Below are 53,479 nucleotides of genomic sequence, written 5' to 3' on the forward strand. Positions count from 1 at the left end.
GGACAACAAACAGAACTGAAGTTTATACACAAAAATAAGAAACCTATATGGTCTATGAATATATAAATAGCAAATAAATTTTAAAATCGGTTACTTCCTTAGAGTTACAAAGCATCTGAGCGATAAAGTAGGTGCATTTTAGGTTAATTAACAATTACAAGAAATGTGTATTGTATGTTAATCACAAGTTTATATTACTCAACGTTTTGGAAGGATATAATCAATCATTATCCATAAAAAAAAGTGCATTCTAAGTTAATTAAATTTTAGTTCCAATAAGGAATAAAAAAGGACTTGATAAAAAAAAAAGCGATTTTTATTCGCTCTTTTTTGGCTTTCTACCACTATTTCTTTTGTTTCGCTTGTGCTGTGAAAACTGATACCGGATTACACTTCCATAATATTTATCATGCATGCTTTCGTAATCTTTCCGATATACGATATCAGGATGGATGGTAATAAGAACGCTTTTCCCCTGAATATCGCGTTTAATTACAGACAAGTCTTCTAAAATATTCAAGTGTTCGGTGAGTGTTTTAGGAGTTACATTAATGTAATAAGCAAAATCTTTTAATTTTATGTGCTCTAATTTCCCTTGTGTTTCTATTAAATTTAAATTTTCAAATAAATTTTTAGATATGTCTGTACGAATATCTACATCGGGGTTCCATACAAAATAATAGGTTTGATAATGAAAGTACGGAATCATTTTATAAAAAGTCCCCAAAGCATTACCCAATGCTTTATTTTCCATTAACTGTTTTAATTTTTCTTGATACACTTGAGTAAACACCTCTTTTATCTTTTCCCCCATGATATGAAATTCTTTATTAATTATATAAATTGTACTCCTCTTATCTTTAGGTTCTGTATCGTGTTTATCATTCTAAGGTATTTAAATCGTTTTAATAACGTCATCGCTCTTCGCTTTCCAACACACATTACTTTTGCAATTTCCTCGGAGGATAATGGTTTCCCATCCAAACCTACTAACTGACCTTTGCTTCTCATCGTAATTTTAGTGAGAAGTTTGAAATAGGCGGATGCTTCTTCTATTGTGATTTCTGAAATGATATTTCTAACCTTCTTGTTAATAAAAGCAACGAAAAATTCTTTCTTCTTTAAGCCTTTGTTTTTGTTGTGTCGTTTCCTTTCCTTTAATTCTTTAAATGCAGCATCAGACTTTTTACTACGTGGAAATTCATCATCTCTTAGAATTCTATCTATGCGAACGTTTTTTCCTGTTGATTTATCAATATGTAATAGGTACCTTCCACATTCAGTTTTGACTAATATGATATTCTCACCTTTCACAGCGTTACCCCCTAAAATGAATAATAAAACAGAGAATCTGTCAGCCTATTTATATTACATATGAAAGGGCATTCACCTTGTTTTACGTGAATATTTCGATATAATTGGTGAAGAATCTGTATATTTCATTTTGGGGGTTATAAACTTGAATTGTAAATGTGGAGGTATATTAATAGTTATCGCTATTGAAGAACCACCTTCCCATCTAACGAAAGCTGATAAATTATTATATAATCGCGTCTGTGATGTACAGTGCATGAAATGCGAGAACATTTTTTATTCGCAGCCATATGACGATGGAAGGATAATAAACTGCATTAGACCCACAAAAGAAATATAATGTGGGTCTTATTCTTATTGTAAACAAATCCCCTATTTAGCCTTTTTAATTTCTTGAATAAAGTCCACCAATTCATTAATCATCTTGGCAAATTTATCCTTTTTCAATTCATGCTCCCATATTCTCTTAATATTCCATTCTTTTGCTTTGTAATATTTGGTTGCTTCCTTATCTCTTCCTCCGTTCCGTTCGAGCTTTTTAATCCAATATTCCAAATTACTCTTTGGGAAATGCCCATGTACTTCACAACCATGCCAGAAACAAGAATCAATAAATATAACTATCTTGTATTTTTTTATGCTTATATCAGGCTTTCCAAACAACGTCTTGTCATTTTTCTTATAACGGACTCCTTTATTCCACAAAGCTTTGGTCACGTTATCTTCTAGTTTAGAACGGGACTTAATGGATTTCATCATACGGCTTCTTGTTTCTTCAGAAACGGTATCTACCACGACGATAACAGCTCCTTTAAATCAACTGCTATATAATTTCCCTCTATGAGTCTCAAGAAACACAGTAATTTCCCTTCCATTAACAAAGGGCTAAGGAATACAGATTCCCTAGCCCAATACCAACTTTTTTATTTTCTCCCCATTTAAGTTTTGTTATTCTGCTCCTCATTTTCTATTTGCCTCATACGATTGTTAAACAAAACCTCAAATGACAAATCTTCGTATTTATCCAGATTTTCCATTTCATTAATTATTTGCAGTGCAATTTCACGATAAGGAAAGTTATCCATTTGTCCATAACATTCATCAAGCCACATGTGAAAGTAGTCTAGGATATCCTTCAAACTCCCTTTAAATAAGTCATATCTCCCTACCGATTTAATTACACACAATCGATAAGTCTCATTTAAATCTAGATTCTTCCCCTCATCCTGAGTCGCCCCAATTAAGCACCATATTGTCACATCGTGTTTATTTGCAAACTGCAGATATGATTTTAGCTGCGTCAACTTAATTCCATTTAATGTTGTTTTCTCATCTATGAAAAGAAAATGACCGCAGAATGGAATAAATGTATCAATATCACCAACATATAATGTCTCGCTCTCGCTATCTTCAGTTGGCGAACTATCCAGGTACCTTTTCATGCACTTATAAAACAGGTCAAGGTCCCATCTGTGTGAAAAAGCATCAACATTTTGGATAGTCTTAGGAACCGGGATTTCTTTTGGGGAATACTCTCCAAATTTTGCTTCCAGCATTTCTGTAAACAAGCTTTTATCATTTCCCAAGTGTCCAGGAAGGAAAACAGTCTTCTCCGTTTGCTATCGCTAGGTAGTTTGTCTAATGCGTCAATCCCGAATTTTGTCATTGCTTTTATTGTCCACCTCAAACTATTTTTATTTTTCCCCTTTTATCAAAATATGCGCTGCTATTTAGTTTATGAACCCATTATTCTACGAACTTTTTCATTTTTAGAAAAAAATTTCAAAACCTTTATCACATTTATTTTTGGTTTTCAATATAGAATCAGTCAAATCCACATTGTAGAATACTTATACTTCAAAGAACTGAAGGACAAAAAACGAGGGGGATACTTTAATGTTGATACAAGATTTACCTGAATACATAACACCTTTACAACTCAAGGACTTCTTACGAATCGGTCAACGGCAAACTTATCAACTGATAAAAACAAACGACTTTCAAGCAATGAAGTTAGGAGAATACAACCTTTTCTCAAAAGAAAAATTCACGAATTGGTTAGAGGGAGGAATTTCCGGATGAAAATTTCAAACCAAAGGTTGGATTCATTTCCAGATATCTTAACCGTGATGGAATTAAAAGAGATGCTAGGTATAGGTCGTGAACAGGCGTATGAACTTGTAAAAGCAAAAAATTTCCCTGTAAGGAGAATTGGCAGAAGAATCATCATATATAAGCCAAATCTAATCAAATGGCTGGAAAGCGATTCCGCGTCATAATGTTTTTGGAAGATTTTAAGTCTTGTTGACATATAGGTGTTTGCGGCGTAATAAGAAAGAAGAATTTATATTTGGAGGGGATACATATGAATATTAAGAAACGGGGAGACAAATACACTTGTGTCATCGATGTTGGAACAGATGGGGAGAGAAAGCAAAAAAGAATAACAAAATCGACCAAAAAGGAAGTATTAGCAGCAATTCACGAGATTAAATCGCAAGTAAACAAAGGTTCCTTTATCGAACCTAGTAAAATGACTTTTACAGATATAACAAACAAATGGTTAGAGGAGAAAGAAAACGATTTAAGATACTCTACTCTTAAAACTTATAAGCAAGTTTTGAAATCAAACATATTACCTAAACTAGGTCATTTAAAGATATCCAAAATCACCCATGGAACATTAACTTCATTTGTAACCCAAATGAATAAAGAATATAAAAAGAATTATGTCGCCAAACACATCGCCTTATTAAAAATGATATTTGAATATGCCTTATATCACAAACATATTGTTACCAACCCTACTATAAAAATAGTGAAAAAAGAAGAAAGAAAGACAGTTAATTCCGTTTGGTCCGAGGAAGAAGTGAAAAGTTTTTTAGAAGTAGCCAGAACTTATTCCTATTACCCAGCCTTCTTGATAGCAATATCTTGTGGATGTAGGAGAGGCGAAATCTTAGGAATGTCCTGGGATGCCATTGACTTTGAAAATGGAAATATTTATATCACGCAAACTCTATCTAGTGATGGAAAACTACTTGAAGAGAAAGCAAAAACCGAGCAATCAATAAGGACCATTAAAGTTCCGTCAAACGTATTAGCAGAATTAAAGGTTTTGAAAGACGAATTTGAAGTCAAGAAAAACGTTTTAAAAGGGAATTACTTAAAATACAATCTAGTTGTCTCCTCTAAGGAAGGTACACCTATAAATCCAAGAAATATCGGGAGAAGTATGGACTCAATCATAAAAAAAGCAGGGGTACCCAGAATAACTTTCCATAGTTTGCGCCATGCACATGCTACGTTACTTATGCAAAAGGGAGTTAATATAAAAGTGGTTTCTGAGAGATTAGGGCATTCAAAAATACAAACAACTATGGATATATATACGCATGTTCCTACTACTCTACAAGACGAAGCGGCAGAGATATTCGGAAATATAATTAAATGAAATATCAAAAAGGCAAACAGATGCTTTTTTATCTCACCCAGCCATAAAAAGGCATCCTTAGCGTAATAGGGTGCCTTTTTAGTTTTAGATATTTCTTTAAATACCGTGGGTTGTTCTGCTACCACTTCTGCACCAGTTAACAAAATGTTCACAGTTGTTAAAAATCAAGTTGTAATTTGCCTCACCAATTCTTGAGTAAGCTCTGGTAATTACGGATTCCTTAGAATGAGTGCGTACACTATTAATTACTCTTAATTCCCCACCTCTTCTGAATGATTCTAAACTATCAACCCTTACTTCACCATCTTGATAATGGATTACCTGATTATCGCCAAGGTAAATAGCATGGTGAGAATATCCAGGAATTCTTATTCCTCCTGTAACGCTCAAATGGTCAGCATACTCTAAGTCAGATTCACTTCTCAGTTCCTTCATATCTCTAAGAACCTTCGCCATGTCAGGAAATGTAGTAGGAGGCTTGGGACCTGATTTAACTACGTTACCAACCGTTTGCGCTAGTCTGTCGGCACCTTCAACCACTTTACCCATTGTAGGGTTATGTTCCTTTATTAAATCCTTCATGTCTGTTCTAAACTCTTTCCCGACCTCTTTCACTCCTGATACCAGTTCTTTGTTAGCTTCATGCATTTCTTCTAGGAACCATTTAACATTTTTGAAGAACTCCATTTCAATTATCCTTTCCTGATTAATAATACCTATTTTCCATTATATGGTATTAACCTTTACAAAAAAAAGATTTTTTGACTTAAGTGGATAATTAATTTTAAAACTATAGCCTTTTAGCCAACATTCTTGTGAAAAGAAAGTAGGAGAGAATGTGACCAAAATGTGACCATACGAACCATTCAAAAGCTAAATTAAAACAAAATGAATCAAAAAAAGAAGAATCCTTATTATATAAGGATTCTTCTTGTATGATTCCTACTGGGTTCGAACCAGCGACCTCTACCCTGTCAAGGTAGCGCTCTCCCAGCTGAGCTAAGGAATCGTTATCGTGTTTGTCCTGTTTTTAACGAGGACATTTATTAATATATACTGGAATAATGGTAATGTCAATATAATTTTTTCACAAATACCCTAATCTATAAATTCTTAATTGCCTCAAGTACACTTGAAAAGAAATTCTTCATTATCTCTCCGCTCGGTAAACCAGCAATGAAAGGTTTCATGCCAATAGCCCGCTTTATGAACTTCCTTCCTCGTTTCCGTTCCTATCCAGTTCCCTTGAGTATCAAATACCTTACTCATTCTCCATAATCTCACCTCCTTCTAAATTATACCATATACCTTAGTAATTTTACGAACTAATGTTCTGAAAATATTGAATAAAGAACTAATGTTCGGTTATAATAAGGATAGAACATATAAGGAGTGGAAACACATGAATACCCTTCTTGAAAAATCACTTAATGAAAACCTTCCTGTTGAGATGATCTATCTGGCTGCAAATAACCAGATTACCCAGCGGAGGATTATTGTAAAAGAATTGCATGAACGTTATTTTAAAGCATTTTGTTTCCTCAGGAAGGCAGACCGCCTTTTCAAAAAAGATAACATTCTTTCTGTTATGCCCGAAAGATCCAAACTGCTTAAATCAAGCTAAAAAAAGAAGCCCTTTAGTAAGGACTCCTTTTATATTTATTAATTTGCTGTCTTGGGTTTTACTGAACCTTTATCTTTAATAATCAACTGAAGTGCAACAAGGAGTACGAAAAGACCAAGACCGATTATATCTGTCATACCTTCTGGATAGATCAGCATTATTCCGCCTACAATCCCCAGCACTCTTTCCCACCAGTATAATTTTCTCAGCCAGAAACCGATTATGCCTGCACCAATCGCCAGCATACCTGAAATGGCAGTGAATACCACCCAAATTAATTCTATCCATGTAGTGTCAATCATCAGGAGTTGAGGTGATAACACGAACATATAAGGTATGATGAAAGCGGCAATCGCCAGCTTGGCCGAATTCACACCTGTCCGCAGAGGTTCTCCGCCGGAAACACCTGCAGCCGCGAATGCTGCCAGCGCAACCGGAGGTGTGATATCGGCAATAATACCGAAATAGAAAACAAATAAGTGAGCAGATAAATCCGGTATACCCAAAAGAATGATTGCAGGTGCTGCAATTGTTGATGTGATAACATAGTTAGCTGTCGTAGGCGAACCCATACCTAAGACGAGTGCTGCAACCATTGTTAACATCAAAGTTGGAATCAAGTAACCACCTGCAAGATCAAGCAAGCCATTTGCAAGCTTTAATCCAAGACCAGTCTTCGTAACTACCCCAACAATGATACCTGCTGCAGCTGTAGCTGCTGCTACACCCAGTGCTGTCCGCGCACCATCGACAAGTGCATCGATCGCATCCCTAAAACCGATTCTCGTCTCTTTGCTAACAGCACTCACGACAATCGTAGATAGGATCGACCACAAAGCAGCACGCATGATGCTCATACCACTTATCATCAAAATAATCACAATCAGGATTGGCAAAAGAAGGTAAATCTTTTTAAGCACTTCTTTTCTGTCAGGCATTTCTTCATCAGATAAACCGCGCAGCCCAATCCTTTTCGCTTCAAAGTGAGTCATGATCCAGATACCTGCAAAATATAACAAAGCCGGAATGGTCGCTGCCTTAGCGATATCCCAATACGTGATTCCACCACCAATGAATTCAACCATCAGGAATGCTGCCGCTCCCATGATTGGAGGCATGAGCTGCCCTCCGGTTGAGGCCGCAGCTTCTACAGCACCGGCGAATTCTTTGCGGTAGCCAAGCTTTTTCATCATCGGAATCGTAAATGAACCAGATGTAACAACGTTAGCCACAGAGCTTCCACTGATTGTTCCCTGCAGGGCGCTGGAGAAAATCGCAACCTTAGCTGGTCCACCAGTACTTTTACCTGCAACAGCTACAGCTAGATCATTGAAATATTGTCCTACGCCAGTCTTTACCAGGAAAGCACCGAACAATAGGAATAAGAAGATGAATGTTGATGAAACTCCTAAAGGTGTTCCAAGAATACCCTCAGTTGTAAAGAACATTGTCTGGACGAGAGATTCCAGATCAAGTCCTCTGTGTGCCAGGAACCCTGGCATATAAGGTCCATAAAGGGCGTAAACCATGAATAAAGCTGCAATAATCGTGATTGGCAAGCCAACCGTCCTTCGAGTCGCTTCAAGGACCAGCAGGATAGCGGCAATACCGATGTAAAAATCAGTTGGTGTTAAACGCCCGACCCGATTGACGAGTTCATCGATCATTACAGGCCAATAGGCTCCGACTGCAACAGCAATCACAGCCAAAAGCAGGTCGTACCAGGCTACCTTTTTCACTTTTAGGTTCTTCTTCCTTGCCGGGAACAACAAGAAAATAAGTGCCAGAGCGAATCCAAGGTGAATTGAACGCTGCAGTTGGGCAGTCAGAACACCAAATATCGAGGTGTATAGCTGGAACACTGAGAAAGACAGAAGTCCGAAGAAGACAATCCATCCCATCTTGCCTGCCAATTTTCTAGTTGCGGCCTCCGGATCATACTTTTCCAGAAGCTCTTGTTGTTTTTCTAGAGATACCGTTTCTTCATTTGTCGTCAAGGATATTCACTCCTTCCAATTGGTTCAATAAACTAATTTTCTCAATCTTTATCCGTACCCTTGACCCTGGCTCAATCGCCTTAGACAATGGGTACGTTATATCTTCATAAATCAGGGTGTGGTTTGCCCGAACCTGGCCAAGCCTCATGTCGAAATGCGAAAATTCCCTGTTCATTTTTGTAATATAGTACTTGCCATCCTTCATTTCAAAGTTCTCTCCATCCGCAATTTCTGAAGGCATACCAATCGCAAAATCTTCATACTCCAGTTCGTACTGTCTGATTTTATCGCTTTCAGTAACTTTATAGCTTTCAATCACATCTGACAAATGGATAGAGTGCTTATACTTTATTTTAAAGGTTTCCCCTGCATTAATCGGTACATAGCAGAGTATATCATTACTTTCAGGTGCTTGAAAAACTAAAGCTTGTTTGTAAGGGATATTGATTGAGATAATTGCTAAAAAAATAATGAGGGTTAACAGAACGAAGATTTTTGGTTTAATCCAGTTTAAATTCATATCACTAGCCTCGTCTGTCCAATGTCTCCGATGGAGTACTTTCTTTATATCAGTAAAAAATAGACCGGTTTGAAGTTCGGTCTACCTGCCTGGGTTTTAATCAATTGGGCCTTCCTTGTTAAAGGCCTTATATTAAAGATGAATTGACCGGGCAATGTCCTACAGGACTGTCCGGCCAATTTCATACTATTACTCAGCTGCCTTAATACCTTTTTCATCATAGTATTTCTGTGCTCCTGCGTGGACTTCAATTCCAACACCGTTTAGCGCATTTTCCAGCTTGATTTGCTGAGCTTTTGCGTGTGTTACCTGGTCAAGATTTTCAAAGATTGACTTTGTAATGTCATAGACAAGTTCCTCAGACAAGTCTGCTTTTACAACAAGCATCGCAAGAACTGCCACTGTCGGCACTTCTGAATCAAGTTTATATGTTCCAGAAGGTACTGCTTCTTTTGCATAGTATGGATATTTTTCAATTAGCTCATCAGCTTTGTCAGCTTCAATTGGTACAATCACAACATCTTCAGTTGCGGAAAGCTCTTCAACAGCTGCTGTTGGTGTTCCAGCCGTTACGAAAGCCGCATCGATGTTGCCATCTTTAATGCCGCTTACTGATTCATCAAAGCTCAAGTCCTGCTTTTCGATATCATCTAGTGAAAGGCCGTGGACTTCAAGGATTTGTTCAGCATTCGCAGCCGTACCAGAACCTGGTGCACCGATTGAGATCTTTTTGCCTTTAAGATCTTCTACTGATTTGATTCCTGATTTTGCTGTTGTAACGATTTGGATTGTTTCAGGATACAAAGTTCCGATTGCCTTGATATTGTCAATCTTGTTTCCATCAAACATCAGTTTACCTTCAGTTGCATAGGAAGCGATGTCAGTTTGTGTGAAGGCGATTTCACCTTTATCATCCTTAATGCTCTGCATGTTTTCTGCAGAAGCCCCTGTAGTTTCAGCATTTGTGCTAATCCCAGTAGCATCAGAGACAATTTTGGCAAATGATCCGCCCAACGGGAAGTATGTACCGCCTGTCCCACCAGTAAGGATACTCATGTATTTTGGCTTTTCTTCTGATTTTCCTTCTCCGCTGCCCTCTTCTTCAGAGCCGCCGCCACATGCAGCCAGTAACATTGAAAGAACCAGCATTAATGCAGTGAACAAAAGAAACTTTCTTTTTTTCATCAGAATTCCCCCTTATAGAAATAGAATTGTTCAACATAATCTTAACATAAGACTTCACACAATTGTCAAACATGTTACTTACTATCTAACTTTCTTGCCCGATACACATAGGTTGCCATAAAAGATTTTTCAAAATACATATGCTAAAATCATGATGATAAGAAAAGCGTAAGTGCCTTGGTCAGCCCCGACAAGCGCTGGAGGGCCGACCAGTGAAGGCGTTCTTTGACTTCATTGGGCGGACCGAAGCGACTCGAGGGGCTAGGCGCTGAAGCTGGACATTTTTAGAAGAAATCTATACATTCTTATTTGTTAGCTAGATAAATGCAAAAGAATTGATTTGGAGGTTAATGAATGGATTTTCCAATGGGCAAAATAAAAGAAATCACGCTTCAAAGCAAGGAACTTGGAGAAGAAGTGACCATGCTGGTATACTTGCCTGCCAACTATTCTCCCTTATATAAATATTCATTACTAATCGCACAGGATGGCCGGGATTATTTCCAGCTCGGACGGATTGGAAGGATTGCAGACGAGCTCCTTGGCAAAAAGGAAATTGAAAACGTCATCATAATAGGAATACCATATGAATCTGTGGAGGATAGACGGCGAAAGTACCATCCAAAAGGAGAGCAGCACAAAGCCTATATCCGTTTTCTCGCTCATGAGCTTGTTCCATATTTAGATGAACAATATCCTACCTACCAAATGGGCATGGGCCGCGCATTGATTGGCGATTCTCTCGCAGCCACTGTTTCCTTGCTTGCCGCGCTCCAGTATCCGCACACATTTGGAAAGGTACTTCTTCAGTCACCTTATGTAAACGAAGATGTATTCACAGCCGTAAAGGACTTCCGCCAACCTGAATTGCTCCATATTTACCATACTGTTGGAGAGAAAGAGACAGTCGTAAAAACGACATCTTCCAAAAATAAAGACTTCCTTACACCAAACAGGGAGCTTTCGAAGATTTTCAAGGAGAAAAGCTTTGGATATTTTTACGATGAGTTCAGCGGAGACCATACATGGACTTACTGGCAGCCAGACCTAAAGCAGGCAATAAGACAAGTGTTTTCCTAATATATGCTTCTTTATTTTATATATTTTGAAAATTTGTTATAATGAATGGTAAATCAAAATATAGTCTTTCAGTAAATCGATATGAACCACACTAATGAAACGGGGGTACCTGAGATGAAATTTGGTATTGTCATTTTCCCATCAAAGAAAATCCAGGATTATGCAAATTCAATGAGAAGGCGCTATGATCCTCACTATGCGTTAATCCCGCCTCATCTAACATTAAAGTCATCCTTTGAAGCAACAGAGGAAGAAATCAAGGAAATCGCAAATAAGCTTGATTCAATCTCGAGAACTTTCAAACCAGTCAACATCAAGATCACCAAGATTGGTTCCTTTAAGCCCGTTAACAATGTAATTTACTTAAAGGTTGATTCACCAGAAGAGTTGGAAAAGCTTCATAATGAGCTTAACGCAACATTTGACGGAAATCAGGAGTATAACTTTGTACCACATATTACTATCGGACAAAACATGTCGGATGATGAACATTCAGATGTATATGATTCATTAAGGATGTCAAAAGTGCATTATGAAGATACCGCCGACAGAATTCACTTACTGTACCAGCTTGATAATGGTTCGTGGACAGTATATGAAACATTTAGGCTTGGAAAGGAATAATCAAACGTGGAAGTGAAAATTGTAAACAACGAACAAGAATTAGCAGATGCATTCAAGGTACGCAAGACCGTTTTTATTTATGAGCAAAATGTTCCGGAAGAAGAAGAAATCGATCGATTCGAATCCGACTCTGTTCATTTTGTATTATATGATGATAACCGAAAAGCAGCTGGTGCCGGGAGATTCCGTGTATTGGACGGAATCGGCAAGGTGGAACGAATTTGCGTTTTAAAAGAAAAACGCAAAACCGGTGCTGGAGTCGCGGTCATGAATAAAATCGAGGAATATGCCAAGTCACGAGGCATATCAACCTTGAAGTTGAACGCACAGACACATGCTATCCCATTTTACAGCAAGCTGGGATATGAAACGGTATCAGAAGAATTCATGGATGCCGGAATACCACATAGAACGATGAAAAAATCTATTTAAATTTACTTAAACTCCATTCTTAAATGAGTGGAGTCTTTGTTTGAAATAACAAAAAAAGGCACTACAGCTGAGTTTAAATTGACTCGCTGTAGTGCCTTCCTTTTCCTGTTACTTCAGCATATGCCTTGCTGACCACTAAAGGATTTACCTTCTTCTTGTAAACTCGATTCGTATTAGAGAAGCTTATTTCAGAGACTGCTAACTGCATTTTTGCCACAGGCTGCTGATTCTTCCGCTTTGGCATGGAGCTCCTGCTTGCTCCCATTGTTCCTGCCCCTGTTCTACAGGATCTTCTTTGCGGATTCTTGCAATTTCATTTATCTGGAAAGGATCATAATCTGTCCCTATTTCACGCTCAGCATATTGTATATATTGATAATTTGTTACTGGAAGAATGTATCCCATTTTGCTATCCCCCATGTATAATTATTTTTATCACTATATTCTTCTTTTCCTTTTCCCTGTTTATGACCGTACCAAACTTCTAATAAAAATTTTTCCGGCTGGATCACAAAGTATTTATGGATGCAGAAAACACCTTTTGTTAAAAATTTTATTCTGCTATGATAGAGATTGTGCTATTTTGGTCGGAGATGAGGGAAAACATGAAAACAGCCAAGTATAATCAACAGTTAATAAGCCTCGATCAGTATAATCGTGAGGATTATCAAAAGCTTTTTGATGATGGAAAAAAAGGGATGCTCACCTGTTCTGTATGCGGAGGCCCTGTCCGTCTTTACCTCGGCATTAAGGACAAGCCCCATTTCTATCATCGCCTTTCCTCAAAAGGAGATTGCAGTGAACAAAATGAATTCTCCCCTTCCGCTCCACCTTCCGAGGAAGTGGAATATATCGAACGAAATGGGTTCCGGATCCCGAAGGCTCGTTCCATTACGGCTGAAGCCGAAAAAGAGGAAAAATTCATATTCCCGCGGGAAGTAAAGATTCCTTTACCTTTTAATCCGCTCCCACCGGCTAAACCCGGGGTTAAGTTAAATTATTTAAAACAACTGAAAGAAGCAGCGATCCACTTTGATGGCAACCAGGAAAAAGCTGTTGTTTCAACAGATGGGCCATTGTTAATTTTAGCGGGTGCCGGAAGTGGAAAGACAAGAGTGCTGACTGCGAGAACCGCCTTCATGATTGAAGAAAAGAAAATTGATCCAGGTTCAATCATGCTTGTTACCTTCACAGCAAAGGCTGCCGCTGAAATGAAGAAACGGATTGCCCTTTACCCGGGAATGTCCCCCGCTAAGGTTAATCAGCTGATTGCTGGCACCTTCCATAGCATCTTTTACCGAATCCTTTGTTTTCATGACCGTGAAAATTGGTCATCAGACAAGCTGATGAAAAAAGAATGGCAGCGGGAACAGATATTAAAGGAGGCTGGCAGAAAGCTCCAGCTGGATGAAAAAGAGTTTGCCTATGATCTGGCACTACAGCAAATCGGTTTATGGAAAAACACGATGATCATGCCACGCGAAGTTAAGCCAGAATCTCCATGGGAAGAAAAGGTGGCTTTGCTGTATAAAGACTATGAAGCTGCTAAAGACAGGCAAAAATTATTCGATTTTGATGACATGCTTCTCGGCTGTTATAAGCTTTTTAAGGAAAAGCCTGAAATACTGGAAAGCTATCAAAATCGTTTTCAATATTTTTTAATAGACGAGTTCCAGGATATTAATAAAGTTCAATACGAACTCATGAAAATGCTCTCTGACAAGCATGGAAATGTTTGCGCTGTCGGCGATGACGACCAGTCAATCTATTCATTCCGGGGCAGTGACCCTGCCTACCTGTTTAACTTTAAGTCAGATTTCAAAAATATTGAATTAATCCTTTTAAATCAGAATTACCGGTCGCCGCATGAGATTGTCGAGACAGCCAACACTTTGATTTCTGCCAATCTAACTCGCCATGAAAAAGAAATGCGGCTCAGTTTTCTGGTGAATGCCCGCCAATAATCTTCCATCCTTATGATGAAGAAGAAGAAGCAACGATGATTCTGACAGATATAAAAGAACAGATCGAACAAGGTGAACGCCCCCGTGATTTCGCCATTCTGTTCAGAACGAATGCAGCCAGCCGTGCAGTATTCGAGAGGCTGGCGAATTCTAGCTTGCCCTTCCGACTTGATCAGGATATTGAATCCTTTTACGAGCGTTTCATGGTAAAAGGAATGCTGTCATTTCTTCGGCTAAGCATGAATCCAGATGACTCAGAGGCAATCAAAAATATCCTTCCATCACTATTTTTAAAGCAGTCGGTTTTCCGCGATTTACAGGCGAATAGCATCCTGAACGATTGTTCCATGCTTGAAGCACTTACCCATGTGAAAACCGGATTTGCCTTTCAGGAACAAAAGCTGAAAAGACTCATACCGATTGTACGCTCTCTGGCTTCCCTATCGCCGGTAGCGGCAATTGATATAGTTGAAAAGGACCTTGGATATCAGGACTTTATCAAAAAGCGGGGAAATGAAGGAAACCAGCTTGAAAAGGGGTCGGACGACATACGGGATTTAAAAGTGGCGGCACGCAGCTTTAAAACCGTCGGAGAATTCATCGAACATGCAGACCATATGACAGCCATGAACGCTGAAATTAAACGGAGCAGCAGGAACCTGACTGACTCTATCACATTAAGCACCATTCATCGAGCCAAGGGGCTGGAATATGGAAATGTCTATATAATTGGCACCGTAGACGGAAGCATCCCGCATGATTATGCTTTGGATGCATCTCGTAACGGGGACTTGCTGCCTCTTGAAGAAGAACGCCGTCTGCTCTATGTTGCAGTGACAAGGGCCGAAAAAAACTTGTTCATTTCCGTTCCCCAAAGAAGACGTGGAAGAAAAGCAAATCCTTCACGCTTTTTGTCCAACTTAAAAAGAAGAATGCCAAATCAGGACCTGAGTTTATGACCCCAGGTCCTGATTTGGCATTCAAGAATTACTTCTTGTTGATCATTTTAGAGATCTGGCCAAAATCGAGCTGCTTTCCATCCTTAACAATGGATTCAACAATCTTGTCTTCCATTTCTTTACTCACAGGCTTGTTAGCCATTTTGGAAACACGGCGGATTACGCCTCTTACAGTTTGCTCATCTTTAAAGTTCGCATTTTGTAATGAATTCGCTAACTCAAATACATCATTCATATTTACGCCAGTTTTTTTCTCTATATTCTTGAAGAAATTATTATCCATATAAATCACGCCTCCTTCTTAAACTACTCTATTGTATGAAGGAAGCATGAAATGGTGAAAGAGAGACTGTAAAAATCAGCAATAGTCCAGGCAGAAAAAGCTGTTCCGAATTGGAACAGCTTCTCCTTCTTTACTCTTAGTTGTAGAAGCTTGCTCCTACAATAATCAACAAAATGAACAATACAACGATCAATACGAAAGTGGAGCCTCCGTAGCCGCCGCCGCCGTAGCCATAGCCTCCGCCGCAAAACCCACCATAACCGTAGCCCATTCTTCTTCACCTCACTTTTTATTACTCAATAGCAATATATGTGAGGCGTAATGAATATGTATGGGCGAGCCCCCACCCATTTAGAAATCATGGACTAAATGTGATCAAAGTCTGGGAAATGGCAGGATATAAATTCATCATATAAATCAATACTAAGGTTTCCTCTAGAATCCATTTCTGCATAAAAGACTTGATGTGGCTGAAATCCTTTAGCCTGGATTTTTGCAATCAGTTCAACTTTTTCCAGACCAGTTTGCCTTAAGTTTTCCTCGATAAATTTACCGTCCATCATAACAGACACCGAAGCAGACTCTGCTTCCCTTTTAATTCCAATATCTTCATACTTTAAAGGCTGTTTGGCTTTTTTCAATAAAACACTCAATTCTCCATTGGAGTCAAGCGAAGCAAACTCAACATCAGCTACCTTGAATACACTTTTCTTGCGGAGTTGTTCAAGGAGTTCATCTAGACTGTATTTCTCTTTCCGCATATTTTTTTCGAGAATATTGCCATTTTCAATGAATGTAGTTGATTTCCCCTCAACTATATTGCGAAATGATCTGCTTCTTAAGGAAATCGTTGAAATCGCCAAAGGGACGAATGACCAGACAACCAAGCTGGCAATTCCATCCCTCAAGCTCAAATCAGGATCCATCGCTAATGTACCAGCAATATCACCCACAGTGATACCTACGATATATTCAAAAAATGACAGACTAGATAACTGCTTTTTCCCTAGAAGCTTTGTGATGATGAACAAGCCTATAATCAGCATTATAGAGCGTATAATGGTTCTAAGAATATCCGGCATTAAATCATCCCTTGAAACGCAGAATCAGCCTTTTGGCTTAAAAATCAGTGCGCCGATAAAACCGAAGATTACAGCAGCCGATATACCGGAACTCGTGATTTCGAACATGCCTGTCAGGACACCGACCAGCCCGTGCTGCTCTGCTTCCTGAAGCGCTCCATGAACAAGCGAATTCCCAAAGCTTGTGATTGGAATCGTAGCACCTGCTCCTGCAAAGTCGATTAGTGGTTCGTACAGTCCAAAGCCATCAAGGACAGCACCAATGACAACAAGCAGGCTCATCGTGTGCCCTGGTGTCAATTTCGCGATATCAAACATTAGCTGTCCGAATACACAGATCATGCCTCCGACAACAAAGGCCCAGAAAAACATTGGTAGCAAAGCGATTCCTCCTTTCTAGTTCATTTCAATTGAGACCGCATGGGCAATACATGGAATGGATTCTTTTTGCTGGAACGATAGCGGTGACAACAGAGCTCCTGTAGCAACAACAAGTATTTTCTTATAGACACCATCTTTCATTTGGTTTAATAAATGGCCATATAACACGGAAGCAGAACATCCTGCTCCGCTGCCACCAGATTGGACCGGCTGGTCATCGTTATAAATCATCAACCCGCAATCCTGAAATTGTTCCTTGGTTATATCCAGTCCAGATTGCTGCAGAAGCTCGTATGTAGTAGCCTGCCCAATCCTTCCAAGATCACCTGTTACAACTAAATCATAATAAGATGGATCACGATTCAAATCTTTAAAGTGGGCAATGATCGTATCCGATGCAGCAGGCGCCATTGCTCCGCCCATATTAAATGGATCCGAAATTCCCATATCGACTACTTTTCCGATAGTGCAGATGTGGTTACAATCTTTCCCTGTTTAACCGAATTGTCCGTTACAACAGCAGCTCCTGCTCCGGTTACAGTCCACTGCGCTGTCGGAGGCTTTTGTCCGCCATATTCTGTCGGGTAGCGGAATTGTTTTTCCGCCGCCGAATTGTGGCTTGATGCGCCGGTTACAGCCTTCTTTGCTCCCTGGTAGTTTACAATAAATGATGCCAGAGCAAGACCCTCCATAGAGGTAGAGCAAGCACCGAAGAGACCAAAATAAGGGATTTCCATAGCCCTCGCCGCAAAACTAGTCGGTGTGATCTGATTGATTAAATCTCCTGCCAGCATGAACTGCATGTCCTCTTTATTGAAGTTTCCCTTTTGCAACGCAGATTTAATTGCTTCTTCAAGCAAAACTCTATGTGCTTTTTCGTAAGAGTCTTCCCCCATCCATAAATCGTCATGAAGGACATCAAAGTCAGCTGCGAGTTTTCCCTCAGCTTCAAAAGGACCGCCGGATGTTCCCCATGATTCAATGACAGGCTGATTCGTAAATTGCCATGACTGCTTTCCAATCAACATTTACAGCACCCCCATCATTATCAGCAAAGTTTTTACTAGTGCAACGACAAAGGCTGCAAAGACTCCAAATAAGATTACGGATCCTGCCAATTTAAACATATTTCCACCGACACCAAGAACAAAGCCTTCAGTACGATGCTCAATAGCTGCTGCAATAACAGAATTCCCAAAGCCAGTCACCGGGACGGCACTTCCCGCACCTGCAAATTGACCGAGATGGTCATAGACACCGAATCCTGTCAGCAGCATGGAGAGGAAAATCATCGTAGCAACTGTCGGATTTCCAGCTGTTTGTTCGGTAAAATTAAAAAAGTATATATAAAAATAGGTTATTGCCTGACCAATTGTACAGATCAAACCACCAACCAAAAATGCTTTAATGCAATTTTTAACCACTGGGCGTTTAAGTTCATGCTTTTGTTCCAGCTGTTGATATTGTTGCTGTTCAGGTGTCATCTTTTGCTTTTTTTTATCCCCCATTTCACCCATCCTTTCTTAAGTCAATTCTTTTTTCAACGAAATAATCCGCTGCAATTGTTCCTCTGCTTTTTTATCCGGAAAGGACGGATCTTTCATTCTCTCCCGAAGCTCGACCGCCTCAATAAAAATTTTATAATCACTAGAAACAATGAAGTCTTCATCGGGATAATTCTTTTCAAGTTTCTTATTGATTTCTTTCTCAATCCTCTTCATGCCAAACCGCTTTAAATGCTTAACCTTATATGCGACTAGTACTTCTTTTTTACCTGCAATGACTGCAACATCATAGATCTCATCAAGTGCAGCGATATCTTTCTTTACCTTTTTAGCCAGTTTGAGATCCTTCTCTTCAAGATCATTTGTCGCTCCTGGATCAGGATTGACTGACTGGATCATTGACGCCCTGCTATCTGGTGAAGTTTTACCAAAAGGAGAACAGCCAGCAGTGCCAGCTCCGAGCATGATTAATATTGCCAAAAATTTCACTGCCTGTTTCATATTCATCATTAATCCCTTCTTATGCTTCATCTGATAAAATTATTTTCCTCGTCCAAAACCCAATTTATGAATTTTTTAAAGCGGGATTATATTCCAGTTAATGTAAAAGGTTATCAAGCCTTCTTAGCAGTAAATTTGCTTTGGTGAGTTTAATATGACCTTTTTTTCGATTCTTCATTAAATAATGCTCCTTTATTGCTCTTTATAGGCTTCCCCATTCTGCGTAATCTACAAAAAACGCCTGCCAGAAAGTTTGGCAGACGCTGTTTTATGCTTGTTTTTTCTTTTTCCCGCAACCACAGCCGCGTTTTTTCGCACTCGGCGGTTGAAGCATTACTCTTGGATACAATTGAACCCTTGCTGCTTTTCGTGTTTTGCTTTTCCTCCATGAATACAACCCCTTCATTAAAGAGTCCATACGATAGTTTATGAACAAATAATCAATGGGGTTCTGGACGGACTCACTAATTTAATATGTCAGTCTTTTATGAAATAATGCTGGATAACCGAAGCGATCGCTGCGATTGCCAGTACTGTGATGACTGGCATTGAAAGCTGTGGCAACAGAGCATAGCCAGCATATAGGAAAGAAGCTGCCCAAATACCAGTGCACCAGTGGCAGCTTATTAGCTCACCAACCCAATATCTTATCCCCGATCCTTTAATTTCAATATAAGTTTCCGTACTCCCATCCTCCAGTGTCTCCTCCACTATACTGTGGAAGGGTGCTCGTAGGAATTCAGTGATTGTATCGTAAACAATCAGCCTGGTCAAACGAAAGCTCGCAAATACAAGAAGGCATAAATCAAGCCAACTCCCCATCCGCTACACCACCTGTGTTGATTCAAGTCAATACAGCTTATGCAGGGCAAATCCCTATGTATGGGCCTTAACCTGTCCGCTCCTGTCATGATTTTTTTTGGGAAACCTGTTGAAAATTAGACAAACACCCACACCATTAGGAGGGCGATTCATATTCTATTAAGGACAATAGGTCATATCAACTAAAAGGAGATGAACTTGTTATGGGTTGCAAAGGTAAAAAACATGATAGCGACAGCTGTGTTTGCGAGGTTCTTAGAGCAGTAGCAGATGCTCAAGATGAAGTGGATGTAGACAATGATTGCGATGTCAGCTGCCACAAGTCTATCCAGGAATTACTTGCAGGCGCACAAACTCCAACGACGGATTTAGATACAATCCCACTAATTCTTTATTGCGGTGACTGTCAACCGTTCGAAGGGTTTGGAACTCGCATCCGTACAAATGGTAACGGACCACAAATGCTTGACTGCTTTAACTCTTTCTTCTTCCGCGTAACTTCTGTGGATGATAACTGCTGCGCTAAACTTGAGCTGCTGGCTACACGCGGCGGCGAAGGCGATGGCACGCCTTGCGGTCAAATCCAGACTGGAGGATCCAGAAATGAATTCTTCAGGACTGGAATCTGCCTAACTGTAGACTTGGATTGCTTCTGCGCTGTCACTTGCTTAGATCCTGTAGCAGCATTACCACTTTCTAGCCTTCCTGGAAATGACTGATCACTGCAGTCAGAAAAATCAGGCTTACCGTAATTGGTAAGCCTATTTTTATAACCCGACCCTTTTAATATCAACTAAATCCTCTTTGAGGATGCTTACACTTTTCTTTCTTGGGCTGATCGAATGAATAAACAAAACTTCTCCTTTCATTTCCATAAAGTACCCTTTATATGACCTTTCTATGGTAATGAATTCATATTTAACCTTCGCGACAGATGCCGGGACAAGCTTTAAGTGTTTAACCTTTTCTTCAAGTGTATATTCATTGAAATTTCTCTTTTTTGGTACATCCACACTTTCTGTTTCATGAATTACTTCTTCTCCTAAGTTTCCGCTTGCATCTGAAACAACTTCAACTGTCTTCTCCTGTACTTTCTGATTCTCAGACATCTCTTCACTATTTTTAAAAGAAAAATTCTTTTGCATATCAGGTTGCGGTAGTTCAATATTTGGCTGATTAATGTAAAACAAAGGAGATTGCTTACGACTTCTTTTCCTCCCCATATACGGCACCTCCAATACTTCAATACTTCGCTCACCCTATATGTATGCGGTAGCCTAGGATAGGTGCCAGAATCATTTTTTGAATTGTTTAAAACAAAAAAGAAAGTCCGCACATTGGCGGACTTGATTGATTATAAGATATGAAACCCCGAGTCAACATGGATATTTTCACCAGTAATCCCGCGGGACATGTCACTGAACAGGAACACTGCTGTGTCACCGACTTCTTCAGGAGTAGTGTTGCGGCGAAGCGGAGCTCTTTCTTCGATTTCCCTCAAGATTGAATTAAAGTCACTTACACCTTTCGCAGAAAGTGTACGGATTGGTCCGGCTGAAATGGAGTTTACGCGGATGTTATTCTTCCCCAGGTCTGCTGCAAGGTAGCGGACGCTTGCATCCAGAGATGCTTTTGCCACCCCCATGACATTATAATTCGGAATCGCTCGTTCTCCTCCAAGGTAAGTCAAAGTAACGATACTTCCACCTTCTGACATTAGTTCCTTCGCTTCCTTGGCAACTGCAGTCAGTGAGTAGGCGCTGATATTATGTGCTAACAGGAAACCCTCGCGCGATACTTTCATATAGTCTCCCTGGAGTTCCTCTTTGTTCGCAAATGCAATACAGTGTGCAACACCAGAAATCGTCCCAACCGCTTCCTTGACCTCACTAAAGCATTTCGCGACATCTTCATCTCTCGTAACATCGCATGGCAATACTAAATAGTTTTCGTCCAATGACTCAGCAAGCTCACGAACACTTTTCTCCAAACGCTCTCCTGCATAAGTGAAAATTAAATTTGCACCTGCATTGTGAAGTGCCTGAGCAATTCCCCAGGCAATGCTTCGTTTATTGGCAACACCCATTACTACATATGTTTTTCCGTTAAATGATAAAGTCATTTTTTACCGTTCCCCCAATGTTAATACAAGTTATTAGTACCTAGTGCTAATTTTACACTATATTTTTTCATTTGAAAAGAAAAACCCGCCGATAAGGCGGGTTTTGTTTCCATTAACACTAGAAACAAAATTCAAGCTCACGTTTCAACTCGTCAACATACTCTTTCGAACCCGAGACAATCAAACGATCTTTTAGCCTCAACTCGGTATCTCCGTGAGGTACAATCGATTCATTTTCACGCAGTATTCGGACAAAAATAACATCTCCGGTAAACGGGAATCGTCTTAGGGTCATTCCCTCAAAGTGATCATTAAGCATTCTGATTTCATGAAGGGAATTTTCCTTGTTGGTCAGTATAGTCATGACTCCAGGCGATTCAATCATCACTTGAAGCAGTGATTCAGTTGAACGAAGGACCGAGAAGACTTCAATTCCCTCTTCTTGTACTTTATCAGCAAGACCTGGACTTTCAATCCTAGCGATTACACGGTCAACACCATGCTCCTTCGCACTGACAGCAATCATTGCATTCAGATCAGGGTCCCCGGTAGTGATGACAATGATGTCCGCAGCATACACTTCATGTTTATCTAGTGTATCAATTTCATAATTCTCCATCTCGATGATATCAAAAACTGATTCTGCAATTCGGTTATCCGCTTTTTCCTGTTTCGTATGAAAAAGAACCGGCTCGTACAATGAAGACTGCAGGTCCCGGGAAACAGGAAGTGTCAACTGGTTGGCGCCAATGAAGACAACTTTCACTTTCTTCTCTTCATCTTTTTCCTGCGGGAACAGTTTTTTAAACAAAATTGGTGTCAGCACGCTGGAGATAACCGCAACAAGAATCAATGTACCGCTCATTTCCGGTGTGATCATTTCCATTCTTTCACCTATTGTTGCGGCTGCGATGACTAGCGATAGTGTTGACGTCAGCAAAAATCCGGCAGCTAATACCGTTTTCGTATCATACCATTTTTTCAATAGATAGACAGGAATCACCTTAGATAAGAACAACGCCAGCAGCAATAGCGGAATGAGCATCAGGAGCTTCTTATCGCTGAATAAGGTCCATATATCCAGATCAACCCCGACCATAACAAAAAATATCGGGATTAAAAATCCATAGCCAAATGAATCCAGTTTGTGGACCATATCCTGGTCTGGTGCCAGAAGTGAAACAAGTACCCCGGCAAGGAAAGCTCCAAGGATGTTTTCAGCACCAACCGTTTCAGAAATCGCCACTAACAAGATAATCAGTGCGAAGACCGCACGAGTACCTATTTGGGTTGTACCTGTGGAGAGAGCGTTGATAAATGTACGGTTTTTAAAGACTTTTCCAACGAAATACAAAGCAACTCCAGCCGCGAACAGAATGAGAAGCAGCCATGTATTTCCTTCTCCCCCATCATAAAGGGAGACAAAGACAGCTAGCAGAATCATCGTTGCCAGATCCGCGATGACTGCCACCAATAAAATGATTTGACCGATATTGGACTTCATTAAATGGGCGTCTTTAAGTGTAGGCACTACAACACCAAGAGAAATTGTCGAAATAATCAGCGTCATTAAAAATACATTTTCGATAAAGCCAGCAAGTACAAATAAATAAGACAATGCTAACGAAGCAATGAAAATGCCCACAAAGATGATTGATGCAATTGCAAATGTGTTAGGTTCCTTTTTCTGTACTGATTTATTCTTTTTACCACTCGTAAATGCAGAGAAATCTATTTCCAATCCGCTCAGGAACATTAGGAACAGAAATCCTAATGTAGATAGGGTGACGAGCCAGGCATCCTCATGGACGATATTGAAGCCGCTTTTACCTATGATGAGGCCCATAATGATTTCTGCGACTACAACTGGTATGATGTTCAACTTTAACCGGTGAAGAAAAATAGGTGTTAAAAATGCGACAATGATGACAATCACTAGGGAAGTTATCGAAGCATGATGTTCCACCCTCATCCCTCCTTTATTTAGTAAGATAACTCATGAAAGCAGTAGCAATTCCAAAATAGATCAGGATGCTGATAATATCATTTATAGTAGTAATGAATGGTCCTGATGCCACAGCCGGGTCAATCTTAAGCCGGTGCATCAGCAAGGGCACTATTGAACCCGCTAGTGTTGCAATGATTAATGTAATAAAAATAGAGATGCCTACGAGGCTCCCAGGAATAGTTCACCTTTCCAAAAATAGACAACGAATGTGATAAGGATCCCGCAAACTGCACCAGTAATAAATCCAGTTCCTGCTTCCCTCAGGATAATACTCCATTTGCTCTCCTTCTCGAGGTCCCCAGTTGCGATTCCCCTTACAGCTACAGCCAGTGCCTGTGTACCTGTATTACCTGCCATCCCGGCAATCAGAGGGATGAAAACAGCTAAAATAGCTACCTTATCCAATGTATCTTCAAATCTTCCTATAAGGCTTGCTGTGAACATGCCCAAAAAGAGCAAAATTATCAGCCATGGCAGACGCTTCTTTGCAGCGGCTAACGGATTTCGGTCGACAGTATCAAGGTCCGCTATACCTGCCAGCTTTGAGTAGTCATCTGAAGCCTCTTCCTCCATGACGTCCATGATGTCATCAACAGTGATGATCCCGAGGAGATGATTTTGGAAATCTACGACTGGCAGAGCGAGGAAATTATAATCTCTCATCATCCTCGCAACTTCTTCCTGGTCCTCCCCTACGGAAACGGAAACCACACGGTCATTCATGACCTCAGCAATCATTGTTTCATCATCTGCGACAATCAGGTCACGCAATGAAATAACACCAACCAGCCTTTTATCTTCATCGACTACGAAAATATAATAAATTGTCTCTGCCTGTGGCGCTTCTTTTTTTAGGATATACATCGCCGATCTGACTGTCTGGTAGGCAGAAATTGCAATGAATTCTGTCGTCATGATGCTTCCTGCTGTGTATTCCTCATAATGCAGCAAGTCCTTGATTTCTTGTGCTGCTTCTTCATCCATTATCGTCAAGTAACTGACGACCTGGTCTTTATCAAGCTCATTCAGTACATCGACTGCGTCATCAGCATACATATTTGATAGCATATCAGCTGCATAATTAGGATTCATTTGTGCGAGTACGTCTTTAAAATCTTCCTCATCTGATTCAAGGTTCTCGAATAGGTCAGCCATTTCTTCTGGTGACAGGAAGTTATACACTTTCGCGCGCTCTTCATCTTTCAGTTCACCGAAAAAAGCTGCCTGATCATACGGATGCAGTTCCAAAAATTCCGCTCGGAAATCGTCAATTTTCTCAGAGTAAAGTGCTTCCATCAGCAGCCCTGTATTAATCTGCTGCTTAGATGCCATGTCTTGCCGTTGTTCAGACATCCACCTTACCCCCTTTCCTATATGTACATTTCATTATACTAGCATTTATCAATTTCTTTGTCTTTTATCTACTCTTTTTCAATAAAATTAATTGAGCATAATACGTTAAGATGCCACCTTGTTTGAGTCCGGCCTTTTCTCTTAACATTCCCTTTTTTATTGTAAACTTGTCTTTTTTTCGATTTTCGGGGAGACTGATTAATTAAAGGAGGAATTCCCAATGAACCTTGATATTATAGGTGATATCCATGGCTGTTATGATGAATTTGAAGAACTAACCAAAAAACTTGGATACGATTGGACCACTGGCCTTCCGCTTCATCCTGTTGGGCGGCATCTTGCTTTTGTAGGTGACCTCACTGATCGTGGACCAGAATCATTAAAGACCGCAAACCTGGTTTGGGAATTAGTAGTGGACAAAAAATCAGCTTTCTATGTTCCTGGGAATCATTGCAATAAATTGTACCGATATCTTTTAGGAAATAAGGTTCAGACGACTCATGGACTTGAGACAACAGTTTCAGAGTTTATGTCACTGAAAACAGAGCAAAAAAATGAATTCCGCGAAAAATTCATGGCCTTATATGAAACTGCACCTTTATATCACGTCCTCGACAAGGACCGGCTTTTGATCGCCCACGCCGGGATCCGGGAAGATTACATAGGGAAAAATAATTCTAAAGTAAAAACCTTTGTCCTTTACGGCGATATCACAGGACAAACCAATGCGGACGGAACCCCTGTAAGGCGGGATTGGGCAAAGAATTATCAAGGAAGAGCAACCATCGTATATGGACATACACCGGTAAGAGAGCCAAGAATCCTCAACAATACTTATAATATTGATACAGGAGCTGTTTTTGGCGGCAATTTGACAGCCTTGCGTTATCCAGAAATGGAACTTGCATATGTACCATCTTCTATGCCGTTTGTGCAAGAGAAATTCAGGGAGATAAACTAATACGCACAAATGAAAGAAGCTAACCATTGTATTGATGGTTAGCTTCTTCTGCTTTATTTTCCAATGAACATTTGGGTCCAGTAATTTCCCTGTGTTGTATGCCCAACGCCAATATGAGTGTAGTTAGGACTTAAAATATTCTTCCTGTGCCCTTCGCTGTTCATCCAAGCGTTCACAACTTCTTCAGCACTCCGCTGGCCCATTGCGATGTTCTCTCCGGCTGTATTGTACGATACACCAAAATCCCTCATCATATCGAACGGAGAACCGTAAGTTGGACTTGTATGCGAAAAATAATTCTTCGCCTGCATATCATTGGATTTTTCTTGTGCTACATTGCTTAACGCTGTATCTGGCTGTAGGTTTGGCAAACCATTTTTCTTGCGGTGTTCGTTGGTAAGGTCAATGACTTTCGATTCAAATGCACTGATCTCGGTACCAGAAGGAGTTGCTTTTTGCTCTGGAGCCGGTGCAGCTTCTTCTTCTGGAGCCGGTGTTGCCCCTTCCTGTGGTGACGGTGCTGCTCCTTGTTCAGGAGCTGGAGTTGCCCCTTCCTGTGGTGACGGTGCTGCTCCTTGTTCAGGAGCTGGAGTTGCTCTTCCCTCCGGTGCCAGTGCTGCTCCCTGTTCTGGTGAAGGAGTATCACCCCTAATCAATTCCGGAAATTCCACAACTGTACGGCGCTGCAATTCGGCCAGCATTTGATCAAGGTCAGCTCGTTGTCCTTCTGTCAATGTCAACCTGCCCTGCCTGTTCATTTGTGTGTGAGGAAATTGGGAACTTGGAATGCCAGTACTGTAAGAATTCGGGTCTACAGTAATATACCCCTCAGGCGTTTGCATAATTTCACTCGTTGCATTTCCGCCTTTTTGATTACGCCCTGGCTCATTTGTATTTCTTTTGGCTGCATTTATTTGTGCACGGCGCCTCTCTTGTTTTACTCTATTTGCGTCATTATCCCAATAACCTTCTTGGCCATTTCCAAGAGTGGTCATTCTATTGTCGCGCAAATCCAAAGCTTCTTCATTATTATTGTTGCAGGCTGCGAGTCCTAATAACATAACAGCGGAAACGGCAATTAATTTACCGTGCTTATATATATTCAACGGATGTTTCCTCCTTCAATTTTCATTTATTACTTACTTATGATTTGACGTATTGCAAGGAAATATATAATGAAAAATTTGAGAGAAATGGAACAAGAAAGCATTAGAGGGGGATTAAGAAAGACACAAATAGTTATTTACGCAATAAAAAGGCAAATCGTATTTTATAACGATTTGCCTTGTTCAAGCACTGAATCTATAACCGTTGGAAGACATGCATTGAATTGCAATTCCTTTTGTAAAAGTGGATGGATAAAGTTAAGTTCGCAGCAATGCAAAGCTTGCCTTGATATTTTATTTTTATTTCCGCCATATAAAGTATCTCCAAGCAGAGGATGTCCTAAATGGCTCATATGCACTCTGATCTGATGTGTTCTGCCCGTCAATAACCTGAGGGATATATGAGTAAGGTCTTCATATCGTTTTTTAACCTCAAATAATGTACAAGCATACTGTCCATCGGGATGAACTTCCCGCTCGATGATACTGTCTTGTTTCCTTGCAATCGGTTGTTCAATTATACCTTCATCCGCATCAATAATACCTTCGGCAAGTGCCTCATACTTTCGCTTAACACCGCCACTACGCTGCTGCTTGCTGAATAAATGATGGATATGGCTGTGCTTCGCGATCAATACTAGTCCGGAAGTATCCCTATCAAGCCTGGTGACAATATGGGTTGTTGCGGATAGGCCACTACGTTCATAATAATCGATAAGCGCGCTGGCCAGGCTGCCGTAAGGATGCTCTCTTGAGGGAATTGTATTCATTCCGGCAGGTTTATTGACCACCAATACATGCTCATCCTCATACAAAATCTCAAGTGGGATTTCCTCCCCCTTTAGTCCCTCAGAAGGAATTTCGGGAGGAAACTCCACTCTGACAAAATCACCGCTTTTCAGCATGTACCTTACATTAGCCTCATGCCCGTTCACTGAAATAAAACCACCCTTGAACTTTATATCAGTAAGCGCTGACTTGGAAATTTCTTTCTCCTTAAGAAATTCCCTAAGCATTTTACCCTGTTCAGCAGCCCCAGCTGTATATTCCAGTGTGAAGTTCTTCCCCATATAAGCGGCTCCTGTCTGTATCGTTTTTAATACCAATGTTTGTTTGGCGAGGAGCATTTATCAAGTGCGTTTTTGGTTCCTCGAATGATGACCAATAACTAGTCTTGGACATATTGGTCGCGATCTGCCTGCGAAATGTCCATTAAACTATATTTATTAGACATTTTAACTGTGACATGACCATGAAATGTCCATTAAACCTCGTTTTTTAGACATTTTAACCGCGTCATGTTCATGAAATGTCCATTAAACCTCGTTTTTTAGACATTTTGACCGCGTCATGACCACGAAATGTCCATTAAACATCTCATCTTGGACAGTTTGACAGCAATCTGTTTCGGAATTGTCTATAAAATCATCCTATCTTCTTAATCTCTATCTGAAATAAAGGAATCGTGTACCCTTTTCCAGAATGGGAACGGTCTGAAGCGGGCGAATCGGATTTTTTCATCTGCAACCCGGAATTGAATTACTTAACGTCCTTATGCAGTAGTGTCAAATGATCAACAGTTACCTGGAAGTCAGGTCTATTAACCGGTTTTAGTGTACATGTATGATGGTCAGGAAGAATCAACGGTGACCCCACTGTCCTAAAGACACGATTATTGATGGATGCCATTTCCGCAATCTGTATAGCCTTAGTGACGGGTGGAGGATGGCACCGCCCAATGCTTTATTGTAGGCTGTGCTTCCTGATGGCGTGGATACGCACAAACCATCTCCGCGGAAGCGTTCAAAATGCTGGCCTCTAATTTCAACATCCATGACAAGGGTGCCCTCAACAGATTTGACGGCCGCTTCATTCAGGGCAAGATACCTTGTTTCTCTGCCGCCATGCTGATATCTGATTATTACCTCCAGCAACGGATATTCAACCACCTGGTATGGCGTTTTAGCAACGGCAATGACCAGCTTTTCAATTTCTTCAGGAACCCAGTCAGCGTAAAAGCCGAGGTGCCCTGTATGTACTCCAATAAATGCTGTTTTGTCCAGCCTGCTCGCATATCGATGGAAGGCATACAAAAGCGTTCCATCTCCTCCCACGGAGATACAAATATCGGGCTGGTCTTCATCATATTGTAAATCAAAGTCTAAAAGATATGTTCTCATTTTATGCATCAGCGTATTGGACCTGGAATCCCCTTTTGAAGTGATCGCAAATTTCATATAATCAAACACCCCTGCGTTTCGGATTTAAACTATTTCTTCCCATCCTGCTGCATTTCTTTTTTTCTTGTGAAAAATGCCTGTGCATCCTGGATTTCTCCCCTGATTGTCGACATCTCTTCATCAAGACGGAAGGCGGCCTCGGCAGCACGCTGCAGCCTGATTTTTATGCCCTCTGGAAAAAGTCCTTTGTATTTATAATTCAGCGAATGCTCCACTGTTGCCCAGAAATTCATCGCCAATGTTCTGATCTGGATTTCTGCGAGAATCTTTCTTTCACCGCGGATTGTCTGGACTGGATATCGGATCACGACATGATAGGAGCGGTAGCCGCTCGCTTTCTTATGGGAGATATAATCCCTCTCCTCGACAATCTCAAAATCATTCCGGCTTCTCAATAGTTCAACAACTGTTTTGATGTCATCCACGAACTGGCACATGATCCTTAAGCCAGCAATATCCTGCATTTCTGAATCAAGCTTATCAAGTGAAATTCCCTTTTGATGCGCCTTATCAAGAATGCTCGCAATAGGCTTTACCCTTCCAGTGACGAATTCAATCGGGGAATGGTCGGAATGGAGCTCATATTGGTTCCTGATTCCCTTTAGCTTTACCTTCAATTCTTCGACAGCGTGCTTATAAGGTTCTAAAAATTGATCCCAGTGTTTCACATCAGTCACCTCATCCGGTTCTATTCACGAAAGCCTAAGCGGAGGGTGCGGCAAAAACCTGTTCCACTTTCGTGACCATTTCCTCTCCATAATTGCTGTTGCCAATTATATTTTCAATCAAATATTCCATCTCATTATGGAAGCCTTCCAGTTTAAGTCTGCCTCCATTATTTGTTAAGTAAGTTTCTGCTCCAGCCTGCAGACCTTCTTGAATGACACTCCAAGCTACTGCAGGAATGTTGACATAATGATATCCATCTTCTTTATCAATAATATAAATAAATGATAATTGATCGGAATCAACAAGCATTTGACCTGTTGCAGCAAACTCCCCCAGACCTGTCTCTATGTCTGTAGAGAGTAGTACCTCATTATTTTCTATTTTTACATTGGTAATTAAAATTTTTTGATTCATTTTCTCAACCTCCATAATCTTTTTTATTTTATCATATCGAACCATTTTCTACTAAGAATTGAAGCAAACATGATTTAAGGAGATAATAAGACAAGCTTAGTAGAAAGGGCGGACAGATGTGAGCCAGAATATCGAAATCGAATTCAAGAATATGCTGACAGAGGAAGAATTCCACTTCCTTGAAAAATACTTCAAAATAGAACCAGAGCAATTCAAAGAACAAATCAATCATTATTTTGAAACAAATTCTTTCACCTTGAAAGACCATCGTTCTGCATTAAGAATCAGGGAAAAAGGGTCCGAGTTTGAAATGACTTTAAAGCAGCCTGCCGAAACAGGGTTGCTAGAAACCAACCAGATGCTTACCACTGGCCAGGCTCAGGAAGCCTTGTCAACAGGAAAGCTGCCAGAAGGTGAAGTAAAAGACGCCGTTGAGAAATTAATCAAAGATTCAGAGCCTTTGCAATACTTCGGGTCGCTCACAACAGTGCGTGCGGAGATTGAGTACAAAGATGGATTGCTTGTTCTGGACCATAGTTACTATTTAAATACAGAAGATTATGAGCTAGAATATGAAGTGACAGATGAGACAGAAGGATATCAGATTTTCTCCAAATTATTGGAAGAACTTAAAATCCCGGTTAGACCGACCGATAATAAAATTAAACGGTTTTACACTACTAAATATAATCTTTTACAAGAATAGACCAGGCAGGAGAATAATGATGAATGTTGACCAGTTAAAAGTCATGCTTGAATTGCAGGCGCTCCAAAACTTCAACCAGCCGGTAACCGGCCAATCTGGTAACAGCCTTTTTAAGGAAATGCTTTCCGGCATCCTCAGTGACCAAATCAATGCTCTGGGCGCCACTGCAACAAGGCTTGAAAAGTTATATAACAGCGCGCATACTGCGGTTGACTCTTTCAATTTACCAAAACCGAACATCGGACAAATGCTTCCTCCTATTCAACTGACGAAAATGACGGCCAAAAGCCATGCTGATTTTGATGGAATCATTGATAAGGCTGCTTCTATGTTCAATATTCCAGCCAAGCTCATTAAGTCTGTCATTCAAAAGGAATCGAACTTTAATCCAAATGCCGTGAGCCATGCCGGTGCTTCTGGGCTAATGCAATTGATGCCTGGAACAGCCAGGGGCCTGGGCGTTAAGAATGTATTTGATCCAGCGGAGAATATTCTCGCAGGTAGTAAATACCTTCGTCTAATGCTGGACAAGTATGATAATAATATAGAGCTTGCGCTTGCAGCATATAATGCTGGACCAGGAAATGTAGACAAATACGGGGGAATCCCTCCATTTAAAGAAACGCAAAACTATGTACGGAAAGTCACGGATGTCTTTTACGGATAAATGTTGCTTTAAAAGGAGAATATTCCCATTGGTTTTGACCGCCTGTCAGTGGTAACAGGCGGCCTTTTTGTGTACATTAAATAAAGCAATCATTAAAAGAAAAGCGCAAGCGCCTTGATCAGCCCCAATAAGCGTTGGAGGGCTGACCGAAACGACTCGAGGGGCTAGGCACTGGAGCTGGACACTAATCTTCGTTCAAAAATCTTTATTTTCGATAAATTTAAGTCCGTTTTTATAGAACTCAAGACGATTTGTTTGAGATATAAATTTAGCATTGCTACAATAAAAAGCATAACTATCAAAGCAGAATGAAATTTCTAAAATCTATTTTAAAGGAGTTATCAATATGGTTGAGAATAAGACCTTACCATTCGAAGCCATTGGCGATGGGACACTTCACCGGCTGGTCGATGCTTTTTACCACCGCGTTGGAATGCATCCTGATCTTGCTCCTATATTCCCGGATGATTTAACTGAAACTGCCCGAAAACAGAAGCAGTTTTTAACTCAATATTTAGGAGGACCACCCCTTTACACCAATGAACATGGCCATCCAATGCTCCGTGCACGACATTTGCCGTTCGAAATCACGCCGGTCAGGGCAACAGCCTGGCTTGGCTGTATGGCTGAGGCCATGGATGAAGTGGAGCTTGAAGGGCCTGTAAGGGAAGACTTTTACGCAAGACTTTACCTGACCGCCCAGCATATGATCAATACACCAGATGATGAAACTGGTGATAACCCATGAAACTGAGTCGGGAAAACCTTTTAAGCTATGACCCATCAGATTTTTGCCATAGCTTGGATAAAAAACCTATTGAAATTTATATGTTTGTCGACCCGCTCTGTCCGGAATGCTGGGCACTCGAACCAATCATCAAAAAACTCCAAATTGAATACGGCAATTATTTTTCCATTCGCCATGTTTTAAGCGGCAAACTTGCCACGCTGAACATGAGCAGAAAAAAAACGTTACGAAACGATCGCCGAGCTTTGGGAAAAAACAGCAAACAGAACAGGAATGTCTTGTGACGGATCACTGTGGTTTGAAAACCCGGTGTCATCCCCGTATTTAGCATCAATTGCAATTAAATCAGCTGAGCTTCAGGGGAGAAAAAAAGGTATCAGGTTCCTGCGCAAGCTTCAGGAAGTGCTTTTTCTTGAAAAACAGAATGTCTCGAACTTCGAGGTTCTAAAAAACTGTGCGAGGAGTGTCGGTTTAGACGTAGAGGAATTCGTAACCGATATTCATTCTGAAACAGCGGCAAAAGCATTTCAGTGCGATTTAAAAATAACGAATGAAATGGATGTCCAGGAAATCCCAACATTCGTCTTTTTTAACGCCAATGTTGAAGAGGAAGGCATTAAGATTACCGGTCTTTATCCGTATGAGGTATACGTGCAAATCCTGGAAGAAATGCTGCAGGAAAAGCCAGAAGCGGCCAATCCACCAATTCTCGAACAATTCCTGAAGCAATATAAAATGGTCGCCTCCAAGGAAGTAGCCGTTGTATACGACATGACTGTTCAACAGGCAGAAAAGGAATTAAAGAAACTAATGCTAAAACAAAAAGTCGAACAAATCCCCGCTAAGTATGGAGTGTTCTGGCGATATGTTGAAGGATGACCGTGCATTTGCGCGGTTTTTTTATTTTGGGTTTTTAGCGATGCTCAACTAGTTCTGGATATTGAAAAAGCACATTGATAGGAAACACGTGCGTCAAAAACAAGTTGGTCGAAATAATTGGCAAAGTGGTCGAAAAAACTATAAATCCGCCGATATATTCCGGAATGTGGTCGAATAAATTAAAAATCCGCCAATATATTTAGAAAAGTGGACGAATAAATTAAAAAACCTTTAATAATTGTCATTCTACTGATCTTTTATCGCTTCTTTTAGTGTTCTTCATCAGCACTGCACAGAAAAAGGCCTTGCAGCTCTCCAACTGCAAGGCCTTTTCTCTATTCTATACGAACAAAGGGGATGGGAGAAATTTTTCACGGTCAAACAAAGGGGTAAATGTTTGCTTGTGATCAACTTCACGCCATAAATATATCATATTCATGCTCCCTATCACAATAACCTTGTGTGTTATTTCACAATATTGTCAAATCCCATTCATGAATGCCTGGACTGAAGCATATAAATGAACTATAAAGCGATCCGGAGTGATTCAATTGGATAAACTAGGTCTTTCCCTTATTGCTCTGTTCATACTCTTTTCATTTATCCTTCATATTTTTGGATTAATGCATCTCCTGCCCTTGTATCTAACCTCTCCTATTCTTTTTGTAGCACTATTTATTTTGCTGATATATTTAAATAACCGAAAAAAGTTCAAAGGCTTCTAAACCTAAAAACCGGCCGCAATTCTGCGGCCGGTTTCGTTATTTTATGAAAGCAAAGCTTCCATTTCGTTAAGCTTTTCTTCGAAGACTTTCAATGCATCCTCGATTGGTTTAGAACTTGTCATATCGACGCCTGCTTTTTTCAGTACTTCGATTGGATAATCTGAGCTGCCTGATTTCAAGAAATCAATATAGCGCTCAACGGCCGGCTGTCCTTCTTCAAGGATTTGTTTGCTCAGCGCTGTTGCCGCACTGAAGCCAGTCGCATACTGGTATACATAATAATTGTAGTAGAAATGCGGGATCCTTGACCATTCGAGACCGATTTCTTCATCAATAATGATGTCTTCTTCACCGAAATACTTTTTGTTGAGCTCATAGTAATCTTTTGTCAAAGAATCAGCTGTTAACGCCTCGTTATTCTGTGCCTTTTGGTGAATCATATGTTCAAATTCAGCGAACATAGTCTGTCTGAATACTGTTCCCCTGAAGCCTTCGAGGTAATGGTTCAGAAGATACAGTCGCTTCTGCTCATCATCAATTGTCTTTAGCATATAGTCATTCAGCAATGCTTCATTGCAAGTGGACGCCACTTCTGCAACAAAAATTGAGTAGTTGCCGTAAGGATATGGCTGTGTCTTCCTTGTGTAGTAGCTGTGCACGGAATGGCCGAACTCGTGAGCCAGTGTAAACAGGTTATTTACATTGTCCTGCCAGTTCATCAGGATATATGGATTCGTGCCATATGCCCCGGAAGAATAAGCACCGCTGCGTTTCCCTTTGTTCTCATACACATCCACCCAGCGATTTTCGAATCCTTCTTTAAGGATATTGTTATATTCGTCGCCAAGAGGCGCTAAGCCTTTCAGGACAAATTCCTTAGCTTCACCATAAGTGATTTCCATTTTCACATCCTTAACAAGCGGTGTGTAAAGATCATACATATGAAGCTTATCCAGACCCAATAACTTTCTGCGAAGTTTGACATATCTGTGCAGCAGGTGCAGGTTGTCATTTACCGTATTCACAAGGTTTTCATAGACACTCTCAGGAATATTGTTCGCTGCAAGCGCGGCATGCCTAGCAGAGTCATATTTGCGAATCCTTGCATTGAAATTGTCCTTTTTGATATTTCCGCTCAATGTGCTGGAAAAGGTATTTTTAAAGCTGCCATATGTTTTGTACACAGCTTTGAAAGCATCTTCACGAACCCTGCGATCTTCGCTTTCGAGGAAACGGATATAGCGGCCATGCGTGATTTCCACTTCTTCTCCGTTCTCGTCCTTAATTGAAGGAAACTCCAAATCCGCATTGTTCAGCATTCCAAATGTATTCGAAGGTGAGCTCATTACCTCTGAAGCTTGAGCGAGTAGCGCTTCCTCTTCAGCGGATAGCACATGCGGACGCTGAAGGTTGATTTCCTCCAATGCATGCTCATAAAGCTTCAATTCTTCTTTTTCGTTCAAGAAGCCTTTGATTTTCTCTTCATCAACAGCCAGGATTTCAGGCACGATAAAGGCAAGTGCGCTTGCTGCTTGAGAATACAGATTCTTGATGCGGTCATCAAGCCCCTGGTAAAAGGAATTCGTAGTATCCTGGTCATAGCGCATGTGCGCGTATGTATATAGTCGGCCTAGACGCTCAAGCAATTTATCCTGCAACTGAAGTGCACTATATAGCTGTTCAGCACTTTCTCCAAGCTTGCCCTGATACTCCTGCACAGAAGGAATCAATCCTTTAACTTCATTGAACTCTTTTTCCCATTGTTCATCAACCGCAAAAATATCCTCAAGTCTCCACGTATTCTCTGCGGAAACCTCGTCCCTTGCTGGTAATTTTTTTACTGCAGATTCGTTTGTCATATAGATCCTCCTTACGACATTTCGGAATTCGAAAAACTTTTCTAGTAACATATATTCGATAATGGTTTCTTATTTCCTTCTATAAAATTCAATAAGGAAAAAGTTTTTCTTTTTCAAAAGTTTGCATTCTAACTACCCTATTTTACGCAGTTATATCACATTTCATGTTATTGGGAATATTGATTGTGTAATTTCATTTCGGTACTTGGTGAAAAAGTTGGCTTCTGCATTGATTTGTTCGTCAATTGAACTTTGTATAATAATTTCTCGGAGTACTCTCACTTTACCTGAATTGATTCTTTCTAAGTATGAAACCTTTGTTAAAAGTAATACATATTCAGCAAGAGCGTACCAATGATCTCTTTGCCTAGCAACAGGCAGAGTTCGAAGTTTGATTTCTTTCCTGCTTACTCGCCTGTCAAAGGCTTCCCGGATTTTCGCATAAAATATTATTTCCCCCTTTTTATAATGCCGGAATACATCGAGATATAAGAATGTCTGCCATATGAGTGAAGGTGTTTCAATATAGGGGCTCGAGCGGACAGGAAGGCCGATTTCGGATGGTAGGGTGAGAAGGGTTAGGTTAGTGCGGTAGAGTTCTTTCAAAAATTGATTTTGCCATGCTCCTGGGGAAGTTAAGTAGCGTGATTTCAGTTTTTGATTTTCAGCTTGCCAAGTCTTCAATATGGGGAATGGCTTTTCGGTTGGGCTCAATAGCTCCTCTACTGAACACTGATTAAGTGAGTTTACTATAAGATTCGTGATTGTCTTTTTGGAAGTGATTGGAATGGCTCCATTCAGATTGATGAATTGCCCTGAAATCGGACAAAATGCCGGGATATTCCAGGAATGCCTTGTCTGCCTAATGAAGAGATAGAGGAAGTTATTGATTGATACAACATTATTTTTCTTGCGCTTGATCAATGTCTCTGCAGCAACCCAAATTGGAATTACACCATAATGCAAATAAGTTTGGGTCCTTTTTTCAAAGATCTCTTCAGGTATAACTGAACATTGGAATTCAACCGCATATTTTTGGTTTTGAAACTCGAAAGCAATATCCGGTTTCTGCTTCATTTGTTGGTCAAAATGCTCAAGTTCAGCATCGATTCCTTGCTTTTTCAACCAATTGAAGAGTTGAAGCTTTCCAGAAAGATGATATTCAGATTCACGATCATACTCATATTGGCAGCTGCCTCCCGCCAAATGAGCAAAGTGCCAAATCTTCTTGCTCCCCAGTTTCATAACTACCTCTTGACTACATTCCGGACAGTGGAACTTTTCCTTCGACCTGATTCCTATTAAATCACTTTTTCCCCACTTTTCTCCCAGAGATAACCTTTTTCCATCGCTTGTATTCGCAACTAGCAAATTTAATGCGCCTCCTTTCATCCTGAAATATTCGAGTACAGCGTGTTAATACCTTCTTTTGAGAAAAACGTTTTAAAAACGTTCACACATATAATAAGAAAAGCGCAAGCGCCTTGTTCAACCCCGACAAGCGTTGGAGGGCCTGACAGTGAAGTCGTTCTTTGACTTCATTGGCAGGACCGAAACGTCTCGAGGAGTTAGGAGCCGCAGCTAGACAAGCGACTCGAAGGGCTAGGCGCTGGAGCTAGACACTAATCTAATTAAAAAGTTTTATGCTTTCTTATAAGATAAAAAACCCGGATTTGCATCCGGGCATCTAAAGCATCGGCGACAACAATCTCGACGTGGATTCGAGAAGTCTGTAGCCAATGTGGCGTTTACTGAAATTATCCAAGACAATTTCTGTTGAGTCGAGTACATCGTTCTCATATTCTTTAACAAGTTTCGCAGTGCTGCTAGTTTTATAAAGGAAAGCGTTGACTTCGAAATTCAAGTGAAAACTTCTCATATCCATATTGGATGTACCGATGGAAGCAAGCTCACCATCGACGATGACGATTTTGCTGTGCATGAAACCCTTTTCGTATTCATAAATCTTTGCACCCGCTTCGAGCAGTTCAGGAAAATACGACCTCGAGGCGTAGAACACGATTTTTTTATCTGGCCGCTTTGGCACAAGGAGCCTGACATCAAGGCCACTTAGTGACGCAACTTTTATTGCGCTGAAAATGTCTTCATCAGGGATGAAGTAAGGTGATGCAATCCAAACTGATTTGTCAGCTGAGGAAATCATCGAAAAAAAGATATTCTTGATGACACTCCATTCATTGTCAGGTCCTCCGGCAATCATTTGGACCCCACCATGGGTGTTAGCCTGCAGTGCTGGCGAGAGATAATCCGACGTCAGAAAGCTTTTATTCGTCATGTAATACCAATCTTGCAGAAAGATCAGCTGCAGGCTGCGAACAGCTTCTCCTTTAGCCATTAGATGAGTGTCACGCCAGAAACCGAATCCTTTGTCCCTGCCTAGGTATTCATCACCGATATTCAAGCCTCCAACAAAGCCAACCGTCCCATCAATAACAATGATTTTCCTGTGATTCCTGAAATTGAATTTACTGTTCAGGAAGGGCAGGCGAACGGGACCAAACTCAACTACTTCTACCCCTGCTTCACTCAAGTCAGCAATATACTTTTTCGAAAGCTTCCAGGAACCAACGGAATCAAATAGGAACCTGACCTTTACGCCTTTTCTTGCTTTGCTGATCAAAACTTCCTTAATTTCCTCACCAATTTTATCGTGTCGGACAATGTAATATTCCATATGAATATGGTGGGCAGCTTTTTTTAGCTCCTCAAGAATATGGCTAAATGTCTCATCACCATTTGTCAGCACCTTTGTGGAGGTAGCAAAGGAGATAGGACTGTTCCCGAGCTTCTGGGCAAGCGTAAACAAGCGCCGATGGTCCTCTTCCATTTCAAGCATCCTCGCCTTGTTGACCTTTTCCGAGTCTCCTTCAATTTTAGAAAAAGCTTTTTATCGAGAAAGTATTTACGCCGGAACATCTTTTCCTTCCGTTTATTCCTGCCGAATAAAAGATAAAAAATAAAACCTACAACCGGGAAGCCGCCAAGTACGACAATCCAGGTGAGTGTCTGTGCTGGATGACGATTCTCAAGGAATATCACAAAGCTGATGAAGATGACTGTAAGTGACATAAATATACTGATATACCCAAGATAAACTGCATCAAGTTTTTCATAAAACAAATAATATATGCCGGCCAGAATTAATAAAAAAGTTAAGATGCGAACTGTGTTCTTCATTCTTACCACCTGTTTTCTTTCTCTGAATTATTCCTGCAACCAGAATCAGGAACTTTAGATATATATACGTTTCTATTAAGTGAAGAGATTCATACAAATTATATCAAAAAAACGCCTCGACCTGCTCAAAGCTAACGCTTCTCGCAAGATACTGGAGGAAGCACTCTCAGTGATGAAAACTGGCTAGGCGCTGGAGCTAGACACTAATCTAAATGTGAAAAGTTTTACTTATAATAAAAAAAACCGATTTCATCTCTGAAATCGGCCGGCAATCATGAAAAATGCTTTCTTATCACACTAAACACGTCATCTTCGATAATCTTATTACCGTATTCATCGAGACGGTGAATCGTAACTGTCGACTCCTGCCCGTACTCTAGAAGAACGCTTAGTATATTGTCAATTTCTTCTTCATCCTCAAAATCCTGCTCAGGAAACTCAATGTATAAATAATACTTGTCATCATAACTGTACAAGCTTGTTTTGACTTTGTCTATTCCCGGCCGTTTTGAGAGTGAGATGACGTCTTCAAAATCCTTGAAGTACAGCAGAAATTCTAAATCATCTTCGAAGGCAGGGTCAGCATCATCGATTCCCTTTGGATTGAATTGGTGGTCAAGCAACTCCTCAATCCGTTCATCGACTGGCAGCTCTTTCAGTTTATCGTTTGGAAGCGGCAGTTCAAATTTGGGACTCTCCTTCGATAGCTGTGCCTTTGTCACTAAAACCTCCAGACCTTTTTCAAGGGCCTGAACCTGAATCCATAAAGGACCTTCAACTGCAAACTCTTCCTCGGCGTGGACTTCATCCATCATCTCCCAGAAGAGCTCTTCGCTGCGGTCACGGTTATACCAGATTTCCTCACGGTCAAATCCGCGCTCCTCTATGTCCATATATGAAATATAGAACTTAACCGTATTCTCATTAATACGTTCGATTTCCATTCGCTTTCTCTCCCTTCCAGGCAAAGATTTGAAGGGACTAAATACCCCCAAAAAAGCAGTTGGTCTTTATCATTTTATAAGAAAGTATAAAACTTTTTACTTAGATTAGTGTCTAGCTCCAGCGCCTAGCCCCTCGAGTCGCTTGCCGTGGCTGATCAAGACGCTTGCGCTTTTCTTATTTACACTTAATAAATAAGCCTAAATCACTTTGATTTACAAAGGGGCTGTATTGAAAGAAATAAACGATCTTGTACTTTTATTTTATGTTATATTAAGCCAATTTGGAAACAAAATATACACCCATTTTTTTATATAAATATGAATGATTTTGTCAGGAACTACTTACTGTTGATTGAACAGCTGCAAATTCGCGAATACGCTGACAGTATCGCAGTCGATCCTTATGCTGCAATCAGTCTTTAACATACTATAAATTTTAAAGTATTCTTTATATTTTAGCAAATAAGCACTTATATTACAATTTATCTGCATGCAAGTGCACTTTTGGATATGTTCTTTCGCAGAAAATAAAAAGCCCCCAAAAGGGAGCAAAGTTTTGTTATGTTTAATTGACTAAACGCTGAGCCTCGCGCAACTGGAAAGTACGTACTTTACGCGGCAGGAATCGTCTGATTTCGTCTTCATTATATCCAACCTGCAAGCGTTTTTCATCAATGATGATCGGACGGCGAAGCAAGCCAGGGTTTTCTTTGATAACCTCGAACAGTTCTTGTAGAGGCATGGTTTCCAAATTCACATCAAGTTTTTGGAAAGTTTTCGAGCGGGTAGAGATAATCTCATCCGTTCCATCTTCGGTCATTCGTAGAATTTCCTTTATTTCCTCAATAGATAACGGCTCTGAGAATATGTTTCTTTCAGAATATGGAATCTCATGTTCTTCAAGCCATGACTTTGCCTTTCTGCAAGAGGTACAACTTGGTGAAGTGTATAAAGTGACCATTGGTAATTCACACTCCCTTAGATTTACTTATATATTATTTGCTATAAATGAACTGTCATTTCTTTAATAATAATAAGTTTAATTTTATAATTTATATTGTTTATTATACACTATGGTTTTAATAAAAGGTATCCCTTTTATTAATTTATTCCGGGTATTTATGTAAGGATATTTTTGCCCTTCTCTATATATAACGAACGAAAATGAAAAAAGTTTCAATAAAATTTATTTTTCCATCACCCTCTGATCTAATTCTATATAAATATTCGTACAATTCGACTTGTTTGTGTCCGTTAGACTTTCATTTTCATAATTAAATTATATTTACCCGATTGCAAAAGACTTAAACCCTTTTATTTTAAAAATGATATTCTCATTTAATTTAGGCAAAATGAAAACGCAACCATGTTAGAAACACTGGTTGCGCTCTGGACTTAGATATCCTGTAGCAAATCATCCCGTTTATCTTCCATAGTCAAGACTTCCTCAACTGGCTGGTAAGATTCTCCGTAAAACTTTTTGTCTTTATAGGTATGAATCATATTGTAGGTCTTCTTCATCGATTCATATACCAATTCCTCAGAAGCCTCGTCCGGAGACCAATAAAGGATTTCCATCTCATTAATTTCCTTCGTTGCTAGCGACCGTCGTCTGTAACCAATCGTCCTTGCGTGCTCGAAGCCCTCCCGTTTGTAAAAACGAAGACGTTTTTCAGTATCTGTATCCTCATAGTTAACTGGTTCAACTTCAAGGATAATCGGTTTGCCCTTATCCTTCAGCTTCTCGATCAATTTATGGCCGAGTCCTTCACCTCGTGTCGTCTTAGAGACAAAAAGGTAATCGATAAAAACAAAATCATCTGTTTCAACATACATGAGGACATGTCCGGGACCTTCATCCTTGTGGTAAATCTCTGGTCTTTCCTTTAAAAGTGTTTCCATATGTTCCCTTGATTTCATTTCCTCAATCGGAAAATACTGATTTAATTTCTCATACCAATGCATTGCTTATCTCCTTTTTATTTTTATTCCTTCCTGATAAGCACCCAGCTTTTCTTATATAATCATGATCATAACTTGTATTATTTTTTCTTTATAAAGTTCTTTTAATACACCGGCAATTCTTTTAAAATAAAGAGGTACGGGGATCATGAATTATATTTATCACAAATCACTATCTAGACTTAGTGAAAAAAAAGGTGGAGGTTTATCATGGGCGGTTACATAATGGATTTAACTATCGTTGCTTTACTGATTGTGGGCATTACCGCGACAATTGGTGTGATTACCAATGGAGTAGGAACCAGATTCTTTAGTGGAAATAAAAGAAATGAATTCGTCGATCAATCAACAAGTTTGCAAACTGGCTGGAACAAAGTCGGCGGCAGCAAGAAGTAATCCATATCCCATCTGTTATTATAACTTATTTTCATATCGATAATCTAATGATATGAAAAGCCTGGAATGATATTTACTCATTCCAGGCTTTTTATATAGTATCAGAAAGTTCTTCGAGAATTGTCCAGCACCAGCGCTTGTCGTGGCTGACCATGGCGCATGCACTTTTCTCCTTCGAGGTTATGGTGTGTAATCAACATTAGGAGAGTACCTGTTGCTTGCGTTCCACAATAGGTATTCATTAATCCCCTGATCCTTCAATGCCCTGATTTGGTCTTCGACTTCCTTTTTTCCGTAGACAAGGTAATTTCCACTGCCTAACCATGATGCTGTGAAATCTTGCAGCCAGGGGCGTGAAACAGGCGGGGTCTTTAATTCATCGAGCTTCTTCTTCTCCAATTTTGCATATTCCTGAACGAGACGGTATGGCTCTGTGTCAGGCTTGGCAATCCCGAAATAAGAAGTCCAATGGCTCGGATAAATCATTGAAGAAATGACATCTACATTCTCTGATATCTTCGAAAAATTCTGTCCGATTCCTGGTGCTTCAGGAAGTGTTGCTGTATAGCCAAAGATATCCACAGACACTTTTACATCATATGGCTTTAATTCTTTTTGGGCATAGGCTACAAAGTCGGTTACTGCTTTGACCCGTTTTTGCACATTATCCATTTCTCCATCCTTATAGTCCCCCATGGAATATTGTAGAGTAGAGTCCCTCTTTTCGAATCCCTCAGGGAAACGGACATAGTCGAACTGGATTTCCTGAAAGCCCATCTTTGCTGCCTCGATGCAATTTGAACGTTGTAATCCCAAACTTCTTTGACGAATGGATTTACGAACGATTCTCCTCTGCCATTTTTCCAGACTTGATTACCATCTTTAAATGACCACTCAGGCTTCTTGTTTGCCAGAGCTGTATCTTTGAAAACTACTACCCTTGCGATAGGATAGATTTGTTTCTCTTCGAGAGTCTTTAATAATTTTGCAGGATCTTTAATATAAGGCTTTCCGATATCTTGAAAGGATGAATCTTCATTTGGTTGATATGTAAGATATCCATGGTCCTCTTTTATATCGATAACCATTGCGTTTAAATCGGTGTCATCAACAAGTTTTGTAAGACTATTAAACTTCTCTCCACCAGCTGAATTTCCAGTTACATAAATTCCTCTTACGGCATCCGGATATTCAAATGTGTAACCTGAATCGAATTTAAATCTTGGCATCTGCTTTGGTATTTCCCTAACCAATGACTGATGTTCCCTGACCGGAAGTTTTTCTGTTTCATGTGCTTTCGATTCTGCAAACACTGTACCTCCTGCTTGTGAACAAGAGGCAGCCAATAATGCTGCTGCTGCGATTTTTTTAAATTGCACAAACACCTCTCCTTTCAAAACGTACGCCCACTCTAATAGTTTCTTTCTCTATAATATTAATCTATATTTCTATTTTACCCACTTTCGACAGATTTAGATATTATAGATTATTTTTGCATGGAATTTATTGCCTGGATTAATCACCAATATTTCCAGGCAAAAAAAAGAAAAAAAAGAAAAAACGATCTCAAAATAAGAGATCGTTAAGTTTATTTGACATATTGCTGCTGATATTGCTTCAATTCTTTTTCAGAGCAATACACAAAGTGGCCTGGAGAAACTTCGCGCATCTTCACTTCTTCACCGTCTGCATACTGATGCACATTTGGATCATAAGTTTTACGTCTGCGTGTGCGCTCAGATTCAGGATCCGGCAGCGGTATCGCTGATAGCAAAGATTGAGTGTACGGATGAAGCGGATTTTTGTATAGTTCTTCAGCGGTAGTTAGCTCAACCAGCTTTCCGAAGTACATAACACCAATTCTGTCACTGATATATTTTACCATTGAAAGGTCGTGTGCGATAAACAAGTATGTTAAACCTTTTTCACGCTGCAATTTCTTCATCAGGTTGACTACTTGCGCCTGGATGGAAACGTCTAATGCGGAAATTGGTTCGTCTGCAATAATAAATTCCGGCTGCACTGCAAGAGCGCGTGCAATCCCGATACGCTGCCTTTGTCCACCTGAAAACTCATGAGGATAACGGTTGGCGTGTTCTCTGTTTAAGCCAACTGTTTCAAGCAATTCATATACCATTTCCATTCTTTCTTGCTTACTTTTTGCCAGGCCATGAATATCAATGCCTCAGCAATAACATCGGAAACTTTCATCCTTGGATTCAAGGATGCATAAGGATCCTGGAAAATCATTTGCATACTTCTGTTGAATCTCTTTAAGTCTTTTTTGTTCTTCTTGCCGTGTACGTTTTCTCCCTTGTAAAGGATCTCTCCATCTGTTGCTTCATAAAGCCTGATGATTGTTCGGCCAGTCGTGGACTTGCCACAGCCTGATTCTCCAACCAATCCAAGAGTTTCTCCTTTAAAGATATCAAAAGTAATTCCGTCAATCGCTTTTACTTCATTTACTTGACCCATATTGAAGTATTGCTTCAGATTCTTTATTTCAAGAAGCTTTTCCCTATTTTCCATCAGCCAGTCCTCCTCTTACAGTTATTTCGTGCCCATGAATTTACGCATTCTGCTCTTCACAGCTTCCGGCGGTTCTACCTTAGGTGCATCTGGATGCAACAGCCATGTAGCAGCGTAATGAGTTTCAGACACTTTAAACATTGGAGGCTGTTCCTCTAAGTCGATTTGCATTGCATATTCATTACGAGGTGCAAAAGCATCTCCTTTTGGCGGATGCAACAAGTTTGGCGGCGTACCAGGAATTGCGTAAAGTTCCTCTTCTTTAGCATCCAGGCTTGGCATTGAACTGATCAATCCCCAAGTATAAGGATGTTGCGGATTGTAGAAAACTTCATCCACAGTACCAATTTCGACAATTTTACCACCGTACATAACTGCCACACGGTCAGCTACGTTCGCTACAACTCCAAGGTCATGAGTAATGAAAATGATTGAAGTATCAATTTTTTTTTTGCAAATCTTTCATCAGTTCCAAAATCTGTGCCTGGATCGTAACATCCAATGCTGTTGTAGGCTCATCAGCAATCAGGATTTTTGGGTTACATGCCAAAGCAATTGCGATTACAACCCTTTGTCTCATACCACCTGAAAATTGATGCGGGTATTGCTTGATGCGTAATTCTGGTTGCGGGATACCTACCAGCTTCAAGAGTTGAAGTACACGTTCTCTTGCCGCTGATTTGCTCATATTTTGATGTTTGATCAGCGGTTCCATGATTTGCTTTCCAACAGTCATTGTTGGGTTTAAAGACGTCATTGGATCCTGGAAAATCATCGAAATATCCTGTCCACGGATTTTCTGCATTTGCTTGTCGGTCAATTTAGCTAAATCCCTGCCTTCAAACAATATTTCACCCTGCTTGATTTCAGAATTGCCAGGAGGCAGCAACCTCATGATCGCTTTAGTCGTGACCGATTTTCCTGAACCAGACTCACCAACTATTGCCAGTGTTTCTCCTTTTTTAAGTTCAAAATTCACACCGCGGATTGCCTTAATCTCGCCCGCAAATGTATGGAAGGAGATATTTAAATCCTTAACTTCTAAAATATTTTCCATAATACATTCACCTGCCCTTTAATCGCGCATTTTCGGATCAAGCGCATCGCGCAATCCGTCTGCCAGCATATTGAAGGTAATCATAATGACACTGATGACAACAGCTGGAATTATCATCTCATGTGGGTGCAATCTCAGTACTTTGAATCCTTCATCAATCAATGTACCAAGTGATGCGTATGGTTCCTGGAGTCCCAGACCGATAAAGCTCAGGAACGCTTCAAAGAATACTGCATTTGGAATAGTGAACATCGTATTGATAATAATGACACCTGCAAGGTTTGGCAATAAATGTTTAGAGATAATTTTACCATCACTGTTACCAAGGGTTTTGGAGGCTAGAACAAATTCCTGTTCCTTTAATTTAAGTGTCTGAGCACGCACGACACGAGCCATACCAACCCAGCCTGTAATCGTCAATGCTACGGTAATAGAAATAATACCAGGGTCAAGAACCAGGATCATCAAGATCACAACAATCATAGTTGGTATACCCACAAGGATTTCGGTAATCCTCTGCATCACATTATCCAATCTTCCACCGAAATACCCAGATATCGCACCATAAGCAACACCGATGATCATATCAATAACGGCTGCCAAAAGGGCAATGTACAAGGAGATTTGCGTACCTTTCCAGACACGAGTAAATAAGTCACGTCCAAGAGCGTCTGTTCCAAACCAGTAGTACTCATCTACCTTTTTGACTTCATACATATCGATTTCTTTGCCCGCTTTATTCACCTTGATACCGTCAAATGGAAGCCAGCTTATATGTTCAAGCCCCTGTATTTTGGGTGGTAGATTATTGTGTGGAACATATTGTTTATCAAATTCTTTGCCGCTAATCAAAGGTCCTACCAGGCCATAATTATAACAATGCCCATCACAATCAAACTGACAAGAGCACCCTTATTTTTACGGACACGCATCCAAGCATCCTGCCAGAAGGTTAAGCTTGGCTTGTTTATTTCCTCGCTTTTGGCCGAATCGATTTCTGCGGCCTAAAACGGTCTTTTGGAATTTTTGCTTCGAAGTCAGCCATTACTTATTACCTCCAGACAACCTGATGCGTGGATCGATGATCCCATAAAGAATATCCACTACAAGGATGATAACTACAAATAATGCAGCAAATAAAATGGTTGTTCCCATGATAACTGGGTAATCATTTACTGTGATAGATTTTACGAACTGTTCACCAAGTCCAGGAATCGCAAAAATTTTCTCAATTACAAGGGAGCCAGTCATCAAGGAAATCGCCAATGGACCTAAAACTGTTACTAGTGGAATCATTGCATTTCTCAATGCGTGCTTGAAAGCAATTTCAAAGAAGCTTGCTCCTTTTGCTTTTGCCAATGTAATGTAGTCAGAGCCTAAGACTTCAATCATTTCTGTTCTCATAAAACGAGCTGCAATTGCTATTGGAAGCATGGACAAAGCTATAGTCGCAGGATTGTATATTCAAACCCACGCCAGAAAAGAACCGGGAACCAGCCCAATTTCACACCTACAAAGTATTGCAGCAAGCCTGCAAAAACGAAGTTAGGAATAGACTTACCCAATACTGCAACAAAAGTGGAACTATAATCGACCCAGGTATTCTGTCTTAAAGCAGCAAATATACCAAGTAAAATACCAACGATTGTTCCCAGTAACATTGCTTGGGCACCTAGCTGCATGGAAGGTCCTAAACGTTTGAACATTAGGTCCGTAACCGGAGTGTTATTAAACTGAAAGGAAATACCAAGATCCCCTTGAAGCAAGTTGCCAATATACTTAGCATACTGCACAGGCACTGGCTGATCTAGACCATATTTCGCTTTCATGATTTCCATCTGTGCAGGGCCCAATTTATTCGCACTTGCAAAAGGCGTACCAGGAATGATTTTCATTAAGAAAAATGTTAGGGACGCAATGATGAAAAGAGTCAAAAACATATAAAGTACCCTTTTTAACAGGTATTTCGCCATATGGGTGCACCTCCTGTATTATTTCAATTTTCCCTATTGTTCGACAAATGCTTTACAGGGAAAAAGAGAGTATATCTAGATATACTCTCTTTCTATCCTCAGAATTATTACACTCTGAAATAAGAAACTGCTTCAGTTATTATTCAGCTTCAGTAATTTTAACCCACTGGAAGTTATAGTCAGGACCGTAGTTGTAAATCGCAAGTCCCTTAACTCCAGGGTTTAGAAGGATGTTAGCAGAACGTTGGTAAACAGGCGCTAAACCAGCATCTTCTTCAAGCATGATTCTTTCAGCTTCCTGCTGTGCTTCCCAGTTCTTTTCTGGGTCAGTAGCAAGCTCAGTTTGAGCAGCTTTGATCAGCTTATCGTATTCTGGGTTAGAGTATCCCATTCTGTTGCTTCCGCCATTAGTGATCCAAAGGTCAGTGAACGATAATGCGTTACCGTAGTCAGGACCCCATCCAGCAAATTGAAGATCATAATCCATAGCGTTGTCACGCTCTAGACGAACAGCGAAAGGCACGCTTTCAAGCTTAACTGTCAAACCAGGAAGGTTTGTTTCTAACTGGTTCTTGATATAAGCATCAGTTTTCTTAGCTGCTTCAGTGTCTCCACCAAGGTAACGGATTTCCAGCTTATCTACACCCAGTTCCTTAAGACCAGTTTCCCAATGCTTCTTAGCTTCTTCAGCATTGAAAACGATTAGGTCGCCATGCTTTTCACGGAAGTCTTCTCCGTTAGGACCTTTAACGAAATCTTTTGGTACAAAGAAGTTTGCAGCGATAGATCCGTTGTTAAGGATGCTCTTTGCAAGGTCTTCTTTGTTGAAGCCCATAGCGATCGCTTTACGGATGTTTACGTTAGCAAGAGCTTCGTTCTTCTGGTTCATTTTGATCCAGAATACTACTGGCTCCATCCATGTAAGCATACGCTCATCACCTTCATAAGAAGGAACGATATCAGAAGAAAGCAATCCAGTCATGTCTGTTTCGCCAGCTTCGAATGCGTTTACAGCAGAGTTAGAATCTTTAACTACGTTAACAGTGATTTTTTCAAGAGTTACATCGTCAGCACTATGGTAATCTGGGTTTTTAACAAGTACCCACTCAGTTGCGTCAGTACCTTCCCATTTTTCCATTTTGAATGGACCATTGTAAAGTAAGTTTTCAGCATTGCTAGCGAACGCGTCGCCTTTTTCAGTTACGAACTTTTCATTCTGTGGGTAGAATGTTGGGAAAGCGAATAGATCTTCCCAGTATACTACTGGCTTTTCAAGAGTTACTTCCAAAGTCTTGTCGTCGATTGCTTTAACGCCAAGATCTTCTAAATTGTATTCTTTCTTAGCAGCTCCAGCTTCAGTGATCTCAGCTGCCCCCTTGATTTTTCCGCCCATCATGTATGGACCATAAGGTGAAGCAGTTGCAGGGTCGATCGCACGGCGCCAAGCAAACACGAAGTCGTGTGCAGTTACAGGCTCACCGTTAGACCATTTAGAATCACGAAGTTTGAAAGTGTAAACTTTCTGGTCATCGCTGATTTCAGGCTCGCCTTCTGCTAGTGCAGGAACAGGCTTGTGATCCTGGTCAAGGCGGTATAGACCTTCACCTACGTTGTTTATGTAAGTGAAACTTGTAGAACCTTCAGCAAGTACGCTGTCCATAGTTGGGATTTCAGAAGAATCCAACATGTTTAATTCTTGTGCTACATTAGCTACTTCTTCGCCTGTTGCGTCGTCATTATCAGCAGGCTTTTTGTCTCCACCATTTTCATTACCGCTGTTACAAGCAGACAGGATTAACGAGAATACTAGAGTCAAAATCAATAGAATAGAAAATTTTGACTTTTTCAAGGATACGCCCCCTTTTTATTGTTGTTTTCTGAAAACTTTTTACATTCCCTATTATACATAGATTAAATTAAATGTTCAATATTTTTGCGCGAAAATTTACAACTTTGAAACAATAGTAATAAATTTCCTCCTTGATTTATGTTATAATAGTGACTTATAAGCCTTTTCCGGGCATATTCACCGTGTTACTTATTGTAATATTTGATTATTTTTTAAGTTTTATTCTGTAAATTACTTTTATGAAATAACAATATAAGGGAGCTTTAGAAAAATGCGTAATAGATTTGGGAAAATTTTTTATGGATTTTTGTCCTCTCAAGTGTTGGTTTTCATTCTCTCACTTGTCTATCAGCAGAGAATAACATTGCTAAGTTATATAAATTTCTCCTTTTACATTGCAAGTGCCCTGCTTTTTTCATCATTAATAGTATTTACAGTAAATTCAGGTTTTTTTGACGCAATTTCCTATTCATTCAGAACGGTTTTTGCTGGTAAAGAGGAAGGTGAAAAGAAAAAGTCATTTGATGAAATGACTCCTTTATCCGAACTGGTTACCATTAATGCAAATCCCCTTTTAATGATTGGACTATTAGACTTTATTCTGATGCTTGCCGCACTGTTCCTGTATTATATTTAAAAATCCCTCAGGATCTCTTGCTTATCATGATCGATTTGATTATAATCATTTTTAAATTAAACTTTAAATGCAATGATGAAGAGTAGTACATTTGTTCAAGGCTTTCAGAGAGTTTGTGGTTGGTGGAAACAAACAGCCTGGCAATTGGAATGGACTTTTGAGCTTCTGGTTTGAACTTAAGTAGATCCGGGCGTAATCCTGCGTTAAAGGAATCCATGCTTCACTGTGGCATGGGCAGAGTGACTCATTCGTGAGTAATTAGGGTGGCAACACGGACCATTCGTCCCTAGATTTTAGGACGAATGGTCTTTTTGTGTTCTTTTTTCTTCTGTTTTACACCAATGTAAACACATTCAGACAGAATGAGAACAAGATATATACTTATAGGAGGAATTTATTATGGAAACTATTTTTTCCGGCATCCAGCCGAGCGGAACCATCACACTTGGCAACTATATCGGCGCAATGAAGCAATTCATAGAACTGCAGGAAGAATATAACTGTTATTTCTGTATCGTCGACCAGCACGCGATAACCGTCCCGCAGGATCGTTTACAGCTTAGAAAGAATATTAAAGGCCTTGCAGCATTGTACATCGCTTCAGGAATCGACCCTGAAAAAGTAACATTATTCATCCAATCGGAAGTGCCGGCACATACTCAGGCAGGATGGATGATGCAATGTGTTGCATATATAGGTGAGCTTGAAAGGATGACCCAATTCAAGGATAAATCTACTGGAAAAGAAGCAGTCTCAGCTGGTCTTTTAACCTATCCCCCTTTGATGGCAGCCGACATCCTGCTTTATAATACGAATCTTGTACCTGTGGGCGAAGACCAAAAGCAACATTTAGAGCTGACAAGGGATCTTGCCGAGCGCTTCAATAAGAAATACAATGACATTTTTACCATTCCTGAAGTTCGCATAGCTAAAGTTGGAGCAAGAGTCATGTCTTTACAGGATCCATTGAAGAAAATGAGCAAATCGGATCCTAACAGCAAGGCTTTCATTTCCATGCTCGACGAACCGAAGCAAATTGAAAAGAAAATCAAGAGTGCTGTAACTGACTCAGAGGGCATTGTGAAATTTGATAAAGAGAACAAGCCCGGCATTTCTAACCTCTTGTCCATCTATTCTATCTTGACTGCCAAAGCAATTGCTGATATTGAAAAGGAATATGAAGGTAAAGGATACGGAGAGTTCAAGGCAGACCTTGCGAAGGTAGTTGTCGACGTAATAGAGCCAATCCAGAAAAAATATTACGAGCTGATTGATTCACAAGAGCTCGATGAAATTCTTGACCGTGGTGCTGAAAAAGCAAACTTTGTCGCAAACAAAATGGTAAAGAAAATGGAAAATGCGATGGGCCTTGGGCGCAAGCGAAAATAATAATAGAAACGGAGCTGATAATATGTCAGCTCCTTTTTTTGTAATAGTAATCAATTTACTTTAGGACCGTGCTCCATTTCCCAAAGTTTTTCGAAAAAGGATTGCCCTTTGATGATGTTTTCGCAAAACTTCTCGTGTTTATGTGACCAGCCAAACTTTGTTTCTTCATATAACTGTTCCCATACCTCTTCAAATCCAAGGCGTTGAATTTCTTCATATAATTCTGGTTTCCATTCAGTGAACCAGTAACGGACTTCAGCCACATTTTTAGAGGAACTCAACTGGTCCATGGCCATGAACAATAATTGCTTCAACTGTCTTTCCTTACGCGTCAGCCCTCTCATTAAATCCGGAGAAGGCGATAAAATATGGAAGTCCTTTAAGGCACTTTGATCATTGAATCCATATTGGATAGTATCCTGGTTTTCAATCATTTCGTACACGAGCTGCTCCTGGCGCGGAATAAGCCGGCTCTTTCGGATTGGGATATTATAGCCAATGGTGTCAACAGCGAGTATCCCAGTTCCATCCGAAACAACGAAACAGTAATCAAGCTGCGTACGTTCATGGTTTTTTCTCAAATATGCCTTACGGTAAATGTCATCCAGAAGCTGTTGAGGCAACTCCGATAAATCATTCTCAATGTAATTAAATAACAGATGGTCAATTTTAAGGAGCGGCACCTGGTCCAGCAGCTCAACACCATCGTCCTTCCGCCATTCGTGGAAATGACAGACATTATAGCCGTTCTCTTCCCCTTCGAACCAGTTTACCCAGACATCATGAAGATACAACATGATTTTATAACCCCTCACTTCAAGAAACTGTTTGTCCATCAGTATGGGCATCACTAAGTAAAAATATTCCTTAAAAGGAAGATCAATTTATATCATTATTATGAGGCCAATAAATGCTTAACCAAATGATCCAATTCCAGCCGGCAGCAAGTAGCACTCCACTCTTCGCGCTACAAAAGCTAAATACTCATCCAGACCGTGCCCAGCTACAATCAGATTCAAATAAGCGATTGAACTGATCCCCCCAGATACAGCCAGTCCAAAACCAATCGTCAAAATAAACAATCTAAAGATCATCAGATTGACTCTCTTCATAACAGAAATTCATATTACACACTTCCCCCATCCCGGCCTGTCCATTTTTAATATATATATGAAGGAAGTTGGTTGAGAAGAACTGAAAGCTGCTTTAAATGTACATCAAGTAATGAACCAACTACTTGGAAAAATACAGCAGCATTTCATAGGGAAGAACCGAATATGCATTACATTTAAGCTTACTCTACTTTTTTGTACGAACCTGAGGTCACTTCGGACATTTCACGCGGGTCCATTCATTGTTTT

The 53,479-nt window shown here is 40.2% G+C and carries 51 protein-coding genes, 1 tRNA gene, 10 pseudogenes and 1 other annotated feature; of the genes and pseudogenes, 19 read left to right on the forward strand and 43 right to left on the reverse strand.

Features of this window, described 5'->3' with window-relative positions; all coding sequences use genetic code 11:
• Positions 1-316: 316 nt before the first annotated feature.
• The 4 genes from JCM21738_RS07255 to JCM21738_RS07270 all read right to left on the reverse strand — a co-directional run bounded on the left by JCM21738_RS07255 (position 317) and on the right by JCM21738_RS07270 (position 2,882).
• The gene (locus tag JCM21738_RS07255) at positions 317-814 is read right to left on the reverse strand and encodes a helix-turn-helix domain-containing protein (RefSeq protein WP_035209145.1); all 498 of its coding nucleotides are present in this window, start codon (positions 812-814) and stop codon (positions 317-319) included.
• Between the two features lie 20 nt (positions 815-834).
• Complete coding sequence (locus JCM21738_RS07260; RefSeq protein WP_035209147.1) at positions 835-1,314, reverse strand: hypothetical protein; 480 nt, start codon at positions 1,312-1,314, stop codon at positions 835-837.
• 372 nt (positions 1,315-1,686) lie between these two features.
• Positions 1,687-2,109, reverse strand: coding sequence for a very short patch repair endonuclease (locus JCM21738_RS07265; protein WP_023615218.1), 423 nt, complete (start codon positions 2,107-2,109; stop codon positions 1,687-1,689).
• A gap of 143 nt (positions 2,110-2,252) precedes the next feature.
• Positions 2,253-2,882: a hypothetical protein gene (locus JCM21738_RS07270; RefSeq protein ID WP_148296075.1), complete on the reverse strand. Its 630-nt coding sequence runs from the start codon at positions 2,880-2,882 to the stop codon at positions 2,253-2,255.
• Between the two features lie 328 nt (positions 2,883-3,210).
• Here JCM21738_RS07270 and JCM21738_RS07275 point away from each other — a divergent pair, with 328 nt between their 5' ends.
• From JCM21738_RS07275 to JCM21738_RS07285, 3 genes are all read left to right on the forward strand, one after another.
• Positions 3,211-3,396, forward strand: a complete 186-nt coding sequence (locus JCM21738_RS07275) for a helix-turn-helix domain-containing protein (RefSeq protein WP_023615220.1) — start codon at positions 3,211-3,213, stop codon at positions 3,394-3,396.
• Entirely contained in the window at positions 3,393-3,593 is a 201-nt protein-coding gene (locus tag JCM21738_RS07280; protein WP_023615221.1) for a helix-turn-helix domain-containing protein, read from the forward strand. Before JCM21738_RS07275 ends, JCM21738_RS07280 begins: the two co-directional genes overlap by 4 nt.
• An 86-nt stretch (positions 3,594-3,679) precedes the next feature.
• Positions 3,680-4,768 (forward strand): tyrosine-type recombinase/integrase, encoded by a 1,089-nt coding sequence (locus tag JCM21738_RS07285; protein ID WP_023615222.1) that lies wholly within the window; start codon positions 3,680-3,682, stop codon positions 4,766-4,768.
• Between the two features lie 96 nt (positions 4,769-4,864).
• On the opposite strand, the gene JCM21738_RS07290 is transcribed toward JCM21738_RS07285, so the two are convergent.
• Together JCM21738_RS07290 and JCM21738_RS07295 are read right to left on the reverse strand one after the other, a co-directional pair.
• Positions 4,865-5,455 (reverse strand): lecithin retinol acyltransferase family protein, encoded by a 591-nt coding sequence (locus JCM21738_RS07290; RefSeq protein WP_023615223.1) that lies wholly within the window; start codon positions 5,453-5,455, stop codon positions 4,865-4,867.
• A gap of 249 nt (positions 5,456-5,704) precedes the next feature.
• Positions 5,705-5,777, reverse strand: a tRNA-Val gene (locus JCM21738_RS07295).
• A 393-nt stretch (positions 5,778-6,170) separates the two neighbouring features.
• On the opposite strand from JCM21738_RS07295, the gene JCM21738_RS07300 reads away from it, so the two are divergent.
• A complete protein-coding gene (locus tag JCM21738_RS07300; protein ID WP_023615225.1) occupies positions 6,171-6,392 on the forward strand; it encodes a hypothetical protein in 222 nt (73 codons plus the stop codon).
• 38 nt (positions 6,393-6,430) lie between these two features.
• On the opposite strand, the gene JCM21738_RS07305 is transcribed toward JCM21738_RS07300, so the two are convergent.
• The 3 genes from JCM21738_RS07305 to JCM21738_RS07315 all read right to left on the reverse strand — a co-directional run bounded on the left by JCM21738_RS07305 (position 6,431) and on the right by JCM21738_RS07315 (position 10,094).
• Positions 6,431-8,389, reverse strand: coding sequence for a TRAP transporter permease (locus JCM21738_RS07305; RefSeq protein WP_035209154.1), 1,959 nt, complete (start codon positions 8,387-8,389; stop codon positions 6,431-6,433).
• Positions 8,376-8,909: a DUF1850 domain-containing protein gene (locus tag JCM21738_RS07310; protein WP_023615227.1), complete on the reverse strand. Its 534-nt coding sequence runs from the start codon at positions 8,907-8,909 to the stop codon at positions 8,376-8,378. The genes JCM21738_RS07305 and JCM21738_RS07310 overlap by 14 nt, the downstream gene beginning before the upstream one ends.
• A 189-nt stretch (positions 8,910-9,098) precedes the next feature.
• A complete protein-coding gene (locus tag JCM21738_RS07315) occupies positions 9,099-10,094 on the reverse strand; it encodes a TAXI family TRAP transporter solute-binding subunit (protein ID WP_023615228.1) in 996 nt (331 codons plus the stop codon).
• A gap of 354 nt (positions 10,095-10,448) precedes the next feature.
• Between JCM21738_RS07315 and JCM21738_RS07320 the strand changes: the two genes are divergently transcribed.
• The 3 genes from JCM21738_RS07320 (at position 10,449) to JCM21738_RS07330 (ending at position 12,230) form a co-directional block, all read left to right on the forward strand.
• Positions 10,449-11,174: an alpha/beta hydrolase gene (locus JCM21738_RS07320; RefSeq protein ID WP_023615229.1), complete on the forward strand. Its 726-nt coding sequence runs from the start codon at positions 10,449-10,451 to the stop codon at positions 11,172-11,174.
• Positions 11,175-11,288: 114 nt separating this feature from the next.
• Positions 11,289-11,798: a YjcG family protein gene (locus tag JCM21738_RS07325; protein WP_023615230.1), complete on the forward strand. Its 510-nt coding sequence runs from the start codon at positions 11,289-11,291 to the stop codon at positions 11,796-11,798.
• 6 nt (positions 11,799-11,804) lie between these two features.
• Positions 11,805-12,230, forward strand: coding sequence for a GNAT family N-acetyltransferase (locus JCM21738_RS07330; protein ID WP_023615231.1), 426 nt, complete (start codon positions 11,805-11,807; stop codon positions 12,228-12,230).
• A gap of 198 nt (positions 12,231-12,428) precedes the next feature.
• On the opposite strand, the gene JCM21738_RS07335 is transcribed toward JCM21738_RS07330, so the two are convergent.
• Positions 12,429-12,635 carry a hypothetical protein gene (locus JCM21738_RS07335; RefSeq protein WP_035209156.1) on the reverse strand — a complete coding sequence of 69 codons (207 nt, stop codon included), beginning with the start codon at positions 12,633-12,635 and terminating at the stop codon, positions 12,429-12,431.
• Positions 12,636-12,835: 200 nt separating this feature from the next.
• Between JCM21738_RS07335 and JCM21738_RS27185 the strand changes: the two genes are divergently transcribed.
• Together JCM21738_RS27185 and JCM21738_RS27190 are read left to right on the forward strand one after the other, a co-directional pair.
• Positions 12,836-14,194: an ATP-dependent helicase gene (locus JCM21738_RS27185; RefSeq protein ID WP_369385675.1), complete on the forward strand. Its 1,359-nt coding sequence runs from the start codon at positions 12,836-12,838 to the stop codon at positions 14,192-14,194.
• Positions 14,194-15,153: a 3'-5' exonuclease gene (locus tag JCM21738_RS27190; protein WP_500778545.1), complete on the forward strand. Its 960-nt coding sequence runs from the start codon at positions 14,194-14,196 to the stop codon at positions 15,151-15,153. The genes JCM21738_RS27185 and JCM21738_RS27190 overlap by 1 nt, the downstream gene beginning before the upstream one ends.
• 28 nt (positions 15,154-15,181) lie before the next feature.
• Here JCM21738_RS27190 and spoVIF read toward each other — a convergent pair whose 3' ends face one another.
• From spoVIF to JCM21738_RS07385, 9 genes and pseudogenes are all read right to left on the reverse strand, one after another.
• A complete protein-coding gene (spoVIF, locus tag JCM21738_RS07345; protein WP_023615234.1) occupies positions 15,182-15,436 on the reverse strand; it encodes a sporulation-specific transcription regulator SpoVIF in 255 nt (84 codons plus the stop codon).
• A gap of 136 nt (positions 15,437-15,572) precedes the next feature.
• Complete coding sequence (locus tag JCM21738_RS23145; protein ID WP_023615235.1) at positions 15,573-15,707, reverse strand: YjcZ family sporulation protein; 135 nt, start codon at positions 15,705-15,707, stop codon at positions 15,573-15,575.
• A 94-nt stretch (positions 15,708-15,801) separates the two neighbouring features.
• Positions 15,802-16,518, reverse strand: coding sequence for a DUF421 domain-containing protein (locus tag JCM21738_RS07355; protein ID WP_023615236.1), 717 nt, complete (start codon positions 16,516-16,518; stop codon positions 15,802-15,804).
• Between the two features lie 24 nt (positions 16,519-16,542).
• Entirely contained in the window at positions 16,543-16,899 is a 357-nt protein-coding gene (gene spoVAE, locus JCM21738_RS07360; RefSeq protein WP_023615237.1) for a stage V sporulation protein AE, read from the reverse strand.
• A gap of 15 nt (positions 16,900-16,914) precedes the next feature.
• Positions 16,915-17,927 (reverse strand): annotated as a pseudogene (gene spoVAD / locus JCM21738_RS07365) (stage V sporulation protein AD).
• Positions 17,928-18,407 carry a stage V sporulation protein AC gene (spoVAC, locus tag JCM21738_RS07370; RefSeq protein WP_023615239.1) on the reverse strand — a complete coding sequence of 160 codons (480 nt, stop codon included), beginning with the start codon at positions 18,405-18,407 and terminating at the stop codon, positions 17,928-17,930. It lies immediately after the preceding pseudogene.
• Positions 18,408-18,422: 15 nt separating this feature from the next.
• Positions 18,423-18,914 (reverse strand): YhcN/YlaJ family sporulation lipoprotein, encoded by a 492-nt coding sequence (locus tag JCM21738_RS07375; protein WP_243462935.1) that lies wholly within the window; start codon positions 18,912-18,914, stop codon positions 18,423-18,425.
• 140 nt (positions 18,915-19,054) lie between these two features.
• Positions 19,055-19,294, reverse strand: a complete 240-nt coding sequence (locus JCM21738_RS07380) for a hypothetical protein (RefSeq protein WP_035209159.1) — start codon at positions 19,292-19,294, stop codon at positions 19,055-19,057.
• 88 nt (positions 19,295-19,382) lie between these two features.
• Positions 19,383-19,727: a DUF1360 domain-containing protein gene (locus tag JCM21738_RS07385; protein WP_023615242.1), complete on the reverse strand. Its 345-nt coding sequence runs from the start codon at positions 19,725-19,727 to the stop codon at positions 19,383-19,385.
• A 203-nt stretch (positions 19,728-19,930) separates the two neighbouring features.
• On the opposite strand from JCM21738_RS07385, the gene JCM21738_RS07390 reads away from it, so the two are divergent.
• The gene (locus JCM21738_RS07390; protein WP_023615243.1) at positions 19,931-20,446 is read left to right on the forward strand and encodes a CotY/CotZ family spore coat protein; all 516 of its coding nucleotides are present in this window, start codon (positions 19,931-19,933) and stop codon (positions 20,444-20,446) included.
• Between the two features lie 48 nt (positions 20,447-20,494).
• Here JCM21738_RS07390 and JCM21738_RS07395 read toward each other — a convergent pair whose 3' ends face one another.
• From JCM21738_RS07395 to mgtE, 4 genes and pseudogenes are all read right to left on the reverse strand, one after another.
• Positions 20,495-20,950, reverse strand: coding sequence for a hypothetical protein (locus JCM21738_RS07395; RefSeq protein WP_023615244.1), 456 nt, complete (start codon positions 20,948-20,950; stop codon positions 20,495-20,497).
• A gap of 131 nt (positions 20,951-21,081) precedes the next feature.
• Positions 21,082-21,849, reverse strand: coding sequence for an enoyl-ACP reductase FabI (gene fabI, locus JCM21738_RS07400; RefSeq protein ID WP_023615245.1), 768 nt, complete (start codon positions 21,847-21,849; stop codon positions 21,082-21,084).
• Positions 21,850-21,967: 118 nt separating this feature from the next.
• A complete protein-coding gene (locus JCM21738_RS07405) occupies positions 21,968-23,815 on the reverse strand; it encodes a monovalent cation:proton antiporter family protein (protein ID WP_023615246.1) in 1,848 nt (615 codons plus the stop codon).
• 13 nt (positions 23,816-23,828) lie between these two features.
• Positions 23,829-25,189 (reverse strand): annotated as a pseudogene (gene mgtE, locus JCM21738_RS07410) (magnesium transporter).
• Between the two features lie 241 nt (positions 25,190-25,430).
• On the opposite strand from mgtE, the gene prpE reads away from it, so the two are divergent.
• Positions 25,431-26,171, forward strand: coding sequence for a bis(5'-nucleosyl)-tetraphosphatase PrpE (gene prpE / locus JCM21738_RS07415; protein WP_023615248.1), 741 nt, complete (start codon positions 25,431-25,433; stop codon positions 26,169-26,171).
• A 53-nt stretch (positions 26,172-26,224) separates the two neighbouring features.
• On the opposite strand, the gene JCM21738_RS23150 is transcribed toward prpE, so the two are convergent.
• The 5 genes and pseudogenes from JCM21738_RS23150 to JCM21738_RS07440 all read right to left on the reverse strand — a co-directional run bounded on the left by JCM21738_RS23150 (position 26,225) and on the right by JCM21738_RS07440 (position 30,600).
• Positions 26,225-27,277, reverse strand: a complete 1,053-nt coding sequence (locus JCM21738_RS23150) for a CAP domain-containing protein (protein WP_243462936.1) — start codon at positions 27,275-27,277, stop codon at positions 26,225-26,227.
• Between the two features lie 164 nt (positions 27,278-27,441).
• The gene (locus tag JCM21738_RS07425) at positions 27,442-28,347 is read right to left on the reverse strand and encodes an RluA family pseudouridine synthase (RefSeq protein WP_023615250.1); all 906 of its coding nucleotides are present in this window, start codon (positions 28,345-28,347) and stop codon (positions 27,442-27,444) included.
• Positions 28,348-28,715: 368 nt separating this feature from the next.
• A pseudogene (locus JCM21738_RS07430) lies at positions 28,716-29,514 on the reverse strand (NAD kinase).
• 32 nt (positions 29,515-29,546) lie between these two features.
• Positions 29,547-30,185 (reverse strand): GTP diphosphokinase, encoded by a 639-nt coding sequence (yjbM, locus tag JCM21738_RS07435; protein WP_023615252.1) that lies wholly within the window; start codon positions 30,183-30,185, stop codon positions 29,547-29,549.
• A gap of 34 nt (positions 30,186-30,219) precedes the next feature.
• Positions 30,220-30,600: a UPF0738 family protein gene (locus tag JCM21738_RS07440; RefSeq protein ID WP_023615253.1), complete on the reverse strand. Its 381-nt coding sequence runs from the start codon at positions 30,598-30,600 to the stop codon at positions 30,220-30,222.
• A 118-nt stretch (positions 30,601-30,718) separates the two neighbouring features.
• Between JCM21738_RS07440 and JCM21738_RS07445 the strand changes: the two genes are divergently transcribed.
• From JCM21738_RS07445 to JCM21738_RS27865, 5 genes and pseudogenes are all read left to right on the forward strand, one after another.
• Positions 30,719-31,306, forward strand: a complete 588-nt coding sequence (locus JCM21738_RS07445) for a CYTH domain-containing protein (RefSeq protein ID WP_023615254.1) — start codon at positions 30,719-30,721, stop codon at positions 31,304-31,306.
• A 19-nt stretch (positions 31,307-31,325) separates the two neighbouring features.
• Complete coding sequence (locus JCM21738_RS07450; RefSeq protein ID WP_023615255.1) at positions 31,326-31,973, forward strand: lytic transglycosylase domain-containing protein; 648 nt, start codon at positions 31,326-31,328, stop codon at positions 31,971-31,973.
• 346 nt (positions 31,974-32,319) lie between these two features.
• Entirely contained in the window at positions 32,320-32,721 is a 402-nt protein-coding gene (locus JCM21738_RS07455) for a globin domain-containing protein (RefSeq protein WP_023615256.1), read from the forward strand.
• Positions 32,718-33,600 (forward strand): annotated as a pseudogene (locus JCM21738_RS07460) (ClpXP adapter SpxH family protein). The gene JCM21738_RS07455 and the pseudogene JCM21738_RS07460 overlap by 4 nt, the downstream one beginning before the upstream one ends.
• A gap of 542 nt (positions 33,601-34,142) precedes the next feature.
• Positions 34,143-34,325, forward strand: a complete 183-nt coding sequence (locus JCM21738_RS27865) for a hypothetical protein (RefSeq protein WP_500778544.1) — start codon at positions 34,143-34,145, stop codon at positions 34,323-34,325.
• Between the two features lie 41 nt (positions 34,326-34,366).
• Here JCM21738_RS27865 and pepF read toward each other — a convergent pair whose 3' ends face one another.
• From pepF to JCM21738_RS07490, 6 genes and pseudogenes are all read right to left on the reverse strand, one after another.
• Positions 34,367-36,184 (reverse strand): oligoendopeptidase F, encoded by a 1,818-nt coding sequence (gene pepF, locus JCM21738_RS07465; RefSeq protein WP_023615258.1) that lies wholly within the window; start codon positions 36,182-36,184, stop codon positions 34,367-34,369.
• A gap of 162 nt (positions 36,185-36,346) precedes the next feature.
• The gene (locus JCM21738_RS07470) at positions 36,347-37,555 is read right to left on the reverse strand and encodes a competence protein CoiA (protein ID WP_023615259.1); all 1,209 of its coding nucleotides are present in this window, start codon (positions 37,553-37,555) and stop codon (positions 36,347-36,349) included.
• Between the two features lie 316 nt (positions 37,556-37,871).
• Positions 37,872-39,382 (reverse strand): annotated as a pseudogene (gene cls, locus JCM21738_RS07475) (cardiolipin synthase).
• A 272-nt stretch (positions 39,383-39,654) separates the two neighbouring features.
• Positions 39,655-40,326 carry an adaptor protein MecA gene (gene mecA / locus JCM21738_RS07480; protein WP_023615261.1) on the reverse strand — a complete coding sequence of 224 codons (672 nt, stop codon included), beginning with the start codon at positions 40,324-40,326 and terminating at the stop codon, positions 39,655-39,657.
• Positions 40,327-40,891: 565 nt separating this feature from the next.
• Positions 40,892-41,287 carry a transcriptional regulator SpxA gene (gene spxA / locus JCM21738_RS07485; protein WP_023615262.1) on the reverse strand — a complete coding sequence of 132 codons (396 nt, stop codon included), beginning with the start codon at positions 41,285-41,287 and terminating at the stop codon, positions 40,892-40,894.
• Positions 41,288-41,721: 434 nt separating this feature from the next.
• A complete protein-coding gene (locus JCM21738_RS07490; protein WP_023615263.1) occupies positions 41,722-42,291 on the reverse strand; it encodes a GNAT family N-acetyltransferase in 570 nt (189 codons plus the stop codon).
• 207 nt (positions 42,292-42,498) lie between these two features.
• Between JCM21738_RS07490 and JCM21738_RS07495 the strand changes: the two genes are divergently transcribed.
• Positions 42,499-42,684 (forward strand): hypothetical protein, encoded by a 186-nt coding sequence (locus JCM21738_RS07495; RefSeq protein ID WP_023615264.1) that lies wholly within the window; start codon positions 42,499-42,501, stop codon positions 42,682-42,684.
• Between the two features lie 180 nt (positions 42,685-42,864).
• Here the strand turns inward: JCM21738_RS07495 and JCM21738_RS07500 are convergent.
• From JCM21738_RS07500 to JCM21738_RS07525, 7 genes and pseudogenes are all read right to left on the reverse strand, one after another.
• A pseudogene (locus JCM21738_RS07500) lies at positions 42,865-43,913 on the reverse strand (putative glycoside hydrolase).
• A 359-nt stretch (positions 43,914-44,272) separates the two neighbouring features.
• Positions 44,273-44,629, reverse strand: a complete 357-nt coding sequence (locus tag JCM21738_RS25530; protein ID WP_369385680.1) for an ABC transporter ATP-binding protein — start codon at positions 44,627-44,629, stop codon at positions 44,273-44,275.
• Positions 44,630-44,731: 102 nt separating this feature from the next.
• A pseudogene (locus JCM21738_RS25535) lies at positions 44,732-45,213 on the reverse strand (ATP-binding cassette domain-containing protein); the annotation flags it as partial.
• 21 nt (positions 45,214-45,234) lie between these two features.
• Positions 45,235-46,270: pseudogene (locus JCM21738_RS07510) on the reverse strand (ABC transporter ATP-binding protein).
• Between the two features lie 18 nt (positions 46,271-46,288).
• A pseudogene (opp3C, locus tag JCM21738_RS07515) lies at positions 46,289-47,315 on the reverse strand (oligopeptide ABC transporter permease).
• Positions 47,315-48,243, reverse strand: a pseudogene (gene opp3b / locus JCM21738_RS07520) (oligopeptide ABC transporter permease). The pseudogenes opp3C and opp3b overlap by 1 nt, the downstream one beginning before the upstream one ends.
• Positions 48,244-48,382: 139 nt before the next feature.
• A complete protein-coding gene (locus tag JCM21738_RS07525; RefSeq protein ID WP_023615270.1) occupies positions 48,383-50,092 on the reverse strand; it encodes a peptide ABC transporter substrate-binding protein in 1,710 nt (569 codons plus the stop codon).
• 271 nt (positions 50,093-50,363) lie between these two features.
• Here JCM21738_RS07525 and JCM21738_RS22340 point away from each other — a divergent pair, with 271 nt between their 5' ends.
• Together JCM21738_RS22340 and trpS are read left to right on the forward strand one after the other, a co-directional pair.
• Complete coding sequence (locus tag JCM21738_RS22340; protein WP_023615271.1) at positions 50,364-50,729, forward strand: DUF3899 domain-containing protein; 366 nt, start codon at positions 50,364-50,366, stop codon at positions 50,727-50,729.
• A 63-nt stretch (positions 50,730-50,792) separates the two neighbouring features.
• Positions 50,793-51,020, forward strand: a binding site (T-box leader).
• Positions 51,021-51,125: 105 nt separating this feature from the next.
• Positions 51,126-52,118, forward strand: coding sequence for a tryptophan--tRNA ligase (gene trpS, locus JCM21738_RS07535; protein ID WP_173401221.1), 993 nt, complete (start codon positions 51,126-51,128; stop codon positions 52,116-52,118).
• Between the two features lie 50 nt (positions 52,119-52,168).
• Here the strand turns inward: trpS and JCM21738_RS07540 are convergent, their stop codons facing one another.
• Positions 52,169-52,915 carry a YjbA family protein gene (locus tag JCM21738_RS07540; protein WP_023615274.1) on the reverse strand — a complete coding sequence of 249 codons (747 nt, stop codon included), beginning with the start codon at positions 52,913-52,915 and terminating at the stop codon, positions 52,169-52,171.
• A gap of 117 nt (positions 52,916-53,032) precedes the next feature.
• Positions 53,033-53,212, reverse strand: coding sequence for a YuzI family membrane protein (locus tag JCM21738_RS07545; protein ID WP_035209163.1), 180 nt, complete (start codon positions 53,210-53,212; stop codon positions 53,033-53,035).
• Positions 53,213-53,479: the final 267 nt, after the last annotated feature.

This window comes from Mesobacillus boroniphilus JCM 21738 (genome assembly GCF_000517385.1).
Taxonomy (GTDB): Bacteria; Bacillota; Bacilli; order Bacillales; family Cytobacillaceae; genus Mesobacillus; species Mesobacillus boroniphilus.

Bases quoted from the DNA above. Each gene is read 5' to 3' on its own strand.
- spoVAC (WP_023615239.1), bottom strand. From the start codon at position 18,407: ATGGGGGATAAAAAAAAGCAAAAGATGACACCTGAACAGCAACAATAT.
- JCM21738_RS07255 (WP_035209145.1), bottom strand. From the start codon at position 814: ATGGGGGAAAAGATAAAAGAGGTGTTTACTCAAGTGTATCAAGAAAAA.
- spxA (WP_023615262.1), bottom strand. From the start codon at position 41,287: ATGGTCACTTTATACACTTCACCAAGTTGTACCTCTTGCAGAAAGGCA.
- JCM21738_RS07280 (WP_023615221.1), top strand. From the start codon at position 3,393: ATGAAAATTTCAAACCAAAGGTTGGATTCATTTCCAGATATCTTAACC.
- JCM21738_RS07290 (WP_023615223.1), bottom strand. From the start codon at position 5,455: ATGGAGTTCTTCAAAAATGTTAAATGGTTCCTAGAAGAAATGCATGAA.
- JCM21738_RS07385 (WP_023615242.1), bottom strand. From the start codon at position 19,727: ATGGGGAGTTGGCTTGATTTATGCCTTCTTGTATTTGCGAGCTTTCGT.
- JCM21738_RS07450 (WP_023615255.1), top strand. From the start codon at position 31,326: ATGAATGTTGACCAGTTAAAAGTCATGCTTGAATTGCAGGCGCTCCAA.
- JCM21738_RS07285 (WP_023615222.1), top strand. From the start codon at position 3,680: ATGAATATTAAGAAACGGGGAGACAAATACACTTGTGTCATCGATGTT.
- JCM21738_RS07425 (WP_023615250.1), bottom strand. From the start codon at position 28,347: ATGGGGAAGAACTTCACACTGGAATATACAGCTGGGGCTGCTGAACAG.
- spoVIF (WP_023615234.1), bottom strand. From the start codon at position 15,436: ATGGATAATAATTTCTTCAAGAATATAGAGAAAAAAACTGGCGTAAAT.
- JCM21738_RS07310 (WP_023615227.1), bottom strand. From the start codon at position 8,909: ATGAATTTAAACTGGATTAAACCAAAAATCTTCGTTCTGTTAACCCTC.
- JCM21738_RS07455 (WP_023615256.1), top strand. From the start codon at position 32,320: ATGGTTGAGAATAAGACCTTACCATTCGAAGCCATTGGCGATGGGACA.
- JCM21738_RS07335 (WP_035209156.1), bottom strand. From the start codon at position 12,635: ATGGGATACATTCTTCCAGTAACAAATTATCAATATATACAATATGCT.
- pepF (WP_023615258.1), bottom strand. From the start codon at position 36,184: ATGACAAACGAATCTGCAGTAAAAAAATTACCAGCAAGGGACGAGGTT.
- prpE (WP_023615248.1), top strand. From the start codon at position 25,431: ATGAACCTTGATATTATAGGTGATATCCATGGCTGTTATGATGAATTT.
- JCM21738_RS23145 (WP_023615235.1), bottom strand. From the start codon at position 15,707: ATGGGCTACGGTTATGGTGGGTTTTGCGGCGGAGGCTATGGCTACGGC.
- JCM21738_RS07275 (WP_023615220.1), top strand. From the start codon at position 3,211: ATGTTGATACAAGATTTACCTGAATACATAACACCTTTACAACTCAAG.
- fabI (WP_023615245.1), bottom strand. From the start codon at position 21,849: ATGACTTTATCATTTAACGGAAAAACATATGTAGTAATGGGTGTTGCC.
- JCM21738_RS25530 (WP_369385680.1), bottom strand. From the start codon at position 44,629: ATGAAGAAATTGCAGCGTGAAAAAGGTTTAACATACTTGTTTATCGCA.
- JCM21738_RS07300 (WP_023615225.1), top strand. From the start codon at position 6,171: ATGAATACCCTTCTTGAAAAATCACTTAATGAAAACCTTCCTGTTGAG.
- JCM21738_RS07315 (WP_023615228.1), bottom strand. From the start codon at position 10,094: ATGAAAAAAAGAAAGTTTCTTTTGTTCACTGCATTAATGCTGGTTCTT.
- JCM21738_RS07490 (WP_023615263.1), bottom strand. From the start codon at position 42,291: ATGCATTGGTATGAGAAATTAAATCAGTATTTTCCGATTGAGGAAATG.
- JCM21738_RS27185 (WP_369385675.1), top strand. From the start codon at position 12,836: ATGAAAACAGCCAAGTATAATCAACAGTTAATAAGCCTCGATCAGTAT.
- JCM21738_RS07375 (WP_243462935.1), bottom strand. From the start codon at position 18,914: ATGATGAATATGAAACAGGCAGTGAAATTTTTGGCAATATTAATCATG.
- JCM21738_RS07545 (WP_035209163.1), bottom strand. From the start codon at position 53,212: ATGATCTTTAGATTGTTTATTTTGACGATTGGTTTTGGACTGGCTGTA.
- JCM21738_RS07355 (WP_023615236.1), bottom strand. From the start codon at position 16,518: ATGCCGGATATTCTTAGAACCATTATACGCTCTATAATGCTGATTATA.
- JCM21738_RS07320 (WP_023615229.1), top strand. From the start codon at position 10,449: ATGGATTTTCCAATGGGCAAAATAAAAGAAATCACGCTTCAAAGCAAG.
- JCM21738_RS22340 (WP_023615271.1), top strand. From the start codon at position 50,364: ATGCGTAATAGATTTGGGAAAATTTTTTATGGATTTTTGTCCTCTCAA.
- JCM21738_RS07390 (WP_023615243.1), top strand. From the start codon at position 19,931: ATGGGTTGCAAAGGTAAAAAACATGATAGCGACAGCTGTGTTTGCGAG.
- mecA (WP_023615261.1), bottom strand. From the start codon at position 40,326: ATGGAAATCGAACGTATTAATGAGAATACGGTTAAGTTCTATATTTCA.
- JCM21738_RS07395 (WP_023615244.1), bottom strand. From the start codon at position 20,950: ATGGGGAGGAAAAGAAGTCGTAAGCAATCTCCTTTGTTTTACATTAAT.
- JCM21738_RS07325 (WP_023615230.1), top strand. From the start codon at position 11,289: ATGAAATTTGGTATTGTCATTTTCCCATCAAAGAAAATCCAGGATTAT.
- JCM21738_RS07540 (WP_023615274.1), bottom strand. From the start codon at position 52,915: ATGTTGTATCTTCATGATGTCTGGGTAAACTGGTTCGAAGGGGAAGAG.
- JCM21738_RS07440 (WP_023615253.1), bottom strand. From the start codon at position 30,600: ATGAATCAAAAAATTTTAATTACCAATGTAAAAATAGAAAATAATGAG.
- JCM21738_RS07495 (WP_023615264.1), top strand. From the start codon at position 42,499: ATGGGCGGTTACATAATGGATTTAACTATCGTTGCTTTACTGATTGTG.
- JCM21738_RS07380 (WP_035209159.1), bottom strand. From the start codon at position 19,294: ATGGAGGAAAAGCAAAACACGAAAAGCAGCAAGGGTTCAATTGTATCC.